Source organism: Pseudomonas paraversuta (assembly GCF_904067025.1).
Taxonomy (GTDB): domain Bacteria; phylum Pseudomonadota; class Gammaproteobacteria; order Pseudomonadales; family Pseudomonadaceae; genus Aquipseudomonas; species Aquipseudomonas paraversuta.
Genome location: NZ_CAJFDA010000001.1, coordinates 3,146,149 through 3,201,493 on the forward strand (window position 1 = coordinate 3,146,149; position 55,345 = coordinate 3,201,493).

Consider the following 55,345-nt stretch of genomic DNA (forward strand, 5'->3'; position numbering starts at 1 on the left):
CCGTGCGCCGTGGCTCATTTCATTCTTTCCTCGGCGGCTCCGGCTGCGGCAAAACCACCACCCTGCGCATGATCGCCGGCTTCGAACAACCCAGCAGCGGCGAAGTGTTGCTGGCGGGCAAAAACGTGGCCGGCGTGCCTGCATTCGAACGACCGGTGAATATGGTGTTTCAGCATTACGCACTGTTCCCGCATTTGACCGTGGCGCAAAACATCGCCTACGGCCTGCGCTACCGCAACCCGCGGCCGGACAAAAAAACCCAGCTGCGCATGGCCGACGAGGCCCTGGAAATGGTGCGCCTGAGCGGCTTCGGCCAGCGCAAGCCCAGCGAGCTGTCCGGCGGCCAGCAACAGCGCGTGGCCCTGGCCCGGGCGCTGGTCAACAAACCCACGGTATTGCTGCTGGATGAGCCGCTGGCAGCCCTGGATCGCAAGTTGCGCAAGGAGATGCAGTCCGAGTTGCTGCGCCTGCAACGGGAGGTCGGCATCACCTTCGTACTGGTCACCCATGACCAGGAAGAAGCCTTGTCGATGAGTGACAGCATCAGCGTGATGCACAACGGCTCGATCATTCAGACCGCCACCCCGGAGCAACTCTACGAAGCCCCGGCCAGCCGCTACGTGGCCGATTTCATTGGCGAGTCCAACCTGTTCAACGGCACGGTGCGCCAGCTGCAGGGCAACTCGGTGGTGCTGCGCACCGAGCAGGGGCTGGAGCTTGAAAGCCCGCTGACCCCCACCGGCAAAACCTTGAGCGCCGATGCCCCGGGATGCATCGCCGTGCGCCCGGAGCTGATCAGCATTGCCGGCGCCAACGCCGACATGCTTCGCGAAGTGAAGCTGCCAGGCCGCGTGGAAGACCGCATCTATCTGGGCAACTGCACCGAATATCGCGTGCGCACCCAGGCCTTCGGGGTGATTTGCGTGCGTGTCCCACGCCAGCAGGATCACCCGGCCAATGCCTTCGAACACGGCGCAGCCGTGAGTGTCGGCTGGGATCACGCCAACGGCCTGGCCATGGCGTTGTAAATCAACGATTCGTTTCAACAACCGAATGTGGAGCGCGTTATGGACCAGAAGACATTTATCAAAAACCTGCGCAGCTGGCAGAACGGCTCGATCAGCCGTCGCGACTTCCTGGGACGCACCGGCCTGGGGGTTGCCGCAGCCGTGGTCGCCAGCAACATGCCCGGCCTGCTGATGTCCAGCGCCCAGGCGGGCGAGCAAAAACTGTCGAGCGATCGCCTGGCACTGGCCACCTGGCCGAATTATCACAGCCAGGAAAATCTTGACGACTTCGGCAAAACCAGCGGCGCACGGGTGTCCATGAGCGTGTTCGGTTCCAACGAAGAAATGCTCGCCAAGCTGCAAGCCGGCGGCAGTGGCTGGGACGTACTGGTGCCCACCAACTACACCATCAGCACCTACGTCGGCCTGGGCCTGATCGAACCTCTGGACCTGGCGCGCCTGCCCAATTTCGATGCCTCGGCCTTCCAGCAAAAGTTCATGGCCCAGGGCACGGTGGACGGCAAGATTTACGCGGTGCCGAAAAACTGGGGCACCACCGGGATGCTCTACGACAGTGAAAAACTCAAGGACGGCCCCGCCAGCTGGAAAGCGTTCTGGGCCGCCGCCCAGGGTCCCGCCAGCGGCCGCACCATGGTCCACGACTACCAACTGACCGCCATTGGCAACGCCCTCAAAAGCTTCGGCTACAGCTTCAACTCTCTGGACCCGAAAGAGCTGGCAGATGCCGAGAAACTGCTGATCGAAGTCAAGCCGCACCTGTTTGCCATCAACTCCGATATCCAGCCATCGATGCGCAGCGGCGATGCCTGGCTGGCGATGTCCTGGACCGGTGACGCCTCGCAGCTGCACCGCGATCTGCCGCAGATGCAATACGAGCTGGGCAAGGAAGGAGGCGAACTGTGGAGCGACTTCTTCGCGATCCCCAAAAGCTCCGAGCACAAGGACGCTGCCTACGCCTTTATCAACTACCTGCTCGACCCTCAGCACAACAAGCTCGAAGTCTTGAGCCACGGCTACCCCAGTGGTGACAAGCGGGTCGACGCCCTGCTGCCGGTCGCCTTGCTTGAAGACCCGATCATGTACCCGGCCGCCGAAGCCCTGAGCCCGCTGGAGTTCGGTGCCGCCGCCACACTCACCAGTCCGGCACGGGCTGAACTGATGGCCCGTTTCAAGTCCGCCTGATGCTTTGCCATGGCCATTGAGGAGCCCCCCATGAACGCCGCCGCCCACCCGCAATCGGTACAGCCGGGCACAGCCCTGTCAGTCGGGGCACGCCAGCGGCGCAGCCTCGGCCGGCGGATGACGCTGCTCATGCTGTTGCCATCGACCCTGTGGTTCCTGCTGTTGCTGCTGATGCCGCTGCTGATCATTCTGGTCTACAGCTTCGGCGAACGCAGTGCCGTGGGCGGCTATGCCGCCGGCTTCACCCTGGACAACTACCTGAACCTCGGTTCGCGGGCCGCCGCGTTCAGCAACACCTTGATCCTGGCGCCACTGGGCACTCTGGTGTGCCTGGTGGCGGCCTACCCGCTGGCGTACTTTCTGGCGCTAAAGGTGAGCAAGAACCGTTCGCTGCTGCTGACCCTGGTGATAGTGCCGTTCTGGACCAGTTTCCTGATCCGCACCTATGCCTGGATCTTCCTCCTCAGCGGCAAAGGCATTCCGGCGCTGCTGGCCAGTTTCGGCCTGGAAGACGTACGCCTGATCAACACCCCGTGGGCAGTGCTGATCGGCATCGTTTACGGCTACTTGCCGCTCATGGTGTTTCCGATCTATGTCAGCCTGGAAAAACTCGACAAGCGCCTGCTGGAAGCCTCCGCCGACCTGGGTGCCAGTGCCTTTGAAAGCTTTCGGCGCATCACCCTGCCACTGAGCGCACCGGGGGTGATTACCGGGGTGATGCTGGTGTTTATCCTGCTGATGGGCGAGTTCCTGATCCCGGCCATTCTCGGCGGCGGCAAAGTGTTCTTTCTCGGCAACGCGCTGGTCGACCTGTTCCTGCAATCGCGTAACTGGCCATTTGGCAGTGCGCTGGCAATGACCCTGGTGGCGATGATGCTGGTGATCATCGGTGTGTATCTGAAACTGGTGGCGCGCTATGGCGGCCGTCCTGTCGACTCGGGGGTGTGACATGTGGCTGCGCAGCTATTCGACATCGTTGTATCTGTTTCTCTACGCGCCGATTGCCCTGATCGTACTGTTCAGCTTTAACGCCGGGCGCAGCGGCCTGGCATTCGAATGCTGCTCGGTGCAATGGTTCGGTCGCGCCTTCGGCAACCCGTTCATCATGGAGGCGCTGGCCCATAGCGCATTCATTGCCTTGACCAGCGCGGTAATAGCCACCCTGTTCGGTACCCTGGCGGTATTCGGCCTGCAACGGGCCGGGCCCAGGGTGCGGCTGATGTTCGATGCCCTGACCTATTGCGCGATCATCGTTCCCGGGATCGTCATCGGCATCTCGACCCTGATTGCCTTCATCAGCCTGTTCGATTTCATCAACCCGTTGCTGGCCAGCTGGATACCTGCCGCGCCGCGCCTGAACATGGGCTTTGCCACGGTCATTGCGGCGCACTCATTGTTCACCATGGCGCTGGTCATGGTGATTGTGCGCAGTCGCGTCGACTCCCTGGACAAAGCCTTGCTGGAGGCCTCGGCCGACCTGTATGCGCCGCCGATGCAGACGTTCTGGCGGGTCACGCTGCCGCAGATCAGCCCGGCGATCATGGCCGGGTTCCTGCTGGCATTCACCTTCAGCTTTGACGATTTCATCATCGCCTTCTTTGTCGCCGGCTCCGAAACCACCTTGCCGATTTACATCTTTTCCTCCATTCGCCGCGGCGTGACGCCGGAGATCAACGCTGTCTCGACCGTCATTATTTGCCTGTCACTGTTGCTGCTGTTCACTTCCCGTCATCTGCAAAGCCGCCGTACCAACAGCCAGGAGTCTCAGCATGCGTGATCAGCTTTATATCAACGGCGAATGGGTGGGTGCGGACCTGGGGGGCTTGCTCGACGTCATCGATCCGGCCACCGGCCAGGTTTTTCACCGGGTCGCGGCCGGCACTGAAGAAGACATTGATCATGCCGTGCGCGCAGCCCGCCGCGCGTTCGACAGTGACTGGGGCAAAACCAGCGGCGCCGAGCGCGGGCAATGGCTCGACGCCCTGGCCGATGAACTGCAGCACCACCAGCAGGGACTTGCCGAGCTGGAAGTGCGCGATAACGGCAAGCCGCTGCCCGAAGCCCAGTGGGATGTTGGCGATGCGATTGGCTGCTTTCGCTATTACGCGGGGCTGGCCCGGGAACTGGATCAGCAACAGGATCAACCGCTGCCATTGCCCGACCCGCGTTTTCGCTGCCGGATCCGCCATGAACCGATTGGCGTGGCCGGGCAAATCATCCCGTGGAACTACCCGTTGCTGATGGCGGCATGGAAGGTGGCCCCGGCATTGGCCGCCGGCGCCACCCTGGTGCTCAAGCCCTCGGAACTGACTCCGCTCACGGCCCTTGAACTGGCCGCTGCCGCAGACCGTATCGGCCTGCCGGCCGGGGTCCTGAACATCGTGACCGGGCTTGGCACTGACGCCGGCAGCCCCCTCACCGAGCACCCGGCAGTGGACAAACTGGCCTTCACCGGCAGCGTGCCCACCGGCTCGAAAATCATGACGGCGGCGGCCCGCAGCATCAAGAACATCAGCCTCGAGCTCGGCGGTAAATCGGCCTTTATTGTGTTCGACGATGCCGATATCGATGCCGCCGTGGAATGGATTCTGTTCGGCATTTTCTGGAATCAGGGTCAGGTGTGCAGCGCCACCTCACGTCTGCTGGTGCAGGAAAGCATCGCTGCGCGGTTAATCGAGCGGCTGGTGGAGGAAACCCGAAAAATCACCATCGGCCCCGGTCTGCAACCCGGGGTGTTGCTCGGCCCCCTGGTGAGTCAGGGCCAATACGACAAGGTCTTGGGCTACATCGATCAGGGGCTCGCCAGCGGCGCTCGTCTGCTCACTGGCGGTCAGCGCCCCGGGCATCTGCAAGAGGGCTATTTCATCCAGCCGGCAATCTTCGACGAACCGGGGCATAACAGTATTCTGTGGCGTGAAGAAGTGTTCGGGCCGGTGTTATGTATCAAGCGCTTCAAGACCGAAGAGCAAGCCGTGCAAATGGCCAATGCCAGCCGCTTCGGCCTCGCCGCTGCCGTGATGAGTGCCGACCTGCACCGCACCAGCCGGGTGGCCAACCAGTTGCGGGCGGGCATAGTCTGGGTCAACTGCTCGCAACCGACCTTTGTCGAAGCGCCGTGGGGCGGCATGAAACACAGCGGCATTGGCCGCGAACTCGGCCAGTGGGGGCTGAACAATTATCTGGAAACCAAGCAGGTGACCGAGTACATCGATGACCGGCCGTGGGGCTGGTATCTGAAATAACCGCCATGGGCGCCCTGCCTGTTACAGGCAGGGTGCCCACGGCTCACTCGATCAGGCCCAATGCCGATCCCGCCAGTTTCGCCACTTGCATCACGCCACCCGGATCTTCATGGTCTTCAAGCATCCAGCTCGCGGACAGCCCTGCCCAGGCAAGGACCCAGCGCAACAATCTGCAGCGATCAATACCGCTGGCGGCTGCCACGATTTCCAGACGCCGGGCAAAGCAGCCTGGGGCCAGCGCACTGTGGTGATCGGGGTTGCAGAAAATGTTGGCGTAATCGAATCCGCGTTCTCCGTAGAGCCCCTTGGGGTCGATGGCCAGCCAGCCGGCCGCGCCGAAATCGAGCACGTTGCCATGGTGGACATCGCCGTGCAGCACCCCGACGTCCCGGGGACTGGCCAGCAGTTCACGGGCACTGGCGGCGCAAAGCTGCAGAATGCCGCCGTGGGCCGCCGCTGCGCCCCATAGCGACTCGAAACGCTGTTGCAGCGGGACCAGAGCCGGAAGCGGCTTTGGCGACGGTTTATGCAAACGGCCGATAACCCTGCACAGAATGTGCGTGGCCTGATCATCGGCGCCGTCTGCGACCATTCCCACAAGCGTGGCGCGGCCCTGGGCACGCTGCAACAGCAACGCCTCATGGTCATGGGCCAGCACCGGTGCCGCTCCCTCCCCCGCCCACCAGGCCATCAGCTGAGCACCGGCCTGCTCTTCGGGCTCTTGCGAGACTTTAAGCATGGCCGGCTGCCCGCCCTGGCTGACAGGTAACAAACAACCATTGCGCGAAGCAAAGGCCTCACCCTCGATGGTCAGTTGCCATTGCTCCAGCCAGGGCGTGAACAGGTCGTGATTCAATTCTGGATTATTCACCCGGGCTCCTGATTCTCAGCGCAATGGCGGCAAACCATAGGCGGCCAGATCAACATCCGCCAGCTTGCGCAAAATCTGGTCGGCGTGCTGGTATTTGCTGTCGGCCATGGCTTCGTCGGGCACCGCAATAGCGGCCATGTTGGCGGCCTTGGCGGCGGTCACGCCAAAGGGCGAATCCTCGAACACCAGGCAATCCTCGGGTGCCACGCCCAGACGCCGGGCAGCCGTCAGAAAGATGTCGGGCGCAGGTTTGGCGGCGCCGACTTCAGGGTCGTCAGCGGTAACAATGGTGTCGAACAAGTCAAACCATTCGCGGTGCAAGGTCGTCTTGTGCGCAAGGGAATGGCGCGACGAACTGGTGCCCACGGCAATCGGGATGTTATGCGCCTGCAAGTGCCGCACCAGCGCTTCGGCCCCCGGCATGCCCAGGGCCTTGGGGAAACGCTCGCTCAACAGCGGTTCGCGCACGAGCAGAAACTCGTCCACCGTGAGCGGCAACTCCAGGGCCTTGACCAGAATGGCCGCCAGGTCCCGGGCACCGCGACCGATGATTTGCTGCTTGATCTCCCAGCCATAGGTGCGCCCGTAGCGCGCGGCGATAATCTGTGTCACTTCGCTGTAGATACCCTCTGTATCCAGCAACAAACCGTCCATATCAAAAATTACGGCCTTGATCGGGCCCACAGTAGTACGCGGTGCGTTCATCACAACAGATCCATGCAAGGGACTAAAAGGATTCAGCACAATAACGGTCCGGCTTGCCTGAATGCCAGCGGCAACAGAAATAAGTAGCGGCTTCCATCGCTGGCAAGCCAGCTCCCACAAGGACTGGCTGCTCCACCGAACCTAATTCCCCGGCTACAGTCAGATAGTGCATGCATCTACAGTCAACCGGGGCGCATTTCATGGACACCTTCAAGCACTTGCTCAACAACTGGGAAGCAAAAGCCAGACAGACCGGCGAACGGGTGGAATACACCCTGACCCTGGATAAACATGACCTGATCAAAATCAAGGCGCTGGCCCAGGCCTATGGCCTGGATGAAGCGACCATCACTGAGGGGCTACTGCACTCAGCAGTCATGGAAGCAGAGAAATCCATGCCCTATGTACAGGGCTCGGAAGTGATCCGGGTTGAAGACGGTGAAGAGGTCTATGCCGATGCCGGCAAGACGCCGGCATTCGTGGCAGCGGAACAGACATTATCCAAAAGCATGGGCAGTAGCTGATAACAGCAGCACTGCAAAGGGCAGTTGATTGCGACTGCCTGCCGGGCAACACGGCTCAAACCCTCATTTAGTCATGCCAGGCTGTACTGTTCTGCAGCAGACCAGAGTGCGAGACGGCCTGGTACGCATTTCTGTTGGTGTGGAAGGCGTCCCTCACTCGCCGATAAAGTTGGCTTTACGCTTTTCCAGAAAGGCGTGGGCGCCCTCTTTTTGATCCTTTGAATCAAACAACAGCTGGAACGCCTTGCGCTCCAGGATCAATGCGCTGTCCAGCGACATATCAGCGCCCGCCAGCATCACTTCCTTGATCTGCGCCACCGCCAGTGGCGGCAATGCGGCGATTTCTGCGGCCAGTTCAAGGGCCCGGGGCACTGTTTGAGCGTCGCTCACCACCTCGCTGACCATGCCTATGGCAAGCGCTTGCGGCGCAGGCACCAGGCAGCCCGTGAGCGCGATGCGCATGGCCTGTACCTTGCCGACCGCACGGATCAGGCGCTGGGTACCACCGGCACCCGGCATCAGGCCCAGCTTGACCTCTGGCTGACCGAAGCGCGCCGACTCACCGGCCACGATGATGTCGCAATGCATCGCCAGTTCACAACCACCGCCCAGGGCAAAACCGTTGACGGCAGCGATGATCGGCTTCGGACAACGACTGATGGCCTCCCAAAGGTATTCGGTGTGCCTGAGGTAGATCTCGATGGCGCTGGCGTGGGCGAACTCGCGGATGTCGGCCCCGGCAACAAAGCACTGCTCACCACCGGTCAGGACGATGGCGCGCACCCGCACATCGCTGGCCAGCGCACGAAAATGCACGGCCAATTGCTCGCGCACAGCACTGTTGAGAGCGTTCTTCGCTTCAGGACGGGAGATCTGCACCACTGCCACGCCATCATTGCGGACTTCCAGGGTCACGACCGGTTCTTGTCGGGAGTTCATTATTGTTTTCCTCTCGATGCTGTTGCGTTATACGAAACTGGATACCAAAAAAGTCGCTCATCATAAGTAAGCTCTCAAACCGCTGTAAACCAACAGGTGGGCCGCCGGCCAGGCGAGTGTGTGTGCCCTGGCCAACAGGCATGGCCATGGGTGCATGTTTTCTGTGGCAGCCTTTGCGCAGTGCCGAAAATCGCCTGTGGGAGCCTGGCTTGCCAGCGTCGGGGTGGTGGCGCGATTGTCTTCGACGATGGGCCTGTACCTGGCAGCGGATTACAACACCAACACCCTGGAGGGTGTCGGTGGTAACGCAGGGGTTTGCCTGAGCTGGTAAAGGGCAGAACAGGGTTCAGGGTTCTGCGAGATGCTGAACAGAGTCAGGGACTTGTGAGGTGATCAGTCCTCTAGCGCGCGAACCCGCTCCTGACGCTGCTGCTCCTGGGGCTGAGCAGAGGACTGCAGGGTGAAATCGAATTCGATTTCGGCAAACTTGCCGCTCACTCCATGTTCGGCTGCGCGCTGCTGGTCATCGCTGAAGCTGATTTTGGCGATCAGCTCATCGCGTGTGGCGTAGGCAAAGTCGTCATGCAGGTACTGGTCGCCATCGAGGTTGATCTGGGTCGTGAGGTGACGATGATCCGCAGCAGAAATAAAGAAGTGGATATGCGCCGGGCGCTGCCCGTGACGGCCCAGTTGATCGAGCAGTTGCTGGGTCGGACCGTCCGGCGGGCAGCCATAGCCTGACGGCACGATGCTGCGAAAACGGTAGCGGCCTTCGGCATCGGTGACGATTCGCCGACGCAGGTTGAACTCCGACTGACTGGCATCGAAATAGGAATAGGTGCCGCCCGTGTTGGCATGCCACACATCGACCACCGCACCGGCAAGGGGCTCGCCAGCGGTGTTTTTCACCTGGCCCTGCATGAACAGCTGAACACCCGGGTCGACGCCGTCATCCAGTCGCGCCTCGAAGTTGGACAGTGGCGCGCCCGCTACATACAGCGGGCCTTCGATGGTGCGCGGGGTGCCGCCGGACTTGCCGGCCTGCTCGTCTTCGGCGTCCATCAACAGGTCCAGGTAATGCTCCAGCCCCAGGCCTGCCACCAACAGCCCGGCTTCCTGACGCGAGCCCAGGACGTTCAGGTAGTTCACGGCTTTCCAGAACTCTTCCGGGGTCACGGCGAGGTCTTCGATGATGTTCACTGAGTCACGCAGGATGCGGCTGATCAGGGCTTTGACCCGCGGCTCGCCCCCATCGTTGTGCAGACCGCTGGCCTCGTCGAGAAATTTACGGGCGCTGGCAGTATGGGAAATCTTGGCGTTCATGGTGGTTCCTCATCTTGTAATTATTGGCGTAACTGACCGGGTTCCCAGGACTCAGCGGTCGTCCTCACGGATGGACGAAGGATGGCGACACATTGCAGTGACTTCGATAGCCATGTACGGGTACAGCGGCAACTGCATCAGCAGGTCGTGCAACTCCTGGACGCTGTCGACATCGAACACGCTGTAGTTGGCATAGAGCCCGGCAATGCGCCACAGGTGACGCCACTTGCCCTGATCTTGCAGGCGCTGGGCCAGAGCCTTCTCGTCCGCCTTGAGCCGGGCAGCCACCTCGGGGTTGATGTCGAGCGGCAGGTTCACGGTCATTTTTACGTGGAACAACATAAGGCTCTCCTTAGACTTGAGAAACGGCGGTGGCGGTTTTGTCGCGACGGAAAAACGCCAGGCGCTCTTCATCGAGGGTCAGGCCCAGGCCCGGGTTTTGCGGAACGTGAAGCTCAAAGTCGCGATACAGCAGCGGCTCACTGAGAATATCTTCGGTCAGCAACAACGGCCCGAACAGTTCGGTGTCCCAGGCCAGCTTGTTGAGGGTAATAAAGGCATGGGCCGAGGCCAGGGTGCCGATGCCGCCTTCCAGCATGGTGCCACCGTACAGGCTGATCCCCGCCGCCTCGGCAATGCTTGCGGTGCGCAGGACGGCACGGGGGCCGCCGTTCTTGGCGATTTTCAGGGCGAAAATCGAAGCAGCACCTTCCCGCGCCAGGTTGAACGCATCTTCCACGCTTTCGATGGATTCATCGGCCATGATCGGCGCCGGGCTCATGCTGTTAAGGCGCACCATACCCGAGCGGTTGTTGCGCGAGATGGGCTGCTCGATCAGGTCGATGCCATTGCTCCCCAGAATTGTGCAGGCGCGCAACGCCACAGATTCGTCCCAGGCCTGATTGACATCGACTCGCACACTGGCGCGATCGCCCAGGGCCTGTTTGATGGCAATCACGTGGGCCAGATCGCGGTTGACTTCACCGGCGCCGATTTTCAGTTTGAAGATGCGGTGGCGCCGCAGGTCGAGCATTTTTTCGGCTTCGGCAATATCTTTGCCGGTGTCGCCGCTGGCCAGGGTCCATGCCACCGGCAGTGAATTGCGCACCCGTCCGCCCAGCAGTTCGCTGACCGGCAGGCCCAGACGTTTGCCCTGGGCATCGAGCAGTGCAGTTTCAATACCTGATTTGGCAAAGGTGTTGCCGCGTATGCTGCGTTCCAGCCTCAGCATGGCGGCATTGATGTTGCTGCTGTCCTGACCCAGCAGCAACGGCGTGAAATGCCGGTCGATGTTGGTTTTGATGCTGTCCGGGCTTTCGTTGCCGTAGGCCAGGCCACCGATGGTGGTGGACTCGCCAATGCCCTCGATGCCATCGGCGCAGCGCACACGAATCAGCACCAGAGTCTGGTTCTGCATGGTGTGCATCGCCAGTTTGTGCGGGCGTATGGTCGGCAAATCGACAATTACCGTCTCGATCGATTCAATGGCTGTTGCAAGCATGTCTATACCCGTCAGATTCTTGAAATTCCGGGACTGATTCTGGTACGGCTTTTTTCCCGATACCAATATAGAATTGGTCTGACTTGATACCTTTAAGGTATGGGACCTGCTCTGGAGTTTCTATGGAACTGCGTCATCTGCGGTATTTCCAGGTACTGGCTCAAACGCTCAACTTCACCCGCGCCGCCGAGCTGCTGCATATTGCCCAGCCGCCCCTGAGCCGGCAGATCCAGCAGCTGGAAGAAGAGTTGGGGGTGTTATTGCTGGAGCGTGGCCGACCGCTGAAGCTGACCGCTGCCGGGCGTTTTTTTTACGAGCATAGCTCGGCCCTGCTGGAACAGTTGAGCAAGGTCTGTGACAACACTCAACGCATCGGCTCCGGGGAAAAAACCTGGCTGGGCATCGGCTTTGCGCCATCGACCCTGTATGGCGTGCTACCGGAACTGATTCGGCGCCTGCGCGGCGGCAAGTCGGTGGAGCTCGAACTGGGGCTTTCGGAAATGACCACCCTGCAGCAGGTACAGGCACTCAAGGCCGGCCGGATAGACATCGGCTTCGGACGTATCCACATCGAGGATCCGGCCATCGTCCAGAGCATACTCACCGAAGACCGCCTGGTGGCTGCCCTCCCCGCCGGGCACAGATTGCTGGCAGGGCCCATCAGTCTGCGTCAGCTGGCAGCCGAGCCGTTTGTGCTGTACCCGGTCAATCCGCGGCCAAGCTACGCCGACCACGTGATTGCCCTCTTCGATTCCTACGGCGTGAACATCCATGTCGCGCAATGGACCAACGAACTGCAAACCGCCATCGGGCTGGTGGGCGCGGGAATCGGCGTAACCCTGGTACCGGCCTCGGTGCAATTGTTGCACCGCGACGATATTGGTTTTACCCCGCTGCTGGAGGCCAACGCGACTTCACCGATCATCCTCAGCCGGCGCGTGGGCGACGTATCCCCCGGGCTCAATCATTGTTTGCAGGTGATTGAGGAACTGCTGCCGCAGCCTTGATCGGGCTGCCGGTTGCCCCTGTCACTTGCGACTAATGCCAAAGCACGAATTGTGCCGAGGCCCGGTAACGGGTATTGAATCCACAGTGGCAAACGATCAGGGATTATCAGCGGACAAGGGCTTGTCCAGTGCCAGGCAGCGGTTCATTGCCTGGGGCCTGATCCCGGAACCAACACCCAAGGACGCGTCATGGACAAGACAAGGATTGTACGAACAGATCTGTTCGAAGCCAGAAGCAGTACCGGCCGTATATACGAGATAGAGGAACTGACCACCCAAACCATGACCACCGGCGCGGATGGCGCAAACTCCGGGTGGACGCAGAGCAGCAGGCATTACCAGGTCAGCAGTGGCGGCCACGCCCACAAACTCAGCCATACCGAGTTTCATATTCTGGCGTCAGGGGAAGAGGCTGTACGCATTTGAGTCGTGCTGGCCAACTTCGCGCAACCGGGCGCTACCCGACACCGCCCCTCCCCCGGCTGTATCGCCAGCCCCCGGTCACCCTGGTGTCATTTACCAGCGGTACACAGATCCCCGGTTGCCCGAATCAGTGCCAGTTCATGCAATTGATCCTTGGCCAGGCCTTTGCGCGCCTGAGCAACCCAGCGGCTGCAGTCCGGGGCATTGCGATACGCGGAGAAGGCACTGTAGTGCTGCAACAGCCGGGTTTGCAGTTGATCCAGCTGTGCCCGGATCTGCGTCGAGAGATCAGCCCGCGGGACGTCCGGAGCCTTGCCGGCAGCTTGCCATTCGGCCAGCAACCCATACTGCACCAGCTTGTTGCCTTCGATCTGGGCAGCCAGCAGCTCGGCCACAGCATCCGGGTCCAATTGCCTGGCCGTGGCCAGTACCCGGGCGTTACCAATGACTTGCGCTTCGCGCGCACCGTCCTGCACCGGCTTGCCACTGTCCCACTTACTGAGGGCAACCTGGTCTGCGATGTTCAATCGCTCATTCATGGTTGCCAGCAACAACGGCAACGACTCGGGAGGCGCTGAAACCGTGCTGGCCTGGGCGCTACCGATAAACAGACTGAGGGCAGTAATGCCGAGCAGATGAAAAAAACCTGGGCGGTTAGACATGCAACTGATCCTTTTCGCTGAATAGTCAAAACTGCAGAACAATACCTCGCCACGCCAGAACATGCTGTGTTGTTGATTTAAACCCTGGGCCGTCAGCAGACACCATCGTCCAGGGTATGGTCAGATTGGGTGATGGCGGTATGATGGCCAGCGAATACTCTGTCTGATGAAAAAAACAACCAACACCGCACTTTGGGCCGGGTGATCTGGCGCGGCGCAACCATTAGCTTTTTACTTTTTTTGTGAAGATGGAAGTTCAATGAACCTGACTAAACTCTCGCTTGCCCTGTCCTGCTGCGTAGCCATTTCGATGCTGGGCGGCTGCGCTGCCACTGTAAAAAGCAGCGGCACTGACACATTGGCAATCCGCGAAGCAGCCAAGCGCAACATCATCCTCGAGCTCCAGGGCAACACCAGGGTTGAGCAAAACAAGGACTGGCCGCGGTTGAAGGAAGAATGGAGCCAGGCCCTGCACGTTGAAGCGACCCAGGCCGGCTATGGCCTTGCCGAACCCCAGCCAATGAACCCTGTGGAAAAAGACGGTATCGGGCTCAGGATCAACGTGACCAACTTTCGCTACCTGACACCCGGTGCGCGTTATAGCGCCGGCGTCATGGTCGGTAATGCCTGGATCAACTCATCGGCAGACTTTACAGACTTGAAGTCAGGCCAGTTGATCGGGTCCCGGACCTACGACACTTCATCTTCAGCCTGGGAAGGCGTCATGTCGGCCATGACCGAAGAGCAGGTTGAATCGCCCCTAGTTTCGTAGACACCTCCAAGCCTTAAAATGAGGCCCATTAGGAGGTGCCATGAGCAACCAGCGATATCCCGAAGAATTCAAAATCCAGGCGGTCAAACAAGTGACCGAAAAGAAGCTTCCTGTCTCGGAGGTGGCTGCACGATTGGGTGTGTCCGTGCACAGCCTCTATGCCTGGGTTAAGCGCTACACCAAGCCCCAGGAACAGCGCGTTGAGGAGGATGATCAGAGCGCTGAGGTTCGTCGTCTACGGGCCGAGCTGAAACGGGTGACGGAGGAGCGAGACATCTTAAAAAAGGCCGCCGCGTACTTTGCCAAGGAGTGCGGCTGAAGTACGCCTTTATTAAGCAGCAAGCGGGTCATTACGCGATTCGACGGCTTTGCCTGACGCTCAAGGTTCATCCCAGCGGCTACTACGCGTGGCTATCAGAACCAAAATCTGCGCGAGCCAAGGACGATCAGCGACTGCTTGGACTGATCAAACACTCCTGGTTGGAAAGCGGTGGTGTTTATGGCTATCGCAAGATCCATGATGACCTGCGAGAGGTTGGTGAGAGCTGTGGCCGTCACCGGGTAGCTAGGTTGATGCGCCTTGAAGGTTTACGTTCTCAGACTGGGTATCGACGGAGGCCGGGAAAATATGGCGGTAAACCAGCCGTTGCCTCACCGAACTTACTGAAGCGCCAATTCGATGTCAGAGAACCCAACAAAGTCTGGGTCACAGACATTACCTACATCCGAACATATGAAGGCTGGCTGTATTTGGCCGTGGTGCTCGATCTGTTTTCACGCCAGATCATTGGTTGGTCAATGAAGTCGCAGATGACCAGCGACGTAGCCATTGATGCACTGCTGATGGCGGTTTGGAGACGTAAGCCGAAGCAAGAGGTGATGATCCACTCGGATCAAGGCAGTCAGTACAGCAGCTCAGACTGGCGAAGCTTCTTGAAAGCTAACAACCTGGTAGCCAGCATGAGTCGTCGAGGTAACTGCCACGACAACGCTGTGGCGGAGAGCTTTTTCCAGCTGCTAAAGCGGGAGCGGATCAAGCGTAAAATCTACACTACACGCCAGGATGCTCGGGATGATGTGTTCGATTACATCGAGATGTTTTACAACCCAAAACGACGCCACAGTTTCAACAATCAGCTGTCACCGGTAGAGTTTGAAAAGCGTTACGCAGCGAGCCTGGAGAGTGTCTAGGAAACCTGGGGCGATTCAGAAAGCTGACGCAAGTAGCCACACAGCCTGATACCCACCCCTGTGTAGATGCCAGTCCTAAAATTTGTGGGGGGTCTGAGAAAAAGTAATATTAGTAATATTCCATCCAAAAAATGGCTACACCCCTTGCAGATCAAGGCTTTCAGCGCTTTAAGAAAAAAGCGATATTTGCGCGATAGGAAGGCGATAGTATTACCTTTCTATAAAGCTATATATCTATTCCTTAAAGCCCAATGAAACCGGGGGTTTGGCAGAAATATTACTTTTCATATCGCTTCATATTACCTTCCCTTGTAATACCGAGAACCCAGTAAAACAGGGGCCTCCAGACCCATTATCAGCGCTGTATAGCTGATATCGCTTTTTTTGAAACGACCACCCTCCCCCCTAAGAATCAATCTCAATAAAACGACTTTTTTCATCGTGCCTGGATCCATTGCAATGAGGGAAAACTGATCCTCGATCTTGTTCAGCCATATGCAATCAACCAAACACACCACAACCCCTACCAGACGTGACCTGCAGGGAATTCAGCCTCTCACCGGATCAGGCCAGTTCCGCGCCCAGAGAGATCGTGCGCGCTTTTGAAAATCCACTGAAAACCACGCTTTCAAATTTTACGCCCAATGGAATCGGGCACTCCATCAATACCCCGTCCTTGACCGCCCCTCGCGCCGCTGTGCAAGCGCACTTCATTCCCCTACAAAACTTTGCATTCTGTGCAATTGCCGATCCCCTGCAGAACCCCACGGCCCGCCTGGGCTGCAGGTTCGTTTGCACTACACTCGGATTTTCACAAAAAAATGACGCAAGGCTCGTCGGCGGGAGGGGGATAAGTGCTTTTTAGGATGATTTATTCTTCACTTCTTATTTTTAGATGGCATCATGATGGCACATGACAGAATTGTATAATGCTCAACCTAAAAGGGATTTTTCTCAGTGAAATTATTCAAGTATGTCCCTCCCCAGCGGACTGACATTTTAGAAAACAACATGATATGTTTCTCTACACCACATCAACTGAATGACCCATTCGAATTAAAGCCCCATATAAAAGATATCGCATCTCAAGAAACTTATAATTCAGCCATCAAAGAAGAAGTTGAAAAACTTAGAGGGGAATATTCAAAACTCCCAAGAAATTCGCGACGACAGCTTACCTTTGAGGAATTTTCCAGGCAGGTATCCAACTCCACACACAAAGGGCTTACTAGCAAAATCAAGCTAGACATGGCAACAAAAGCACAAGAAATAATTGACAAAGAACTTAGTGGGAAAATAGGGATTCTTTCACTCACAGAGCGCCCTGACAACTTACTGATGTGGGCGCATTATGCTGACTCTCATCAAGGCTTTATAATTGAATTCGATTCTGAGTCTTCATTTTTCACCCAACGAAGAAGTGATGAAGACGAGTTTGGATACCTAAGAAAAGTTAAATACAGCGAAGCTCGCCCATCTCTAATCCTTGAGGAAATTGAAGATTTTTCTCCATATTTAACCAAGGGCAATGTATGGGAATCAGAATGTGAATGGCGAATCATGTTACCTATCTATAAGCGCGACAAAGAACTTCCCTGCGGCCATAATTTATTTTCCTTTCCTGCACTCGCAATAAAAAGCATTATTTTTGGATGTCGCGCAACTGACTTCACGACAAATAAAGTCAAAGAAATAATCAGAAAAAACCCCGACTTATCACACATAAAATTGATGACCACCAATATCGACCAAGAACACTACAGGGTTTGCATAAATTGACTATCTCAACACCAGGCAATTTAGATAGTTACCGCACACTATGGCACTCCGAATGCATAAAAAACACACTTAACAGTAATTCAGAGCTAATGAGTATGGATTTTAACAACACTCTAATAAACATAGGTTCATTCTTTGCAAAAGCATTAACCAGTGAGACATTCGTGGCAGCATTGATCACAGGGGCCGCGGCATTATTGGGCGCAGGAATTGCTGGGTACTTTAGTTTTTTGGCAACAGAAAAAGCACACCAAAACAATATGGAAAAAGCAGAGCGCGAAGAAAAAAAAATCACTAGCAATACGTTAGCCCTGATAATGATTGAGATCAAAACAGCTTGGGAGGTTTATAATACCGAATACGCCGATGAGCTAAGACACCTAGAAGACGGCAAGCCCTATGTTGTCATGTTTCCAGTTGGCGCTAACACATTTTCTCTATATGATTCATCGCCATCATGCTTAGCAAATTTACCAATTGAAGTAGCAGAAAAAATCGTCCTGTTATACATGAGAATGAAAGGAATGATTGCAATGATCGAGTTGAACAACAGCGATGCAAGGCAGGCGTATTATTCTGCAGAAAACACCATGCAGAAACTTCGTGATGGAATGACCACTAACGGCTGGAAACTTAGCCCCGAGAAGCTAGATGATATCTACAAGAACCACGTAAATCATGAGGCCGTTAAACTCGGAATGGGGAGCACCGCTGACGGAATGAAACTATTAGGTGCAGAGATTGAAGATTTATACATTTCATTGCTAGGGATCGAACAACGCTACCAAAAATCTCAGAACCAATAGAATCAACCACTTTCAAAATAAAAACAAAAAAGCTCTCAAGCCTCACCCCCCTAGGCTGACCTTAAATACAAGCTGCAATTAGGTCAAGCGAATGAAGGGGGGGCAACTTAACGTTCCGTGATCGCCTCAAGCTTCTGCATTAGTAATGATGAGCCCATAGCCCTCGAAGTAAAAAAATCCTGATTTTCCGGAACTTGCCTTGAGCCATGCTGATGAATAGCTATCTCAGCATTCATATCCATAACAATATTTATTAAATTACAAATAACTTGTAAGGCATTAACCTCCTCTGAACCAAGCCAAGTTTTAGGGGATTTGAAGTTCTGACTCACACCAGACATACACTTTCTAAGGCCCTCGATCCGCTCCTGCATATCGCCACCGACGGTGGCGTTGAACTTATCCCCAACCACCAGATTCAGGTCGCGGCCAGTGGCCTGGTGCAAGTCATCCACAGCCGCCACGCTCATTGATCCGCCTGATAGCAGCTTTACGGCGCCCAGCGCTTCAATGGTTTTGACCCCGCCGACTGTCTCTTTTGAGTGGTCGTCCACGGTTTGGCTGTGGCTTTGATAGTGCTCCTGGTTGTCCAGGGCCTGGACTTCGCGGTCAGCTGAAAAGTCCTGTATGCGGCCATCGGTCTGCCGCGACCAGTTACCGTCGGCGTCCACGCGCTGCTGGGCGGTTTCGCTGTGCTGCCAGACTTGATCCCCTTTGGGCACCTTCGGCAGGCTCAGGCCGTGGGGCAAGATGGTTTGAATGAACGGCTTGCTGGGCATGCCGTAGGCGAAGTTGACCACCACCATGGTGCCTTCTGCCGGGAAGGCGAAAAAACCCATCTCATCACCGCCCACGGGCACGGGCAGCGGTACACCGGCAAGGATTGGCAGGTTGGGGTCGGGTTCGCCGTCCTCGGCCAGTACCTGCAGGTCTACCGCGTACCGGGGCCGGAAGTTGTCGCAGATCCCGGACTGGGCCGGGGCATCGGCCACGCCTTGCACCAAGGCGAATCTGGGCAGGTGGTAGCCGCCGCTCAGCTCGGGGAATTGACGTTCTACGGCGCGTTTTATTGCTTCTTCCACTTCAAACCCATTTGATTCGCGGCCAGCGACACCGAAACGATGCGTTGTGCCTGGTTAAAGGTTGCACCAGGGCGAATACCTGGCATGGCGGCGACCATGGCGCTTTCGTTGCCCTGGTAGCTGTCGAACAGTTCGATTGGCAGCTGCAGCGGCTCCCGGGCACCAAAAAAGCTGTCGGCCCAACTGCCCACAAAGACTTCGCCGTCGCCCTGCTGCTGCCAGATCGGGTCGGGGATGCTGAAAACCCGGGCCAAGCTGTCCATGGCTTGTATGCCGGTGGCCAGGTTGTAAAAGAACGGGGCTTTCACCTTTGCATAAGGCTGGTCAGGTACGCGGAATGTCAGCCCGGTCTTGTTGCTGATAGCGGTTAGGACGGCCCGTAGATCCACATGGCGCAGGTTCAGCGGCAGCGGCTGGCTCAGGATTGCAGCCAGTTCGCGGCAGAACAGCACCTGCTCGACGGCGTTCACGCTGGTACTGCGCTCGACGTAGCCAATGAAAAACCGCTGTAGCGGCTTGTTGTTGTAACCAATGTCCAGCGTCACCAATCCTTTTAACGGGCTTTGGCTTGCACCGTGAACGAGGCTCGCCCCGGGGTTCGCAGCTCCAGCCGGACATCGTCTTTGACCAGCGGGTATACGGTGCCGCCGATGGTCAGCACTTTGTGCAGTTTCATGGCAGTCAGCCCATCCAGTTATCAATTTTTTTCAGCACGGCTTCAAAGCCGGTCAGCTCTTGCCCGGGCTTTTCCGGATCACTACCGCTCTCACCGGCAACGCCTTGCCCGGGCGCCGACTGACTGGCCACGCTGTTACCGGTGCGACAACCTTCTACCCGCTCGGGGTTGCTCAGCTTTTCGGTCAGCGTGAACTGGATCAGCCAAGCCTGCAGCGTGTCGTGTTCCCGGGAGCTAACCCCGTCGCTGAATTGCACCTGGCGCATGCCGAACGCGGCGGCCGTGTCGTGAACGATGCGATAGGTTTTGAGTTGGCCACCGCTCTCTGTTGCCTCGGCCAGGCGCATCAGCGTGCGCAACCAGTCCGCATCGGCATGCCGGATAAGCCCGGAAAAGGTCAGGGTTTTGGGCTTGAAGCCGGTGTGGGCCGTGTCGCTGTTACTGGTCTGGCCCGACATATCCCCGCTTTCAATGCGCAGGTTTGCCGTGGCTTTCATGTTTTTGCAACGCACTTGTTCGCCATCGAGTAGCAGCGTCATAGGCCGATCATCTCCTGTACAAAGCTCAGCCCTTTGCGCGATCCCACCAGCACCATGCCAGCGCAGATCCCCCATTCGTGGCCCGGGGCTTGGCCATCCAGTAGTTGGGCGCTCAGCTCGGCGCCGTTCCCCGGGCCGATGAGGCGGCATTGCATGGTGGTTTCAGCGTCGTTCCCGGTCAGCAGCTGCTGCAGCTCGGCCAGCTTGCGGTCGTGGGCTTGGGCCTGAGTGGCCTTGCGTGCAGCCAGTGCCGCCAAATCGGCCATGGGTGAACTGTCTGCGGCGTAGCCTTCCAGCGCGGCCAACTGGCTGGACAGCGCCTGGCTTGCGGCTTTGGTCACGGTGCAGCGCTCCAGGGGCATCTGCCCCCAGCGCGGCAATGCACCGGCAGACGGCAATTCCCACTTTTCCGCCTCCAGCTTGCACAGCTGTTGGGCACGGCGCTGGGCGCGCTCCAGATCCGGGAACGGCAGCAAGGCGTTGAAACGCGCCAGGGTGGCGGCGAACTGGTCGTACCGCGTGCCCAGGAACAGGATCACCAGGGCGTATTGCTGGCCGGTGGGCAGCCCGGTGTCGTGGCTGTCTTTGAGTTTGGCGCTCAGCAGCTGCAGCAGGTTCGGCGCGGCCAGCGCACGCAGTAAGCCGGTGCCCTGATGAGCGCAGACCATGGCTTGATGTTGTGCCGATGATCTCGCTCCTGGATGAGAAGACGAACTGCCGCAAGCCCTACCCACTTTCTTGGGAAGAGCAGTCGATCTTGTTCGCAGAACTGCCGCCACACCTGCAGACCATAGCCATGTTCAAGGTCAATACGGGGTGTCGGGAGCAGGAGGTTTGCAAGCTTCAATGGGATTGGGAAATCGCGGTACCGGAGCTGGATACCACGGTGTTTTTGATTCCTGCCGGGTTCGGCGGACGAAGCGCAAGGTCTGGCGTAAAGAACCGGGACGAGCGCCTGGTGATTCTCAACACGGTGGCCAAGTCGGTCATTGAGAAGCAGCGAGGCCAGCACAAGCTGTACGTCTTCCCTTTCGGCAAGCCAGACGGCGACGGGGACGAAACGATGGTTCACCGCATGAATGACTCAGCCTGGAAGAAGGCCAGGGTCAGGGCGGCGAAGAAATGGCAGGAGAAGTATTTGCGGCCGGCACATGATGGCTTTGCCAGAATCCGCATTCACGACCTGAAGCACACCTTTGGGAGAAGGCTGCGTGCAGCAGGCGTGACTGAGGAAGATCGCAAAGCATTGCTCGGCCATAAGAATGGCAGCATCACCAGTCACTACTCGGCGGCAGAGCTGGACCAACTGATTGAGGCTGCAAACAAGGTTTCAGTAACCGACTCACGCGCACCAGCGCTGACGATCCTGAAGAGGAGGCAGGGATAGCAAAAACCCAAGGTCACTCGAAAAGTCACTAGGGTAGAAATGAAAAAGCCACCCATAAGGTGGCTAAGTCATTGAATAATATGGTCGGGACGGAGTGATTCGAACACTCGACCCCTAGCACCCCATGTTCGATCTCAAAAAATCATAAGCCATTGAAAAAAAAAGGGAAAATTAATTTTTTATTGATACAAAAATCAAGTATTAACCATGCGTTAGCAAACAGTGAACCGTGGCCTGCAGGGTAGGTTTTGCGCAAATTTTAGCGGGCCGTCAGGCTAGAAATAGCCCAATCACAGCTGCCCCCTGAGTAATGAGTTAGGAAGCTTGATTCGACGGTCCTTTCAACGCCGGAAACTTATCTGAATCCCGACAGAAGGAAATGCCAACTAGGATTGCGTGTTATATATGTTCCATTGCGATCCTTCTCAACCGCCGCAACCGCCTGTCCGTTGCTAAAGAGGGTTTGGACTCGACAATTTGATTAAGCAAACTATCAAACTGATGAGGAGGTATAGAATGATCTGCCAGTATTTTGTCCAACAACACAAGCATCGCATCGGGATACTGAGTAACCATGGAGCTATCTGGCTCTCTTCTAAAGCGATAAAAAAGCGTATCGCATCTTTTTACTGTAGTTAGAAATGGAAGAATCAACTTAACCACACTTGGAAAACTCTGAGGCACCTTTTCAGCCAAATAAAGAAAACTATTTGTCGTTGCATGACTTAGATAACGCAACTCTCTTGGCCACACTTCAACAAGAAAAATCTTGCCATACTTTTGCCACGCACTCCTCGAGGTAATTAATATCGGCAGATACCTTAAAGCTTCAGCTCTCCCAGCATCATCAGTGTTTTGTAAAGCCCGCCTAACCTCTTCAAAACTTAGATATCGGTCATCTTTAATTCCATAGCGGAATGCTAAAATAAGATGCTGATGCAAAATACGCGATAACCCGCGCTCCCATTGCCAGCTTTGGGGTCGGTCAAATAAATTAATAAAGCCAGCTTTAAGTTCAACGAACAATTCAGGCCGAAAATGAGTGGTATTAATAAGCCTCCCCTTCCATGCGGCCTCAGCTATCTCATTAGCACCATGAAATAGGGGTAAAATATTTTCCTTAACCCACACAGGTTCAAACCAAAACAACCAGTCTAACCTTATTGCAATCTTATTTATAGCATAAATAAAATACGTCGACTTTATGGAAAGTAGTAGTTCCAACCTAGTTTTAAACTCAGCAGGCAGACCATCTTCAGGCTTAGGATTTTGCCGAGTGTATGTAGTGGTCTAATGAAACCGGACACCCTTTTAGGCGAGAATGCTCGCCAGATCGAGGTGTCAGATGACCAAACAACGCCGTACCTTTTCCGCTGAATTCAAACGCGAGGCTGCCGACCTCGTGCTCAAGCAAAACTACAGCTTCATCGAAGCCAGTCGTTCACTGAGTGTTGGTGAGTCGGCGCTGCGCCGCTGGGTCGACCAGCTTCAGCAAGAGCGCACCGGCGTCACGCCCCAGAGCAAGGCCCTGACACCAGAGCAGCAAAAAATCCAGGAGTTGGAAGCTCGGATTGCTCGCCTCGAGCGCGAGAAATCAATATTAAAAAAGGCTACCGCGCTCTTGATGTCGGAAGATCTCGAGCGTACGCGCTGATCAATCAGCTAAGCGTCCATGAGCCTGTTGACTGCTTGTGCGAGGCGTTTGAGGTCGCTCGTTCGGGGTACTACGCGCATCGTCTAAGGCGGCGAACACCAGATGTTGAGCGGCTCAGGCTGCGTAGCCGAGTGAGCGAGTTGTTCACCCAGGGCCGAAGTGCTCCCGGCAGTCGAAGCATCACGTTGATGATGCAAGAAGAAGGTGAGCAAATTGGACGGTTTAAGGTACGCAGGCTGATGCGTGAGCTGGAGTTGGTCAGCAAGCAGCCAGGATCACACGCCTATAAAAAGGCCACAGTCGAGCGGCCGGATATCCCAAATATATTGAACCGAGAATTTGATGTCGAAGCGCCCAACCAGGTCTGGTGCGGCGACATCACCTACATCTGGGCACAGGGGAAATGGCACTACCTTGCGGTTGTCATGGATCTTTACGCTCGCCGAGTGGTGGGCTGGGCGTTATCAGAAAAGCCGGATGCAGACTTGGTGATCAAGGCGTTGGATGTGGCTTACGAGCAGCGTGGCAAGCCGCAAGGCCTGCTATTTCACTCAGACCAGGGATCCCAATATGGCAGCCGCAACTTTCGCCAGCGGCTGTGGCGTTATCGCATGCGTCAGAGTATGAGCCGCCGAGGAAACTGCTGGGATAATGCGCCGATGGAGCGGGTTTTTCGCAGCTTGAAAACAGAGTGGATACCAACCACTGGCTACATGACCGGCCACCAGGCTCAGAGAGATATTAGCCAGTACCTGATGCATCACTACAACTGGATCCGACCTCATCAATTTAACGATGGATTGGCCCCAGCGAAAACGGAAGAAAAACTCAAAACCGTGTCCGGGATGAGTTGACCACTACAGTATACTTCGAAGAGAGCTTCTGTCATTTTTCCTAGAGGCGAGCTACTAGCACTATCACGCAAAGGAGTTGAATTGAAAAGTAATTTTCCTCCTCTATGTATAGAAACAATTGAGCTTTTTAATGCTTCATCCCCAATAACTTGGAAACGAACCATGGTTTCATCCCAAAAAAACAAAGCAAAATCAGGAAGCGAGTCATAAATAATTAAAAAATTATCGAGCATCCACTGCGAATATGCATATGAAAGCTTAGCAATGCTATCCATAGGAAGGAGCATTAATCGCCTGGCAACCTGGATGGTCAAGCGCAGAGATGTCTTGGGCCAGTCTGTCAATAATTGCAGCCAAAGGCTTATAGGGTAGACTTCTTTTTTGGAATCAAGGACTAAACTTTTTAATGCTCTAAGAGGAGCCACTTTGATCAAACCAGAAAAAGGTCGCTCCTCAACAAAAATAGAGAAATCACGCTCTATTTTCAACTGAGCAATGGTTGTAATTTCATTCATTGAGCACGTAATAAGGCTATTAGCGTTATTATCTATCGTGACCCATCCTGATTTACCTATACTTTTTCTGAACGCTCCGCTTTCTATCCTTGTGCTGCCCTTATCGCTTCGCCGAAAAGCCTCAAGTAACTCAAGGGATTTCTTTGATAAGACCGCACCTTGCTGGTCAAGACCACCAAGTAGCTCCACAATAGAAAATATACGATAGCGCTCACTTTTCCTTATAGAATTTTCATGCCCAGCTGGAGGACCGCTAATTATTAGCTGCTCAATTTCCAACCTTTGCAACTCTGAAAAACCACTCCAATTGACTACCAATAACTCAAGTATTTTTCGCCTATAAGACTCACTCCAAAACTCTTCACTGCTTGCTTTATGTACATTCAAGAAAACCTCATCAGAGCTAAACAAGCCTGGACAAAGCAATGCAAATATTTTAAGCAACGAAAACAATAAAGGTTCATCTTCAGGCCAACTATCGTATTCTTTTTTTGCTTTTTCCGGACAGACCAACGCCAACCGCGCAAACAGCTTAGAGTAATACTTTACAAAGTCGTTAGCAGCTTCGTCTAGGTGAGTGAACTCATCGCAAAATATGTCTACTGCTGGAAAATAAGGTAGATCAGGAGCAAGCTGCACCATTTTAATTATGGCATTTCGCCAAACAAATAAAACTTCAGCTAGAATTTTATCTGGCACATCAACTTCGTCCTCGCGCAAAGAAATCAAGGCCAACTCAACTTCTGTCACGACGAGTTCACCCTCTGCAATCTGGCGGGGCTGTGCAAAACGACGTTTAATCGTTAATTGCGGCTGAATAACCCGCTCCAAATACCGCAGTATCAAAGAGTTCCATCCGAGCTTACTTATTTTACCTCTGAGCTTGTACCATTGAACATCCATATCCAAATTCAATTTTAAATTGTATTCATTAATTAATATACACCAATGACGAACCACTTGATCAGGTAGCTGATCAGCAACTTCCCATAATTTATACTCAAGAACATTTAGTAAGTGAGCATTCAACCCTGTTTTTCCGGCAGCCCACCAAAGCACCCAAGGATCATCCAGATTTTTAGTCAGCCAAGCAGCAAGAAACTTCATTCGTGCAGGAAGACTTCCTGTAATATCACTAATTAACCCCTGCCCTTGTTTAGCTTTGCCGCCCCCATCACTCGGCAGCAAAGAAAGAAAGTCAACGCCATAATATTGGGACTCCTTACTATCAAGATTGATTAATGGGTCGCTTTCCAATCCGTAGCATTCTTGGGGGTTATATTCATAACTAAGCGACTCCTCAAAAATCCTGACAGTTTCAGGCTTCCCATTTCTTACATACGGATCAAAAACGCAAAGCCATTCCGCGCTTGGTGTCGGCACGGAGTTATAGAAAGATTCAGCTCCTGAAGCCGAGCTAACAAGGTGTGCTACTTGCTCCCGCTGAAAAGCTGAGAGGGTTCGAGGATTTTTAGCTGCCAATTCAATCGCATTTGCTTTCCAAACATCTGGCCTCTCCGAGAAGTCAGCCCAAGCGCCTAGAGAGCCCCAAAGATCATCAAACTGATTAAATGCTATTCCGTTAACACCCTTATGGCGCCAATTCTGGTCCACACGCTCTTGGGCTCCACGATCAAATGCGTAGATAGATCCTGCAACACTTCCGTTTTTTGAGTGCATTCCTTCAAGTAAATATCTCACCGGAGGATCTTCGGCACTATAACCAAGAAGAACTATCACATATTGCTGTGCAAGCTCCTTAATAAAGCGATTTGCCCAACCGTCAGCAAGATACGCTCGACCAAAATCAGCACTGCTAATAATCAGCCCAGACTTATTTACCGAGTTGCTTTTCCCATTCAGGCGACCATGTAGATAGATAACTCCCTCTGGGGGTAGTCCAGATGTAAGATCTGGCAATGCTGGCTGGACATGTGTTCGAACACCTTTCTGAGCCTGTTCAAATAGCAAATCAAAATTCGTTGTAACAATTTGCGGCTTATGATTTGCATTCTTAGATAATCGCAAAATCACTTTATGGTTATCTGTTAATGAACTTTTTGTAGCCCTAAGCGCCGAACTTACTTCCTGCTCAACAGCCAGCTGCCCGTATTCTTGCTGGAGCAAATAAAATGCCTGATCGAAAGAAAATGGTAGCGCGTAGTCCTTTGGGCACTCTTTGCTACACGCAGTTTCAATCATACTTCTATATGCGGATATAGGGTTCTCGGATAGTCTAGGCACACCCAGACTTCTCATTACATCCAGCGTTAATTTCAAAAAGCTGGGAAACCCAGCAGGAATAGATACTCCAGCCCCACAAAAAAAGACCACTCGCCCTTCTTCACGAGCTGAAATCAGCGACTCTGGAATATTTGGGCCATTTTCAAAAAAACGCATGCTCGTCAGTTCCTCTGAAGAGTGGATGTGATTGAAGAGTATCCTTTAAAAGCTCTTAAGCCTGCTGCTCCCGGCCTGAAGCTGTCGTTAAAACATGCTCAGAATCTAAGTGCAACCCAGTTAGCTCATGGCAGACTCAAGTAAAACGCTATGCAATGTAGGGCTCCCTCTCAGAAAAAAAGATCAGGCTCTTCTTCGCAAGATTCTTTCTTGCGATCATATGTAATTGCAGCTTCATTAATTGTCAGAGCCGGCCCAAGATAAAGCTGTATCATACTCATCCTGAGTATTTTGAACTCAAAGGAAGCGAGATCAACTTCAAGCTCTTCCGTGAAACATTTTTCATAAGTTTTTGCGTCATATCCTTTAAACTCTATTCCCAAGGACTTGAGCGCCTTAAAAACTTTAACTACACCAGATATAAAAACAGGCATGATATCTAGATAAACTTGTTTTCCTGGATACCGCTCAGCCTGAGCCTCTGCCAATACCTTTTTAAATCCAAGACCTTCTTCAATGAGATTGAATCGCTTTTGGATATCAGATTTTTTACCGAGCCCCAGAAGTTCTAGCGAATTCTTGCTGGGGTCTAGGCGCGAATATATATCTTCCAGTTTTACGAAATGATGCATGCGTGATCTTTCGCCACTTGCGGATTTATGACCCACCAGCAAAAATGCCGCACCCTCTAAATGTTCAGGGGCTTCGCAGAGCCACAATTCAGGAAGCAAACTGGAAAACAACGAGTGATCTCGATGATGCAAGGCATTACGCAAAGCAATCAGTAAAGATGTATCAGGTTGTGCAAAGTAATCGAACTCATTACGAGAGACATCGTATAACGTGTGAAAAGCTTCTAACGTCGCTTCCCATGCTCTATCCAAATTTTCGATGGCTTCTTCTTTGTCAATCGCCACCAATGCCTTGTAACGAAGATGTTCCTCTCCGTATATACGCATCGTATTGGCAAGTCGACTGACTGCCCTCTGTACAATTTCCTTTTCCATAAGTCATCCCAGGAGTTATTTATGAGCTTATTACGTTAGTACCGTAGAATCGTAACTGTAATGCAATGGCTTCGCCATAACCCTATACAACCAAAAGGTGAAGCCTACACTAGTTACGTGCCTTCAACGAATGGATATTCCTGGTCGAAGTCAGGCTGCCCGAACACCACCATATCAATCTGAACCCTACCTACTAGACACCTGCCAAAGCTGCTGCAGCTGAGTTGTATAGCTCTGACTTATCATCTCCCGCCTCATACCCCAATCAGGATTGCTCGGCACACTTGCGGCACGTAGCGTCCCCCTTCCCCAGCGACCATTGATTTCATCAAGTACAGCCATCACGCGGGATGCTTCTGCGGGCTGGTTAACTGCAAACAGATCGTCCGAAAATTCACCAGGCTGCCGAAGGTCCAGCAGCAAGACCTCTGCCTTGCTGTACTTAAATCCGGGCTGAAATACATGATCGAGAGCATCCACTGCAGCCCTTGTGAGCAGCCGTACATCGTCAGTGGGGTAAGGAAGCGTTACCACTACTCCCTTGGCGTATTTGGCCTCATCAGGATTGAACATACCGGTGCGTATACTGACCCGAACCTTTTTGCAGTATGACTTCTGGGCGCGCAGCTTTTCCGAGGCGCGCATCATGTAGGTGGCCACCGCCTCTTTTATGGGTGCAAGTTCAGTCAGTCGTTTGCCGAACATGCGGCTGCAACAGATTTCCTGCTTTGGCGGATCCGGCTCGTCCAGTTCAAGACAAGGCGTTCCGGCCAGCTCGCGAGCAGTCTTCTCAATAACGATGCTGAATTTCTTACGCAGCGTCCACGGGTCAGCCTTGGCCAGGTCCATGGCAGTACGAATACCCATTGCTTCAAGGTGAGCGGTCATTTTCCGCCCTACTCCCCACACCTCAGACACGTCTGTATTGCGCAGCACCCAGTCGCGTTCGAAGTCCCCGCAAAGGTTTACGACCCCGCCGGTTTGGGCCTGCAATCGCTTCGCTGTATGGTTGGCGAGCTTGGCCAGGGTTTTGGTATGAGCGATCCCTACACCGACAGGGATACCAGTGCATTGAAATATGCGGCTGCGCATTTTCCGGCCCATGGATGAAACATCAGCTATGCCGGTCAGGTCAGCGAACGACTCATCAATGCTGTAGACCTCCACCGCCGGGACCATCGCTTCGATCAAGCTCATGACCCGCTCGCTCATGTCGCCATACAGCGCATAGTTCGATGAGAAGGCCACAATGCCCAACTTCTCCAGGCGATGCTTTATCTGGAAGTACGGCTCCCCCATTTTCACGTGGGGCTTGGCGTCATAGCTGCGAGCAATCACGCAACCGTCATTGTTGCTCAGTACCACGATGGGCACTTTGGCCAGATCAGGACGAAACACACGCTCACAGCTGGCATAGAAGCTGTTGCAATCGATGAGCGCGAAAACTGGATCTGGCTTAATTGCCATGGCTGCGCACTGTGTAAGTGATCACGCCCCAAATGGAAAGATCGTCGCCTTCCAACACGTGCCGGTCGGGGTATTTCGAGTTTTCAGACTGAAGAATGACGCTCTTTTCTCGCAAGCAAAGACGTTTGCAGATCGGATCGTTATTGAGCAGCGCGACAACCACATCGCCGTGGACTGGTTCAAGTGAGCGGTCGACAACGGCCACATCCCCGGAATAGATCCCGGCGCCCTGCATGCTATCGCCATCAATAGATACCAGGTAAACGTTCGGAGCTCGGATATTCAGCAGTTGGTCTAACGAGATTTCCTTCTCGAGATGGTCTGCAGCTGGCGACGGAAATCCGGCTGGGACCTTGAAAGAACCAAGAGGCAGGCGAATGCCTCCTTCAGCAATTGGACCCAGAGAAGTGAAGCTCATGACGCACGCCTTAAGTTGACTGTATGTACATACAGTTAGCTGCGGCGCGTGATTTTGGTCAATTTGTCTGTAAGGATTTTCGACGAGAGGAACATCCCGAGCACTTGGAGCTACGCTCTGCGAAGGTTCTCTTTGCGAGAGGTCACCACCATGTGCGGACGATTTGTACAGCATCAGGGCATTTCTGATTATCTGGAGGTGTTGGCACCTGACCGGATCGTCGTGAGCGGGTACGACAATCAGCCCATAGGTCGTTACAACGTCGCTCCTGGCACGCGCGTCAGTATTCTTCACAGCGTAGGATTCGTTTCAAGGTGACTGACGAGCTGCAGACCTCATAACCCGCTGCCAGGACAATATCGCTTCCCCATTCCTGATTCATCGCAAGCCGCAACGACTGCTGCAGAAACAGGCGCAGACTAAAGAGCACTGGACGAAGGTTGAGGATCGCTTTCTAACGCGCTCTTTTAAAGAGGCGCGGGAACTTGCTGGCTGTTATGCGGAATGGAAAGAAGAGGAGATGCCGGGCTTTCACGAAGTGCGGGCGCTGTCGCTGCACCTGTACAAAAGAGCCGGTAAAGATGGCCAGGCTATCGCGGGCCATGCCAGCGAGACCATGACCAAGAACTACCAGAAAGACCACGCCGATGTGATCTGGTCGGATGCGATTCCAGACCTGAATATCAGTGAAATCACCGGATAGTTTTGCGCCCATATTGCGCCAGTTTTGCGCAGGCCAGAAACGAGAAAGGGGATCAAGCACCTAAATACTTGATCCCCTTACAGAATATGGTCGGGACGGAGTGATTCGAACACTCGACCCCTAGCACCCCATGCTAGTGCGCTACCGGACTGCGCTACGCCCCGACTAGGCGTTACAACTTGATGGAACGTCGAGGAATATACCTTAAGCTTTTGAAATACGAAAGTATTTTAAAGCCAGATTTATTTACGAAGAACCTGCAGAACGTCCTCCAGTTCGGAGATCGTCTGGCGGATCAATTGTTTGTATTGGGTGGTGTCATCTTTGGCCTCATCCCCGGAAAGTCGCAGCCGCGCGCCTCCGATGGTGAACCCTTGATCATAAAGCAGTGCACGAATTTGCCGGATCATCAGCACATCCTGTCGCTGATAATACCGGCGGTTTCCGCGACGTTTGACAGGGTTGAGTTGAGGAAACTCTTGCTCCCAGTAGCGCAGCACGTGCGGCTTGACCGCACATAGCTCGCTGACTTCGCCTATGGCGAAGTAGCGTTTGCCCGGAATCGGCGGGAGCTCGTCGTTATGACTTGGTTCCAGCATAAGCCTCTACTCGGGCCTTCAACTTCTGCCCTGGACGAAAGGTGACCACACGGCGAGCCGTGATCGGGATTTCTTCTCCCGTTTTCGGATTGCGGCCAGGCCGCTGTCGCTTGTCACGCAGATCAAAGTTGCCAAAACCTGACAATTTGACCTGTTCATTGTCTTCAAGAGCGTGCCTGATTTCTTCGAAAAACAGCTCGACCAATTCTTTGGCTTCGCGTTTATTCAGGCCCAGCTCTTCATAAAGACGTTCCGCCATTTCAGCTTTCGTCAGAGCCCCCATACGTCACTTCCTTAACGTGGCGTTCAACCTTTTTTCGAGCGAGGTGAGGATGTTTTGTGTCGTGGTGTTCACCTCATCGTCATTAAGAGTGCGCGATGGATGCTGCCAGGTCAAGCCAACTGCAAGGCTTTTTCTATGAGGATCAATGCCTTTACCCTGGTAGACGTCAAATAACCTGAGGTCTGTGAGCCATTCACCTGCATTTTCACGTATTACTTCCAGTACTGCACTGGCAGCAACATCACGATCAGCCAGCAGCGCCAAGTCACGACGCACTTCAGGAAAGCGCGACAACTCCTGGAATTTAGGCATTTTGCCCAACGCTACTTCAGCCAGCACCAGCTCAAAAACGAATACTGGACGATCAAGACCCAGATTTTTTGACAGCTCAGGGTGGATGGCACCGATATAGCCAACTTCGCGACCATCACGTTCGATACGTGCAGTCTGCCCCGGGTGCAATGCCGGGTGCTTGCCCGCTACGAAGGTGAACGAGTCCAGAGCACCCGCGAAACCCAACACGGCTTCTACATCCGCTTTGACATCGAAGAAGTCAACTACGTCGCGCCCTTGCGCCCAACCCTCAGGAAGACGGCTGCCACAAACCACACCCGACAGCATCGGCTCTTGCTTGAGACCTTCCAGCTGACCGACAAAGCGCAGGCCGCTTTCAAACAAGCGAACGCGATCTTGCTGACGATTCAGGTTGTGCTGCAACGATTTGACCAGGCCCGGCCACAAAGAGGCACGCATAGCAGCCATGTCGTTCGAAATAGGGTTGGCCAACAACAGAGGCTCAACACCCGGGCTGAACAGCTCGAACTGTTTCGGATCAATAAAGCTATAAGTGATCGCTTCCTGATAACCACGAGCTACCAGCAAACGACGCAATTCAGGCAAATCGCTACGTGCTTCAGCCTTGGCCTGCGGAGCCAGGCGGGCTTGCGGATAACGCACTGGCAGACGGTTGTAACCGTAAAGACGAGCCAGTTCTTCGATCAGATCAACTTCAAGGCTGATATCGAAGCGATGGCTAGGCACCTCTACACGCCACTGCCCTGCACCATCAGCCGAAATTGTCAGCCCCAAACCACTGAGCAGACGCTCGACTTCAGCGGAGTCCATTTCCATACCCAGCATCTGGCTGATACGCGCAGCACGCAAGGTAATCGGCGCGATTGACGGCAGATACTGTTCGTTAACGGTCTCAATGATCGGACCGGCTTCACCGCCAGTGATTTCCAGCAGCAGGCCAGTAGCGCGCTCCATGGCTTCACGGGCCAGTTTCCAGTCCACACCACGCTCATAGCGATGCGAAGCGTCAGTGTGCAGACCATAAGAGCGGGCCTTGCCAGCCACAGCAATCTGGTCGAAGAAAGCACTTTCGAGAAACACATCCCGGGTCGAAGCAGAAACGCCGCTGTGCTCGCCGCCCATCACACCGGCAATGGCCAGCGCACGGGTATGGTCAGCAATCACCAGCGTATCGCTACGCAAAGTGACTTCCTGCCCATCAAGCAATACCAGCTTCTCACCCTCTTCAGCCATGCGCACACGAATGCCACCGTTGATCTCGGCGAGATCAAAAGCGTGCAACGGCTGGCCCAGTTCAAGCATCACGTAGTTGGTGATGTCGACTGCGGCATCGATGCTACGCACATCAGCGCGACGCAGACGCTCAACCATCCATAGCGGAGCAGGCTTCGACAGGTCGACATTGCGAATCACACGCCCCAGGTAACGAGGGCACGCTGCAGGTGCAAGCACTTCTACAGAGCGCACTTCGTCATGCACTGGCGCAACGGTCGCCACTACCGGACGTGTAACCGGGGCCGCATACAACGCACCTACTTCACGGGCCAGACCAGCCAGGGACAAGCAGTCACCCCGGTTAGGGGTCAGGTCGACCTCAATGCTGGCATCTTCGAGATCCAGATAAACGCGAATATCTTCGCCTACCGGTGCATCTGCCGGCAGTTCCATCAAGCCATCATTGCCTTCACCCACTTGCAACTCTGCTTGCGAGCAGAGCATGCCGTTGGACTCAACGCCACGCAGCTTGGCTTTTTTGATTTTGAAGTCGCCTGGCAGTTCGGCACCGATCATGGCGAACGGGATCTTCAGACCCGGGCGCACGTTTGGCGCACCGCATACGACCTGAAAAGTCTCCGAGCCATTGCTGACCTGGCAAACACGCAGCTTGTCAGCATCCGGGTGCTGCTCTGTGCTGAGCACCTCACCGACCACAACGCCACTGAATACACCGGCGGCCGGCGTAACGCTATCGACCTCAAGACCGGCCATCGACAGACGAGCAACCAGCTCATCGCGACCTACCTGCGGGTTAACCCAACCACGCAGCCATTGTTCACTGAATTTCATCCTGCTCTCCTAAGAATTCGTTACGACTAGCGAAATTGCGCGAGGAACCGCAAGTCGTTGTCGAAGAACAGACGCAAGTCGTTCACGCCGTAACGCAGCATGGCCAGACGCTCTACACCCATGCCGAAGGCAAAGCCAGAGAACTCTTCCGGGTCAATCCCGGACATACGCAGCACGTTCGGATGAACCATGCCGCAGCCCATAACTTCCAGCCAGCCAGTCTGTTTGCAGACCCGGCAACCTTTGCCGCTGCACATCACGCATTCCATATCCACTTCCGCGGATGGCTCAGTGAACGGGAAGTACGACGGACGGAAACGGACGGCCAGTTCTTTTTCGAAGAACACTCGCAGAAACTCTTCAATAGTTCCTTTAAGGTCGGCGAAATTGATATCGCGATCTACCAGCAGGCCTTCTACCTGATGGAACATCGGCGAGTGGGTGATATCGGAGTCGCTGCGGTACACACGGCCTGGGCAGACAATGCGGATCGGCGGCTGCTGCGATTCCATGGTGCGGACCTGTACCGGTGAGGTATGGGTGCGCAACAGCATGTTCGCATTGAAATAGAAAGTGTCATGCATCGAACGCGCCGGGTGATGGCCCGGGATGTTGAGCGCCTCGAAGTTGTGATAGTCGTCTTCAACCTCTGGGCCTTCGGCAATGCCATAGCCAATGTGGGTGAAGAACTGCTCGATACGCTCCAGAGTCCGGGTAACCGGATGCAGACCGCCGGAGGTCTGACCACGGCCAGGCAGGGTCACATCAATGGATTCGGCAGACAGTTTGGCGACCAGTTCGGCCTCTTCAAACAGTGCCTTGCGCGCATTGAGAACCTCTGTGACACGCTCCTTGGCAACGTTGATCAGGGCGCCGACCTGCGGCCGCTCTTCAGCCGGCAAATTCCCCAGGGTCTTCATCACCTGAGTCAATTCACCTTTTTTACCAAGGTATAGAACCCGGATTTGCTCCAGGGCATTGATATCTTCAGCGCTTTGCACAGCCTCTAGTGCTTGAGAGACCAGCGCATCCAGGTTTTCCATGTACAGACTCCAGATACAAAATAGGGGAAGAGCTTGAAGGCTCTTCCCCTATTTAAGACGTTTAGCACCTGGGCTCACATAGGTGAGCCCAGGTAACTGTCGGGGGTACTTAAGCCAAGGTGGCTTTAGCTTTCTCGACAATCGCAGCAAACGCCGCTTTTTCGTTCACTGCCAGATCAGACAGAACCTTACGGTCGATCTCGATGGAAGCTTTTTTCAGGCCGGCGATGAAACGGCTGTAGGACAGACCGTTGATACGTGCACCAGCGTTGATACGAGCGATCCACAGAGCGCGGAACTGACGTTTTTTCTGACGACGGTCACGGTAGGCGTATTGGCCTGCCTTGATTACCGCTTGCTTGGCAACACGGAATACGCGTGAGCGTGCGCCGTAGTAGCCTTTAGCCAGTTTCAGAATTTTTTTGTGACGTTTACGGGCGACAACGCCACGCTTTACACGAGCCATGAGTTACTTCCTCTATTCTTGACCGAAATTAGCAAAGGCGCAGCATGCGCTTCACTTTTGCCACGTCAGACGGATGCAGCAAGCTGCTACCGCGCAATTGACGCTTACGCTTAGTCGACATTTTGGTCAGGATGTGGCTCTTGAAAGCGTGCTTGTGCTTGATGCCGTTAGCAGTTTTCAGAAACCGCTTAGCAGCACCACTCTTAGTTTTCATCTTTGGCATGTTCGGTACTCCGCATTCAGTTGATAAACATAATCAAAAGGCCTGCCGTGCCCTAGTGATTACTTCTTCTTTTTCGGGGCGATGACCATAATCAGCTGGCGTCCTTCCATCTTAGGATGCTGTTCGACGGTCCCGTATTCAAGCAGGTCACCTTCAACCCGCTTCAACAGTTCCATACCCAGCTCCTGGTGGGCCATCTCACGACCACGGAATCTCAACGATACCTTGGCCCTGTCCCCATCACTCAGGAAACGTACCAGGTTGCGCAGTTTTACCTGGTAATCCCCTTCCTCCGTCCCTGGACGAAACTTGATTTCTTTAACCTGGATCTGTTTCTGGTTTTTCTTTGCAGCGGCAACCTGTTTCTTCTTTTCGAAGATAGATTTGCCGTAGTCCATCAGCTTACAAACTGGGGGTACTGCATCAGCGGAAATTTCCACCAAATCCAGTTTGGCCTCTTCAGCTTTAAGAAGCGCGTCTTCAATTGACACAATCCCAAGCTGCTCGCCTTCAGCCCCAATTAACCGAACCTCGCGTGCCGAGATATTCTCGTTGATCGGGGCCTTCGGTGCAGCTCGTTTATCTTGTCTCATTTCACGCTTAATAATAATTACTCCGAATCATGGCGACCACGCCGGGAAACCGCTTGTGCGAGGAATTCAGCGAATTGCGCGACGGGCATCGAGCCCAGGTCAGCACCTTCACGTGTACGCACAGCGACAGTCTGCATCTCGACTTCCCTATCTCCAATAACCAAGAGGTAAGGAACCTTGAGCAAAGTATGCTCACGGATTTTAAAGCCGATCTTTTCATTTCTCAAGTCAGACTTGGCACGAAATCCGCTCTGATTGAGAGTTTTTTCAACTTCGAGGGCAAAATCTGCCTGTTTATCAGTGATATTCAGGATCACTGCCTGGGTTGGCGCAAGCCACGCAGGGAAGGCACCTTCGTAATGCTCGATCAAAATACCGACAAAGCGCTCGAACGATCCAAGGATCGCGCGGTGCAGCATAACAGGATGCTTACGACTGTTGTCTTCGGACACATATTCTGCGCCAAGACGGATCGGCAGGTTGAAATCGAGCTGTAAGGTACCACATTGCCAGACACGACCCAGACAATCTTTCAGAGAAAATTCGATCTTGGGACCGTAGAAAGCACCTTCACCCGGCTGCAAATCGTACGCCAGGCCAGCACTGTCAAGGGCTGAAGCCAAGGCGCTTTCAGCGCGATCCCACAACTCATCAGAACCAACGCGCTTTTCAGGACGGGTCGAAAGCTTGAGTTCAATGTCCTTGAAACCGAAATCTGCATACACATCGAGTGTCAGCTTGATGAACGCTGCCGACTCGGCCTGCATCTGCTCTTCAGTACAGAAAATGTGTGCGTCGTCCTGAGTAAACGCACGAACACGCATGATGCCATGCAGTGCGCCCGATGGCTCATTACGGTGGCATGCGCCAAATTCGGCCAGACGCAGCGGCAATTCACGGTAGCTTTTCAGCCCCTGATTGAATACCTGCACGTGACAAGGACAGTTCATCGGCTTGATCGCGTAATCGCGGTTTTCCGACTCGGTGGTGAACATGTTTTCAGCGTAGTTAGCCCAGTGACCGGACTTTTCCCACAAGCTGCGATCAACTACCTGAGGAGTTTTAATCTCCAGATAGCCGTTTTCGCGCTGAATCTTGCGCATGTACTGCTCAAGTACCTGGTAAAGCGTCCAGCCATTCGGGTGCCAGAACACCATCCCCGGCGCTTCTTCCTGGGTGTGGAACAACCCCAGGCGCTTGCCGATTTTACGGTGATCACGCTTTTCAGCTTCTTCAATACGCAGGACATAGGCTGCGAGCTGCTTCTTGTCAGCCCATGCAGTGCCATAGATACGCTGCAATTGCTCGTTTTTGGCATCGCCGCGCCAGTAGGCACCGGACAGCTTGGTGAGCTTGAACGACTTCAAGAAGCGCGTATTCGGAACGTGAGGTCCGCGGCACATGTCGACGTATTCTTCATGGAAGTACAGACCCATGGCCTGCTCGTTCGGCATGTCTTCAATCAGGCGCAGCTTGTAGTCTTCACCACGCTGGGCAAAAAGCTCGATCACTTCAGCACGCGGCGTCACTTTCTTGATGACGTCGTAGTCTTTTTCGATCAATTGCTGCATACGCGCTTCAATAGCGGCCATGTCATCCGGAGTAAACGGACGCTCATAGGCGATATCGTAATAAAAACCTTCGTCGATAACAGGTCCGATTACCATTTTGGCTGTCGGATACAGCTGCTTGACTGCATGCCCCACCAAGTGAGCGCAAGAGTGACGAATGATCTCCAGCCCCTCTTCATCCTTGGGAGTGATGATTTGCAAGGTGGCGTCATTTTCGATCACATCACAGGCATCAACCAGCTTGCCGTCGACTTTGCCGGCTACGGTGGCCTTGGCCAGGCCTGCGCCAATCGAAGCAGCTACTTCGGCTACAGATACTGGATGATCAAATGTACGTTGACTGCCGTCGGGAAGAGTAATAGTTGGCATGGCGCCTCCTCTCCTAGTGGTGACCCCTACCAAAGGTCACGTGGGTTGGGATGAGCCAGTACGCGATTCGGAGGTATGCCTGCCTCACAGTGGCAGGAGCCTTGCGGCCAACCGTAAACCGAACCAGAGTGACTGGAGTTCAAATAAAATAGGTTAATGGCTCTGCTTCGCGGCTCGGGAGCACACAACAACAGAAAAACGCCAAGGGCGGCATGCTAGCACAGAAGAATGAACGCCGCCCTCTCCACCGCTGTTCACTGAAAGCAATAAGGCGGTTTTTGCAAAATGGTGAACTTGAGCTGCACTATCCCCTCAGATACTCAGTGAAACAAATACAGCTTTAACGCCTATAAGGAGAATCACATGCGCTTGACTCACCTGCTTGCCCTCGTTGCACCACTGGCATTCCTCTTACCCCTCAGTGCCCAGGCCGATAATTGGCCCGCCGGTGCAAAAGAGGCATACATGAAGGATTGCACTGCAGCAGCCAGCCAAAGTGTCGATCAGAAAACCGCCCAGCAACATTGCGCATGCGGTGCAGAAAAAATTTCCGAGAAGTTTTCGACTGCCGAGATCAAAGAGTTGATGAGCAAGACAAAAATGCCGAGCGTAGAGCTGCGGACCAAGGCTCTGGATGCTATTCAGGCCTGCCGGGCAACAAAATAGAGCCTGTTCAGGGGCTGATTTAAGCCTTGAGCAGAGCAAAAACGACCATAAAACGTCTTTTTGCTAAAAAAAATGCATCCTTTACTGCTTTTTTTCGAAGCTGCTTTAGCCATGAAACCCCCATAAAACGGGGACTTAAGGCATTTCAAGCGCCAGACAAATGCTAACAATGATGCAAACTGCCACTCAGGGGGGCTCCCAAACCGCACATTTCGACTATGATAGCTCGGTGTGCCCAGTTGGCCTGAGCAGCACAGTACTACTGAAAATATAAGTTTCTTGGAGATACACCATGTCTAATCGCCAAACCGGCACCGTAAAATGGTTCAACGATGAAAAAGGCTTCGGCTTCATCACTCCTCAAGGTGGCGGTGACGACCTGTTCGTACACTTCAAAGCTATCGAAAGCGACGGTTTCAAAAGCCTGAAAGAAGGCCAGACTGTTTCCTTCGTGGCTGAGAAAGGCCAAAAGGGTATGCAAGCTGCGCAGGTTCGTCCGGAGTAAATCTCCTTCGAACAAAAAAACCCCGTCCATGTGACGGGGTTTTTTATGCCTGCTCCAACGCTAAACGGGCTTAACCGCAGTTGACGCGGGTAATGATCGCGTTGTCATCTGCATTAAGATTCAAGCGGTCAGAGCGGTACTCAAGCGTCATGATGTCGTGTGGCAACAAGATCCGTGCATTCTGCGCGCCGGCCTTGACACGAGCCTGCTCCAGCAGCCCTGGCGACGCTTTCTGGCCGATCACAAATGCAGCTGCCTTAGCATCGCAACGACCACTGTTCGCCTCGGCGACAGGCTCTTTTGCTGTGCCTGGCGTGCTACAGCCAGACAGCGCTACAACCGCCAACAACGAACCCAATGTCACTAGCTTCCAAGACATGAAGCCTCCTTAAGATAAATAGTCGAAACCTTTGCGACAGTAATTCCGCAGATAGGTTGCACAGAGTCTCACGGTAAAAAACATTAACCGCAGGGCACAAGATATTGCCCGAGCGAAAAACAAGTGCACAGACCTAATAGTGACGGAATGTGTACACCCGCTAGTAAACATCAATGTAATCAAAAGGGGGGCGCGGCCAGTTGTCCTTCAGGGCGTTGTGGATCTGCATCACCCAGACCTCATCGCTTGCAGCTATCTTCCCGACATACCCCGATCCCGCGGCCCAGGTTTCAAGCCTGAAAAGTAGCTCGTCGATATCTGTGCCACCTACGACACTTGACGAAATATAGGCAATGCCTGCCTTAGTCACGCGTAACTGAGTATGTACATCGTCACTGGCCGAGGCCAACAACCTGCGGACCGCATCAACCGTCAGCGCCTCAGGGTCGTTCAAATCAATTTGCATGTGCAGGTTCCGCCCTCAAAATCCCGAGTGTGGCACGCACACCGATCACATGCGAAAGTTGAAGCGCCAAAAGCTGCGGATCATGCTTAACTTTGAGCCCCAGATAGCATCAGCATGGCTTTTTGCTAAAATCGCGTTTCCCACCCCCCTCTTGAGATACCCATGACAACAGTCACCATCGATGCAGACATCAAAGCCAAATGGCCTCAAGGACAGTGTTCCTATAGCCCTGGAAGCCCGGAAGAGCTGGCCATCATCGGTATCGACCTGTTAGTTAAAGAGCTCGGCACCGAGTCGGCCAAAGCCTTTGTCAGCCAAATTTTCGAAAAGTACAAAGACCCCGACTTTACGAAAGTGACATAAGCCGACACAGGCTCAAGTCAGTTCAGCCGCCCCAGGCGCGCGGTCAGCAAATCAAAAAAGCCTTGGGCGTCGCCGTTCTCAACCCAAAAAGCGTTTTTTGGCTGTTTTAACGTGTCATACCAGTCTGCAATTGTTTGACCGAAGGTTGGGCCTTCGCGGGTATCGACGACCAAATTAACCTCTCGCCCGGAAAACAGCTCGGGCTTGAGCAGATAGGCAATCACACTGGCATCGTGTACCGGACCTCCTGGCAGTCCGTAATGCGCCATATCGTTCTTCACGTACTCATTCAAAATATCGCCAACCAATTTGCCGGCCGTATTGCCCAGCGAAGCAATTTGTTTCAGGCGTTGGTCGCTGGTCAGGATCTTGTGCGTCACATCAAGCGGGACATAAACCAGCTTGACGCCACTTTTCAGCACCACGTCTGCAGCATGGGGATCGGCGTAGATATTGAACTCGGCTACAGGAGTGATATTGCCGCCGTTGAAATGAGCACCGCCCATGACCACGACCTCCTTGATGCCCTTGGTGATATCAGGCGCCTGAATCAAGGCCAGCGCCAGGTTGGTTTGTGGCCCGAGCATGGCAATAGTGACACTGCCAGGCCTGGCTGCGCGTAACGTATCGATCAGGTAGTTGACTGCATTGGCCTGCTCAAGCCCTTTCGCAGGCTCGTGCACCTGAACACCCGTAACACCTTCCTGACCATGAATGTTCTCGGCGTAGATAGGTGTGCGCACCAGGGGTTTTGGAGCCCCGGCATAGACGGGAACCTCTTCACGACCAGCCCACTCCCGGGCAAGACGTGCATTGCGCGAAGTTTTGTCCAGGCGAACGTTACCCGCCACAGTGGTAATCCCCAGCACATTGAGCTGCTCGGGCGAGGCCAGCGCCAACAGCAATGCAACGACGTCATCAGCTCCGGGGTCGGTGTCGATGATCAGATCAATTTTGTCGGCAGCTTGAACACTAGAAATACTGAGAACGGACAAAAACAAGACACTCCTGATCAGATGATGAAAAATTTGCATAAAACGCGACATGACTAACTCCTTGTATGATTTTTTAAAAAGTAACCCCTGCGATCAAAGCGATGTTGCTGTAAGGACGGCACTCTCCCGTACGAACAATCACTTTTGCTTGCTGGCATAACTCCTTGAACTCACTGTGAGCGAGCAAATTCCTGCCCCCCAAATCGCCCCGACTGTTGTGCAGATCGATGCCTGACAATGCCGGGCAAGGCGCTAGCAGCAGCTCGTGCGCCAGCACATGACTTTGCACCTGCATCTCACTGAGCACCGTGCTCAGCGTACTGCAAAAATCCGGCACCCCCTGCGTCAGCGCCAGATCAATCAGATCAACGCCCTTGGGCACTGGCAAACCGGCGTCAGCAATAATGACGATGTCACCATGCCCCAGCGAGGCAATAGCCCGGGAGAGCGCGATGTTGAGCAAAGGTGTTTTCTTCATGACGAGGCAAAGTCCTTTATATCCTGCAACCCGGGAATAGAGGGCTGCGCACCTGCACGGGTCACTGACAAGGCGGCCGCGGTCTGGGCAAAGCGGATCGCATCGTCCTCCCCTTTGCCTGCGGCCAGCGCGGCCGAAAAGGCACCTACAAAGGTGTCACCGGCGGCAGTTGCATCAACAGCTTCTACCTTGGGGGCTGCAAAGTGCACGACCCGCTGCGCACTGACCAGCAATGCACCTTGCGACCCCAGCGTCACAATGATGTTGCTCGCCCCTAGTGCCATCAGGCTGCGCGCAGCCAATTCTGCGGACTCAAGGGAGTCGACTGGCACCCCGCTGAGTGCCAGGGCCTCACTTTCATTCGGGATCAAGTAATCAACCAGTGCATACCATTGCACCGGTAACGGCCCGCTGGCGGGAGCTGGATTGAGGACGACAATTTTATCCAGTTCACGCCCGCGCTTGAGGACATGACCGACCGTATCCATCGGCACCTCAAGCTGGCAAATAATGACCTTCGCCCCTTGCAGCATGCCGTCAACCGTCATGATGTCTTGAGCGTCGAGACAGCCATTGGCACCCGGCACCACCACTATGGTGTTCTGACTGTCGGTATCCACCACGATCAGCGCGACACCACTCGCACCCTGCGCCACAGCACGCACCGCCTGACAGTCGATGCCCTCGGCCTCCAGCCCCTCACGCAGTTGCACGCCGTACGCATCGGTGCCTACGCACCCGACCATTGCCACGCTTGCACCCAGACGCGCTGCCGCCACCGCCTGGTTCGCGCCCTTGCCGCCATGGACGGTGCCAAAGGCCTGCCCGAAAACTGTTTCACCCGGACGCGGCAGGCGCTCTGCACGGGTGACCAGGTCCATATTGAGGCTGCCAACCACCACTACATTTGCTTGCATGTATCGACACTCATCCATTGGATTTGCAGGAGGGTTGCACCGGCGCCCCGACATAGGCTGCTGTCGACTCTCGCAACACGATACTTGGCGTCACAATTCGCTGCTCCACCGCCCGCCCGGGCGATGCAATACGACGCAACAATAACTGCGCTGCCATTTCACCCAGTTGCAAAATCGACTGGCCGACAGTCGTCAGCGCCGGGTAGACATAGCGACTCATCTGAACATCATCAAAGCCTATGACTGACAGCTGGTCCGGTACTCGAATATTTCGCTCGGCAGCAGCCCGCAAAACGCCGATGCCCATCATGTCGTTGCAGGCGAAAATAGCCGAAGGCCGGTCGTTTTCCAGCAGCCTGACAGCCGCCTGATAACCCCCGACACTGCTGAAATCACTCTCGATCATCCAGGACCCGGGCGCTGAAATTCCGGCTTCTGCCAACGCCCGCAGATAACCGGCAGTTCGAAGCTGCGCCACACGGGTGATTGCAGGGCCACCAATACAGGCAATGGCCCTGTGCCCCAGATCGAGTAAATGACGGGTGGCCAGATAGGCCCCCAGCTCGTGATCGATCCGCACCAGATCGGCATCGATACCTTCGAGATTGCGATCGACGATGACCATGGGCGTTCGTACACCGACCAGACCGCTCGCCAGCCCGAGGTCTCCACCGGCCGAGGCCACAACCAGCCCATCCACGCGCTTCTCAAGCAATACCCGCAGATAATTGCGCTGTTTGTCAGGATCATCGTCGCAGTTGCACAAAATGACGCAGTAATTGTTGCGCTCGCAATAGTCTTCGATACCTCGCGCCAACTCGGCGAAGTACGGGTTCAGGCTGTTGGCCACCAGCAACCCGATAGTCGCAGTGGTCTTGGCCTTCAAGGAGCGCGCGACAGCACTGGGCACATAATCAAGACGCGCAATGGCCTCCTCCACCTTCAAACGCACCGGCTCACTCACCGGGCGCGTTTTGTTCAGGACATGTGAAACCGTGGTGTAAGAAATGCCGGCCATAGCAGCGACATCTTTAATGGTTGCCATTATTCAGTTCCGTCGCCGTGCACGTTGACTGCGGTAAGTATCCAGGACCACTGCCATCACTATGACAGCACCGGTAATAATACGCTTTGTCGGCTCGGTTGCGCCGATTTGAGCCAGCCCCGCGGCCAATACCGAAATGATCAGCACCCCAAAAAAAGTGCTGATGACGGAGCCGCGCCCGCCCATCAAACTCGTTCCCCCAATCACCACCGCAGCAATAACCTGCAACTCAAGCCCCGATCCCGCATTGGGGTCTGCGGCTTCCAGGCGCGATATCTGAAACAACGCAGCTACGCCTGCAAGCAATCCCATCAAGCTGAAGACCAGGATCTTGTACGGTTTGGGATTGATACCGGACAGGCGAACGGCTTCCTCGTTAGTGCCGATCCCGATCAGATAACGGCCAAACACCGTACGCGTCAGCACCGCCTGAGCCACGACAATGATCAGCAACGCAATGATGAAAGAAGGCGAAATGCCAAATGCAATCGGGTTCGACAACCAGGCGAAAGCATCGCCTATGTAGGCCGTACGTGAGCCCGTCATTTGATAGGCCGCGCCCCGGGCCATTTCCAGAACGCCCAATGAAACAATAAAGGAAGGAATTCGCCAGGCGACACTGATCGACCCCGTGATCGTACCTGCCAGCGCAGCACAAGCCATGCCCAGCAAAGCCGCAGGCAAAATGCCCCAGCCCCACCCCAGAATTGCCACACTGACCGCTGACGCCGCCAATGCCAGTACCGACCCTACCGACAGGTCGATTCCACCAATGATCAATACAAACGTCATCCCGACAGACAGCACCATCAAGTCCGGAATCTGATTGGCCAGCGTGCTCAACGTGTCGTAGGAAAAGAAGTGATCGCTAAGACTTGAGAACAGCACAATCATGGCCAGCAAGGCGCCAGCCAGCCCCAGATAAGTGCCGGTTCCGTAATAGTTGCGTGCACTTTTTTGCACAGCCGCGGTGGACTTCATGAGGCTTCCTTTGGCGTTGCTTCTGCGAGCAACGCATCTCGTGTTTGATAACCTGCAAAAGCGGCTGCCAGCAGCTGCTCCTGACTCCAGTTGTTACGCTCGAACGTTTCTATCAGGCGCCCTGCTGACAGCACGCCGATACGATCACAGATCAACATCAGTTCACGCAGGTCACTCGATACCACCACCAGCGCCCTGCCCTGACGGGTCAGTTCACCAAGCAGACGGTAGATATCAAACTTGGCACCGATATCGATGCCACGAGTGGGCTCATCAAACAGCAAAACCGTACAGTCGCGTTCCAGCCAGCGGCCGATGACCACCTTCTGCTGGTTACCTCCGGAAAGTTGCGACACCACTTGCCCGGGCCCTGAACTGCGGATGCCCATCGCGTCGATCTGGCGTTGCGCCAGCGCAGCCTCCTGCACACCGCTCACCAGCCCCAGACTGGAAACCCGGTGCATATTGCCCAAGCCTATGTTGGCACTGATCGACTGGGTCAATAGCAGGCCCTCACCTTTGCGGTCTTCGGTAATCAGGGCGATCCCTTGTTTGACGGCCTGCGCCGGCGAACGGATCTTGACCACCTGCAGCGGGGACCCGACTGCAACGGTGCCGCTATCTGCCAGATCAGCACCGTAGATCAACCGCAAGAGCTCGGTCCGCCCGGCTCCGATCAAACCTGAAATGCCAAATATTTCGCCCTTTCTGACTTCAAATGAGACATCCCGCACCTTGTCTGACCGACCCAGCGCCGAGACCCTGAGCGCCGTCTCACCCAACTGGCGCGTCCCGAGCTCCAATGCATCGCCCAGTTCGCGCCCTACCATCAGATGGACCAATTGTTCGCTGCTGTAGTTGGCTATCGGCTCAACACACACCAGGCTGCCATCACGCAGCACAGCAATGCGCTGCGCCACCCGCGCCAGCTCTTCCAGCCGATGGGAGATGTAAATAATTGCCACGCCGCGAGCCTGAAGCCGCTCGATCTGAACAAACAGCATCTCGACTTCACGGGCCGTCAGCATGGCCGTCGGCTCATCCAGGATCAGCACATGGCAATCGCCAATCAAATTACGGGCGATTTCCACCATTTGCTGGTGACCAATGCCAAGATCGCCGACCAATGTGTCAGGGTCTATGGACTCCAGGCCTACCTGGGCCATTGCTTCAATGGCGGACTTGCGCAATTGCCTGCGATTGATCCAGCCCAGGTGGCCGGGCAGATTATCCAGAAACAGGTTCTCGGCCACGGTCAGGGTGGGGAGCAGATTGAGCTCCTGCATGACCATACGCACCCCCTGTCGCTCAGCTTCTGAACGACTGCCTGGCGTGTAGGCATGGCCATTGAATTGCATCTGCCCCTGGGTCGGTAACTCCAGACCGGCGATGACTTTTGACAGCGTGCTTTTTCCGGCGCCATTTTCGCCCGTCAAGGCCAGCACTTCACCGCGATACAACGCCAGATCGATGCCCGTCAAAACGGGTTGCGTATAGGTTTTGCCGATCCCGCTGACTGACAGGACCACGCTGGCATTGGGAGCAGACATAAAACTTCTCCGGGCACCTGCCCGACCGGGCAGGTGTCTGTGACAGCGAATGGGACTATTTTTTGGTTATCAGCTCGACCGGAGTATCAATCACGCCATCCTTGAGGTTCTCCACCGGCTCGTTCTTGAGCAGCTTGAGCGCGGTCTGGATGCCATACACGGCCTGTTCGGCAGCCGCCTGATCAGCCGTGGCAAGCACACGGCCGTCCTCCAGCATCGGCTTGATCGCATCAATGTTGTCATAGCCCACGACTTGCACCTTGCCTGCTTTACCCGCCGCACGGATTGCCGACACTGCCCCTACGGCCATGTTGTCATTGCCCGCCAGCAGCGCCTTCAGGTTCGGATATTCACTGAGCATGGCCGCAGCTTTTTTGTTGCCGCCGTCGATTTCCCAGTCGCCCGATTGCGTCGACACAATTTTCATCCCTGCGGCGTCCATTGCATCCTTGAAGCCTGCGGTACGCATTTGCGCATTGGTGGTGGTCGATACACCTTCAATGATGCCCACCTCATCGCCCGGCTTCAGCTGCTTCGCCAGATAGTCCCCGACTTCACGCGCGCCCTTTCTGTTATTCGGGCCCACGAACGGTACTTCGATACCTTTGCTTTTCAGCACTTCGGGGTCGAGCTGGTTATCGATATTGACCACTACGATTCCGCGATCCCGGGCTTTCTTGATCGCCGAAACCAGTGCTTTGGAGTCTGCAGGAGCAATTACCAGCGCATCGACTTTGGCGATGATCATCTGATTGATTATGTCAATTTGACCGGCTGTGTCGGTTTCATTCTTGATTCCGTTGGAGACCAGATCGAAATCCGCAGAATGAGCCTTTTGATAGGCCTTGCCACCGTCCTGCATCGTGACAAAGAACTCGTTGGCCAACGACTTCATCACCAAACCCACCTTGGGTTTTTGAGCAGTATCGGCGTGAGCAACAGAGAGGGTCAGGGAGGCTGCGGCCAACATGGCGACAGCGAGAAGGCGTCCAGCAAAGGGCAGCTTCATGGCAGTAACTCCGATCTTATGATTATTGTGAGCAACGTCCGGCCCGGATAAAGCCTGAAAAAATACAGGGTCAGAGCCCAGAGAATACGGCTCTAAAAGCACCGCGCAAACGTTTGCTTGAACCTCACTATGTAAAGCGGTTGGTTTTTTGTCAACGTGAAAAACAGACTGTAACGAGCCGACAAGCGGTCGAGTCTCCGAACAAATAACCGCCCGCTGTTCGGAAATCCGTCCAGAACTGCCCAATGTAAAAAACAAACAATAATTTATTCATATAAATCAAATAGTTAGACGCATCAAAAATACACTTTGCAGTGGCACAGTTAGTGCTTTGTTAGGCAACGCGTGCGCAAGAGAAGGCACGTGCGGTGCTCGATGTCGGTACATCAGCAAGCCCACCAATAAGAGAGAAAATAATGAAACCTGCTGTGTTAAAAACCATTGTTCCGGCCGCCCTGGCCTTTCTGTTGGCCATGCCTGCCGTTCAGGCACAAGAGACCACCAAACCTAACGTTGTCATCCTGGCAACCGGCGGCACTATTGCCGGCGCAGGTGCCAGCGCAGCCAACAGCGCGACCTACACCGCCGCCAAAGTGGGTATCGACCAACTGATTGCCGGTGTTCCCGAACTGAGCCAATTGGCAAACGTACGCGGCGAGCAAGTCATGCAAATCGCGTCCGAAAGCATCACCAACGACAATTTGCTGCAATTGGGCCGCCGCGTCGCCGAACTGGCTGACAGCGAGGATGTCGATGGCATCGTCATCACTCACGGCACCGATACCCTCGAAGAAACTGCCTACTTCCTCAACCTGGTCGAAAAAACCGACAAGCCGATCATCGTCGTCGGCTCCATGCGCCCGGGCACTGCCATGTCCGCAGACGGCATGCTCAACCTGTACAACGCCGTGGCGGTAGCCGGCAGCAAAGAAGCACGGGGCAAAGGTGTACTGGTCACCATGAACGACGAGATCCAGTCGGGCCGTGATGTCACCAAATCAATGAACATCAAGACCGAAGCATTCAAGAGCCCTTGGGGCCCGCTCGGCATGGTGGTTGAAGGTAAATCTTACTGGTTCCGCTTGCCGGCCAAGCGTCACACCATGGATTCCGAGTTCGACATCAAAAACATCAAGTCCCTGCCAAACGTAGGCATCGCCTACTCCTATGGCAACGTCGACGACACTGCCTACAAAGCCTTTGCACAGGCCGGCGCCAAAGCCATCATCCACGTTGGCACAGGCAACGGTTCCGTGTCCTCGCGTGTAGTGCCTACCCTGCAGGCCCTGCGCAAAGACGGCATCCAAATCATCCGTTCTTCCCACGTTAATAACGGCGGATTCGTACTGCGTAACGCAGAACAACCTGACGACAAATACGACTGGGTTGTCGCCCACGACCTGAACCCGCAAAAAGCCCGCATCCTGGCCATGGTCGCCCTGACCAAAACCCAAGACAGCAAAGAACTGCAGCGGATGTTCTGGGAGTATTGATCTGATCCACGCCGGACACTGCCCAGTGCCCGGCGTTGAAACCACTCAACCTCCCCGGTGAGTGGTCCAATTAATTGATTTTTCTCCCCTTCTCGCACTAAACCGAAAAAACGCAGTCCGATCCGCAGCCAAATGAATTCAAACAGTTGCCAAATCCCATACAGTTAAATACTGTATGCCCATACAGCAACCAAGGATCGCATCATGGCTAAAAAACCGGTCAAAGCGCCACCCCTTCCAAGCCCCTACGAAATTTTCGGAACCCGCATACAAAAAATCATCAGCTCGCCTAAAGCTCAAAAAGACAAAATGGCGGTGCTTGAACGACTGGAGGGCGACAATCCCGAATTCTGGGAGCGCCTGTTAGAAGAGATCTCCGAAAACGACAATGTCACAATCGCCCATCGCGATGATGGCGGGGTCAATGTTTTCTGGACCGTACCAGAGGAAGATTGAGTCAATGAGGGTTCGTATACTGGCATTAGCCAGCCTCTTTACCGCTATAAGTGCCCATGCTGCGGCTCCGCAGACCTTCAGCGAAGCCAAGAAAGTCGCCTGGAAACTCTATGCACCACAGTCCACCGAGTTCTATTGTGGCTGTAAATACACCGGCAATCGGGTGGATCTCAAAGCCTGCGGGTATGTACCCAGGAAGAACGCCAATCGTGCAGCCCGTATCGAGTGGGAACACATAGTTCCCGCCTGGCAAATTGGCCACCAGCGCCAATGCTGGCAAAGCGGCGGTCGAAAAAACTGCACCCGCCACGACCCGGTCTACAAAGTGGCAGAGGCCGACCTGCACAACCTGGTGCCCAGCATCGGCGAGGTCAACGGAGACCGAAGCAACTTCAGTTTTGGCTGGCTCCCCGCGCAGGCGGGCCAATACGGTTCATGCCTGACCCAGGTCGACTTCAAGGCCAAGAAGGTCATGCCCCGGCCGTCAATTCGCGGCATGATTGCACGCACCTACTTCTACATGAGCAAACGCTACGACCTGCGCCTGTCCAAGCAAGATCGGCAACTGTATGAAGCGTGGAACAAGACCTATCCGGTCCAGGCCTGGGAGCGTCAACGGAATCAGGCCGTAGCCTGCGTCATGGGCCGTGGTAACGAGTTCGTCGGCCCGGTCAACCTCAAAGCCTGCGGCTGAGAGCATTGCCTGCGCCACGCCTTGAACCCTGAACACCGGCAGGATTCAAGGCAGCTTGCACTCCCGTAACCGACCCCTTTCACCCGCTCATTTGTTGCTGAACCGGCATTGCTCAACTATTACTCAGGGAATGATAAAGCACCCACGATTTGACCAGAGACAACAGGTAGTCAACGAGCTCGTCCAGCGTATCGAAAGCGGTCTATTGGCAGACGGCCATCCCCTCCCCGGCGAAGAGCAACTAGCCTTGGAACTGCGGGTTAGCACCGGCACGCTACGCGAAGCGCTGGCCGAGCTGGAAAGGCGCAGATACATCGCCATGCAGGCCGAAGGCAGCGCCATCGTCACCTACGACGGCATTACCCTCGACCAGAATAACGGCTGGACTCAGGCCCTGGCCAACACAGGCGCCAGGATCTGCACTGAGCTTCTGCAACTCCAGACCCTGGAGCGCCCGGAGCTGGCACCTCAATTTGGCTTGAGCCGATTCGTCATTCTGGTTCGCCGCCGCCGTGACAATGACACCGCCATTTCCCTGGAGCGCTCGCTCATGCCCGCCACCGGCGGCCTCGAAGGCCTGCCACGAACCGGACTGATAGATGACTCGCTGACTATCACTTTGGCCGCCTACGGCTTTGTAGCCGAGAGCGGTGATCAATGGATCAGCGCGGCCCCCCTCGGTGCAGAAGACGCGTTGCTCCTGGGACGAACCGCAGGAACCGTTTTCCTCAAGGCCCTGCGCACAACTTTCGACCGGCACGGGCGCTTTATGGAACAGGTAGAAAGCTGGCTGGATCCTCAGCACTTCCGGATGTACCAATCTCTGGGCGCCAAAGGCATTGATCACACCTGATGATGCCGTGACCCGGTGTACTGCCTGCAAAAAACCCATCCGCAATCCGACCAAAGACTGCAAGTGAATCTCTACAAAAACTTCATGAAACGCTGGAAAAAGCCCAAAGTGCTGTTTTAACCTTACACTTTGGCTCCCCTCCAGAGACACCAGCGCCCGATACCTCCTGCAAGAGGTCGGGCTACTTGCGTGCATGCAGGGGAGCGCTCTCCTGACTTGTGACGATACTTTTGAAACTCATCATTATTGCTGTTTACGTTTTGTCCATTGCGCATGTGCACCTGCGGGGCAAAGTTCGCCATAAACTGGGGCGCCAGCTGAGCGATCACTCGACCTTCCTGGCGCCCATCAACTGCTTCCTGTATTTGTTCTCCAAAGTTCCCAGCCAGCCTTATTTGAAACCGGCAGATTTCCCGCAGTTACAACCCTTGCAGGATCACTGGATGGAGATCCGCGACGAAGCGCGCAACTTGATGCAGGCAGGCGAAATCAAACGATCTGAGCAACCGAATGATGTCGGTTTCAACTCGTTCTTCAAGAGTGGCTGGAAGCGCTTTTATCTCAAGTGGTATGGCGACAATCATCCGTCGGCAGTTGAAATGTGCCCACGCACCATTGAGCTGCTCAACGGTATCGGCATCATCAAGGCGGCCATGTTTGCCGAGTTGCCACCCGGTTCAAAGCTGGTACGTCATCGCGACCCCTATGCGGGCTCGTTGCGCTTTCACCTGGGCCTGGACACCCCGAATGATCCGGGCTGCTATATCAACGTCGACGGGCAGAACTACTCCTGGCGTGACGGCGAAGCCGTGATGTTTGACGAAACCTTCATCCATTACGCCGAAAACACCACCGCTGAGAATCGCATCATCCTGTTCTGCGATGTGGAGCGCCCCATGCAATATCGCTGGGCAGCAGCCTTCAATCAGTGGTTCAGCCGCACGGTCATGGCGTCGGCCAGCGCCCCCAACGATACCGGCGATAAAACCGGAGCCCTGAACCGCGCGTTTACCAGGCTGTACAAAATCCGCCTGCGCGGCAAGGAACTGAAAAAACGCAATCGCACGCGCTACTACCTGGAAAAATGGGCGATTTTCGGCGGCTTGATGGCGTTGTTTCTGGTCATCTAGCCCCCCTGCCTCGCGATGCGCTTGAGGCTATCGCGAGGCAGGCTCGCTCCTACCGAGCAGATGCCACCGCCACAAGGTGGCCAGCAACCCCGCCACGCACACTATGAGCAGGTACTCACCTGACAATCAGCGGTGGCAAGGTCCCCAGTAGTGAAACAGCAGCCACGGCCATCAAGCCAAATAACCACTCAAGCGCCACACTGTTGCGCAAGACAGCAAAGTGGCCAGCGCGGCTCATCAGCAGATTGAACAACGCCAGCAACAGCATCACGCCAACCAGGGCCACTTTAATCAGCAGGATCAGTGCGAAACCTTCGAACAGCGGCGTAGGCCAAAGTGCACCTGTCAGAACCCGGGTATTGATAAGACCGGTCACAATGATCCCGGCCACCAGCACAAACCCCAGATTGCTGAAGCGCCGCAGCACCCGATCCACACTTTGCCCGGCAGGACGAGTGAGCAGCAGCAACAACCCCGACAAGCCGCCAACCCAGGCCCCGACACACATCAGGTGAATGAACTGGTTGAGCATCAGCAGTTGACCGCGCCAGCCATCCAGCATCGCGCCATGCCCCACTGGCGCCAGGGTGGCCAGCAACAGCACGCTGAAGATCCACGCGGCCTTAAAACCGGAATTTGCATAAAGCGCAACGAGCAACAACACATTGAACAGCAGGTGCCCGGCCCAGACCTGACCAAAAAAAGTGCTGCCCAACACCAGCCAGAGAGTGTCGGGGTCCAGGGTCTCAGGCCAGCTGCCGGCCATCGAATGGGTGGTCAGCAGTAACCAGGCCAGGCCGCTGACCAACGCCAGCCAGGCCAGAGCGCAGCAAAATCTGTGCAACAGACCATCAATCGCAGGTGACGGCTTGATCGCCAGCAGCAAGGGCCTGAATGCGCTGACGCCAAAAATCAGCAGCACAGCGCAGAAATGCACAAATCGGCATACAACCATGTCGCTGACCATCAACTCAGTTGCCCACCGTGAAGCCGTACTGACCAGCGCTGTTATGGGTGTCAACCGACACGGCCTTCCAGTCCACGCTGTACTTGCCTGCTGGCAACGCTTGAGCCGGGGTCACAATCAGCACCTTCTTGTTACCGGGTTCTGTCTTGATGCTGCTTACAGCAACCGGCGCGCCGTCGTGGCTGAGGGTCACCTTGGTGAACTTTTCTTCAACCCCCTCGCTGAAGGTCAGGCGCACTTCATTGGCAGTGGCGACCGTGCTGTCGGCCGCAGGTGTCGACTGTTGCAGATGGGCATGGGCAGAGGCCGAGCCGGCACCGGCCAGCAGTGTCAGCAACGCAGCGGTATTAAGGATTTTTTTCAAGAGGACAGCAGACATGGCGAAGTACCTTGAGATAGAAATGCGCAGTGATAATACTCGCCTAATCTCAATTGAGGGGCACCCGCCCCCTGCAAATGCGAGCAACACAGGTGCCGCCTGTTACTGCAACGCATTACCCGCAAGGACTTCATCATGCCCATCCGCCTGAGTTTTATCTGTCATGCCCGCACTGAAGCCCAGCGTCTGGGCCGCTTTGCTCTGGATGAACCGGCTGACCCCAAGGGATTGCTGCAAGCGCAGGAAATGGCTGCGGCCTTGAAGAAGCCTGTGCGAATTCTTTGCGCCCCCGAAACCCGAACCTTGCAAACTGCCCAGGCGCTGGGTGACGACATCGAGATCGTGCCGGCGCTGGAGGATTACGACTTCGGCGAGTGGCGAGGCTTGCGCCTGGTCGACCTGCAGCAAAGTATTCCCCAGGTACTCGCCGACTGGACCAACAACCCCGGGTCGGCGCCCCATGCTGGCGAGTCGGTAGAAGCCCTGTGCCTGCGGGTCGGCGCCTGGCTCGATGAGTTTCGCGAGGAAGGCCATTTTGCGGTCGTGACCCACCCCTTCGTCATCCGCGCCGCCATCCTGCATGCGCTGGCCGCAAGCAGCGCATCCTTCAACCTGATTGATGTAGAACCACTGTCCAGGGTCGAGTTGCGTTTTAACGAACGCTGGCGGCTGCGGGTCTGAATCACTCCTCCAGCGTCAGCCCACCCGGCGGCAACGGCAGCGCCGTTTTGTAGCGCACCTGTTTCAGGGCGAAGCTGGACCGGATGTTCGCAACCCCGGGCACTTTGGTCAAAAAGTCCATCATGAAGCGTTCCAGCGCCTGAATGCTCGGCACCAGCACCCGGATCAGATAATCCGGGTCGCCGGCCATCAAATAGCACTCCATGACTTCGTGACGATCCGAGATCGCCGCCTCAAATTTTTGCAAGGCTTCTTCAACCTGTTTCTCCAGACTGACATGGATGAACACATTCACGTGCAGGCCCAGCATGTCGGCGTCCAGCAAGGTGACTTGCTCACGAATCAGCCCGCGTTCTTCCATGGCCTTTACCCGATTGAAACAGGGTGTGGGGGACAAGTTGACCGAACGTGCAAGGTCCGCATTGGTGATGCGCGCATTCTGCTGAAGGCTGTTGAGAATCCCGATATCCGTTCGATCTAGCTTGCGCATGAGACAAAAGCACCTGTTTTTTGTGTTTATAAAGAATTCTTATCCTTAATCGCTGCAAAGCACAACGAACTACAGAGAAATATTCTTCACTGTCAGGAATATGATTGTTGTAGGACAAAATCCGGCTTGATCACCCGCCGGATTTTCGACGCAAAAACTAGCTCCCGCGCCTAATAAACACGACAAGATCGAGCGTAGAGAAAGCCATGACTGAATATGCACCGCTGCGCCTGCACGTTCCCGAACCCTCCGGCCGTCCAGGCTGCAAGACCGATTTCAGCTACCTTCGCCTGACCGATGCCGGTCTGGTGCGCAAACCCCCTGTCGATGTAGAGCCTGCCGATACCGCCGATCTGGCCAAAGGCCTGATTCGCGTGCTCGACGATCAGGGCCAGGCACTCGGCCCCTGGGCAGAAGGCGTCTCGACCGAGATCCTGCGGGCGGGCATGCGCGCCATGCTCAAAACGCGGATTTTCGACACCCGGATGGTGGTTGCCCAGCGTCAGAAAAAAATGTCGTTCTATATGCAAAGCCTTGGCGAAGAAGCCATTGGCAGCGCCCAGGCCCTGGCCTTGAACATCGACGACATGTGCTTCCCGACCTACCGCCAGCAGAGCATTTTGATGGCCCGCGACGTGCCTCTGGTGGATCTGATCTGCCAG

The 55,345-nt window shown here is 54.9% G+C and carries 59 protein-coding genes, 1 tRNA gene and 3 pseudogenes (2 of these 63 running past the window's edge); 26 read left to right on the forward strand and 37 right to left on the reverse strand.

Features of this window, described 5'->3' with window-relative positions; genetic code table 11:
• The 5 genes in view from JQ848_RS14095 to JQ848_RS14115 are tightly spaced (at most 39 nt apart) and all read left to right on the forward strand, a layout consistent with a single transcriptional unit that may run on beyond the window.
• Positions 1-1,028 carry the 3' portion of an ABC transporter ATP-binding protein gene (locus JQ848_RS14095; protein ID WP_003442368.1) on the forward strand. It extends 88 nt beyond the left edge of the window, so only the last 1,028 of its 1,116 coding nucleotides appear in the window; its start codon lies beyond the left edge, outside the window; the stop codon is at positions 1,026-1,028.
• A gap of 39 nt (positions 1,029-1,067) precedes the next feature.
• A complete protein-coding gene (locus tag JQ848_RS14100; protein ID WP_161718996.1) occupies positions 1,068-2,210 on the forward strand; it encodes an ABC transporter substrate-binding protein in 1,143 nt (380 codons plus the stop codon).
• A 30-nt stretch (positions 2,211-2,240) separates the two neighbouring features.
• Positions 2,241-3,158: an ABC transporter permease gene (locus JQ848_RS14105; protein WP_003442359.1), complete on the forward strand. Its 918-nt coding sequence runs from the start codon at positions 2,241-2,243 to the stop codon at positions 3,156-3,158.
• Between the two features lies 1 nt (position 3,159).
• A complete protein-coding gene (locus tag JQ848_RS14110) occupies positions 3,160-3,987 on the forward strand; it encodes an ABC transporter permease (protein ID WP_003442357.1) in 828 nt (275 codons plus the stop codon).
• Complete coding sequence (locus tag JQ848_RS14115) at positions 3,980-5,452, forward strand: aldehyde dehydrogenase family protein (protein ID WP_161718994.1); 1,473 nt, start codon at positions 3,980-3,982, stop codon at positions 5,450-5,452. The genes JQ848_RS14110 and JQ848_RS14115 overlap by 8 nt, the downstream gene beginning before the upstream one ends.
• Positions 5,453-5,495: 43 nt before the next feature.
• Here JQ848_RS14115 and JQ848_RS14120 read toward each other — a convergent pair whose 3' ends face one another.
• Entirely contained in the window at positions 5,496-6,323 is an 828-nt protein-coding gene (locus tag JQ848_RS14120) for an aminoglycoside phosphotransferase family protein (RefSeq protein ID WP_202210861.1), read from the reverse strand.
• Positions 6,324-6,338: 15 nt separating this feature from the next.
• Positions 6,339-7,028, reverse strand: a complete 690-nt coding sequence (locus tag JQ848_RS14125) for an HAD-IA family hydrolase (protein WP_202210862.1) — start codon at positions 7,026-7,028, stop codon at positions 6,339-6,341.
• 170 nt (positions 7,029-7,198) lie between these two features.
• On the opposite strand from JQ848_RS14125, the gene JQ848_RS14130 reads away from it, so the two are divergent.
• A complete protein-coding gene (locus JQ848_RS14130) occupies positions 7,199-7,552 on the forward strand; it encodes a hypothetical protein (protein ID WP_232286852.1) in 354 nt (117 codons plus the stop codon).
• 153 nt (positions 7,553-7,705) lie between these two features.
• On the opposite strand, the gene JQ848_RS14135 is transcribed toward JQ848_RS14130, so the two are convergent.
• Positions 7,706-8,491, reverse strand: a complete 786-nt coding sequence (locus JQ848_RS14135; RefSeq protein WP_010656331.1) for an enoyl-CoA hydratase — start codon at positions 8,489-8,491, stop codon at positions 7,706-7,708.
• 196 nt (positions 8,492-8,687) lie between these two features.
• On the opposite strand from JQ848_RS14135, the gene JQ848_RS22835 reads away from it, so the two are divergent.
• Positions 8,688-8,822, forward strand: a complete 135-nt coding sequence (locus JQ848_RS22835; protein WP_268968737.1) for a hypothetical protein — start codon at positions 8,688-8,690, stop codon at positions 8,820-8,822.
• 62 nt (positions 8,823-8,884) lie between these two features.
• Here the strand turns inward: JQ848_RS22835 and catA are convergent, their stop codons facing one another.
• From catA to JQ848_RS14150, 3 genes are read right to left on the reverse strand one after another with little or no spacing between them, the layout of a single operon-like run.
• Positions 8,885-9,814, reverse strand: a complete 930-nt coding sequence (catA, locus tag JQ848_RS14140) for a catechol 1,2-dioxygenase (protein WP_202210863.1) — start codon at positions 9,812-9,814, stop codon at positions 8,885-8,887.
• 51 nt (positions 9,815-9,865) lie between these two features.
• Positions 9,866-10,156, reverse strand: a complete 291-nt coding sequence (gene catC, locus JQ848_RS14145; RefSeq protein WP_003442344.1) for a muconolactone Delta-isomerase — start codon at positions 10,154-10,156, stop codon at positions 9,866-9,868.
• A 10-nt stretch (positions 10,157-10,166) separates the two neighbouring features.
• Positions 10,167-11,315 carry a muconate cycloisomerase family protein gene (locus JQ848_RS14150; RefSeq protein ID WP_010656332.1) on the reverse strand — a complete coding sequence of 383 codons (1,149 nt, stop codon included), beginning with the start codon at positions 11,313-11,315 and terminating at the stop codon, positions 10,167-10,169.
• A gap of 122 nt (positions 11,316-11,437) precedes the next feature.
• On the opposite strand from JQ848_RS14150, the gene JQ848_RS14155 reads away from it, so the two are divergent.
• Positions 11,438-12,322 (forward strand): LysR family transcriptional regulator, encoded by an 885-nt coding sequence (locus JQ848_RS14155; RefSeq protein ID WP_202210864.1) that lies wholly within the window; start codon positions 11,438-11,440, stop codon positions 12,320-12,322.
• A 189-nt stretch (positions 12,323-12,511) separates the two neighbouring features.
• A complete protein-coding gene (locus tag JQ848_RS14160) occupies positions 12,512-12,748 on the forward strand; it encodes a hypothetical protein (protein ID WP_202210865.1) in 237 nt (78 codons plus the stop codon).
• An 86-nt stretch (positions 12,749-12,834) separates the two neighbouring features.
• Here the strand turns inward: JQ848_RS14160 and JQ848_RS14165 are convergent, their stop codons facing one another.
• Positions 12,835-13,407: a chorismate mutase gene (locus JQ848_RS14165; protein ID WP_010656333.1), complete on the reverse strand. Its 573-nt coding sequence runs from the start codon at positions 13,405-13,407 to the stop codon at positions 12,835-12,837.
• 259 nt (positions 13,408-13,666) lie between these two features.
• Between JQ848_RS14165 and JQ848_RS14170 the strand changes: the two genes are divergently transcribed.
• From JQ848_RS14170 to JQ848_RS14185, 4 genes are all read left to right on the forward strand, one after another.
• Entirely contained in the window at positions 13,667-14,179 is a 513-nt protein-coding gene (locus JQ848_RS14170; protein WP_202210866.1) for a DUF4410 domain-containing protein, read from the forward strand.
• Positions 14,180-14,219: 40 nt separating this feature from the next.
• Positions 14,220-15,370 (forward strand): IS3 family transposase gene (locus tag JQ848_RS14175; RefSeq protein WP_088500423.1). Its coding sequence is split into 2 segments (ribosomal slippage): positions 14,220-14,454 and positions 14,454-15,370, totalling 1,152 coding nucleotides; the frame shifts between segments, so codons are not numbered across the junction.
• 957 nt (positions 15,371-16,327) lie between these two features.
• A complete protein-coding gene (locus JQ848_RS14180; protein WP_202210867.1) occupies positions 16,328-17,149 on the forward strand; it encodes a DUF2971 domain-containing protein in 822 nt (273 codons plus the stop codon).
• Between the two features lie 95 nt (positions 17,150-17,244).
• A complete protein-coding gene (locus tag JQ848_RS14185; protein WP_202210868.1) occupies positions 17,245-17,955 on the forward strand; it encodes a hypothetical protein in 711 nt (236 codons plus the stop codon).
• A 107-nt stretch (positions 17,956-18,062) separates the two neighbouring features.
• On the opposite strand, the gene JQ848_RS14190 is transcribed toward JQ848_RS14185, so the two are convergent.
• The 4 genes and pseudogenes from JQ848_RS14190 to JQ848_RS14205 form a co-directional block, all read right to left on the reverse strand.
• A complete protein-coding gene (locus tag JQ848_RS14190) occupies positions 18,063-19,037 on the reverse strand; it encodes a hypothetical protein (protein ID WP_202210869.1) in 975 nt (324 codons plus the stop codon).
• Positions 19,022-19,713, reverse strand: a pseudogene (locus tag JQ848_RS14195) (hypothetical protein). Before JQ848_RS14195 ends, JQ848_RS14190 begins: the two are co-directional and overlap by 16 nt.
• Positions 19,714-19,718: 5 nt before the next feature.
• On the reverse strand, positions 19,719-20,252 hold the full coding sequence (locus JQ848_RS14200; RefSeq protein WP_202210870.1) for a baseplate complex protein: 534 nt from the start codon (positions 20,250-20,252) through the stop codon (positions 19,719-19,721).
• The gene (locus JQ848_RS14205) at positions 20,249-20,920 is read right to left on the reverse strand and encodes a hypothetical protein (RefSeq protein WP_202210871.1); all 672 of its coding nucleotides are present in this window, start codon (positions 20,918-20,920) and stop codon (positions 20,249-20,251) included. The genes JQ848_RS14200 and JQ848_RS14205 overlap by 4 nt, the downstream gene beginning before the upstream one ends.
• On the opposite strand from JQ848_RS14205, the pseudogene JQ848_RS14210 reads away from it, so the two are divergent.
• Positions 20,905-21,639 (forward strand): annotated as a pseudogene (locus JQ848_RS14210) (tyrosine-type recombinase/integrase); the annotation flags it as partial. The gene JQ848_RS14205 and the pseudogene JQ848_RS14210 sit on opposite strands and share 16 nt — an antisense overlap.
• Before the next feature lie 399 nt (positions 21,640-22,038).
• On the opposite strand, the gene JQ848_RS14215 reads toward JQ848_RS14210, so the two are convergent.
• Positions 22,039-22,788: a hypothetical protein gene (locus JQ848_RS14215; protein WP_202210872.1), complete on the reverse strand. Its 750-nt coding sequence runs from the start codon at positions 22,786-22,788 to the stop codon at positions 22,039-22,041.
• A gap of 196 nt (positions 22,789-22,984) precedes the next feature.
• On the opposite strand from JQ848_RS14215, the gene JQ848_RS14220 reads away from it, so the two are divergent.
• Positions 22,985-24,147 (forward strand): IS3 family transposase gene (locus JQ848_RS14220; protein ID WP_095019831.1). Its coding sequence is split into 2 segments (ribosomal slippage): positions 22,985-23,240 and positions 23,240-24,147, totalling 1,164 coding nucleotides; the frame shifts between segments, so codons are not numbered across the junction.
• Here JQ848_RS14220 and JQ848_RS14225 read toward each other — a convergent pair.
• The 4 genes from JQ848_RS14225 to JQ848_RS14240 all read right to left on the reverse strand — a co-directional run bounded on the left by JQ848_RS14225 (position 24,078) and on the right by JQ848_RS14240 (position 29,954).
• Positions 24,078-27,062, reverse strand: a complete 2,985-nt coding sequence (locus JQ848_RS14225) for an SIR2 family protein (RefSeq protein WP_202210873.1) — start codon at positions 27,060-27,062, stop codon at positions 24,078-24,080. The genes JQ848_RS14220 and JQ848_RS14225 overlap by 70 nt on opposite strands.
• Before the next feature lie 170 nt (positions 27,063-27,232).
• Positions 27,233-28,069, reverse strand: a complete 837-nt coding sequence (locus JQ848_RS14230) for a hypothetical protein (RefSeq protein ID WP_202210874.1) — start codon at positions 28,067-28,069, stop codon at positions 27,233-27,235.
• Between the two features lie 186 nt (positions 28,070-28,255).
• Complete coding sequence (gene umuC, locus JQ848_RS14235; protein WP_202210875.1) at positions 28,256-29,536, reverse strand: translesion error-prone DNA polymerase V subunit UmuC; 1,281 nt, start codon at positions 29,534-29,536, stop codon at positions 28,256-28,258.
• The gene (locus JQ848_RS14240) at positions 29,526-29,954 is read right to left on the reverse strand and encodes a LexA family protein (protein ID WP_010657081.1); all 429 of its coding nucleotides are present in this window, start codon (positions 29,952-29,954) and stop codon (positions 29,526-29,528) included. Before JQ848_RS14240 ends, umuC begins: the two co-directional genes overlap by 11 nt.
• A gap of 302 nt (positions 29,955-30,256) precedes the next feature.
• On the opposite strand from JQ848_RS14240, the pseudogene JQ848_RS14245 reads away from it, so the two are divergent.
• Positions 30,257-30,657 (forward strand): annotated as a pseudogene (locus JQ848_RS14245) (site-specific integrase); the annotation flags it as partial.
• 87 nt (positions 30,658-30,744) lie between these two features.
• On the opposite strand, the gene JQ848_RS14250 reads toward JQ848_RS14245, so the two are convergent.
• The 9 genes from JQ848_RS14250 to thrS form a co-directional block, all read right to left on the reverse strand.
• A tRNA-Pro gene (locus tag JQ848_RS14250) sits at positions 30,745-30,821 on the reverse strand.
• A 78-nt stretch (positions 30,822-30,899) separates the two neighbouring features.
• Positions 30,900-31,256 carry a MerR family transcriptional regulator gene (locus tag JQ848_RS14255; RefSeq protein WP_003442193.1) on the reverse strand — a complete coding sequence of 119 codons (357 nt, stop codon included), beginning with the start codon at positions 31,254-31,256 and terminating at the stop codon, positions 30,900-30,902.
• The gene (gene ihfA, locus JQ848_RS14260) at positions 31,237-31,539 is read right to left on the reverse strand and encodes an integration host factor subunit alpha (protein ID WP_002553164.1); all 303 of its coding nucleotides are present in this window, start codon (positions 31,537-31,539) and stop codon (positions 31,237-31,239) included. Before ihfA ends, JQ848_RS14255 begins: the two co-directional genes overlap by 20 nt.
• Before the next feature lie 3 nt (positions 31,540-31,542).
• Positions 31,543-33,921: a phenylalanine--tRNA ligase subunit beta gene (gene pheT / locus JQ848_RS14265; protein ID WP_003442190.1), complete on the reverse strand. Its 2,379-nt coding sequence runs from the start codon at positions 33,919-33,921 to the stop codon at positions 31,543-31,545.
• A 26-nt stretch (positions 33,922-33,947) separates the two neighbouring features.
• Positions 33,948-34,964, reverse strand: a complete 1,017-nt coding sequence (pheS, locus tag JQ848_RS14270; protein ID WP_003442187.1) for a phenylalanine--tRNA ligase subunit alpha — start codon at positions 34,962-34,964, stop codon at positions 33,948-33,950.
• Between the two features lie 109 nt (positions 34,965-35,073).
• Positions 35,074-35,430, reverse strand: coding sequence for a 50S ribosomal protein L20 (rplT, locus tag JQ848_RS14275; RefSeq protein ID WP_003442184.1), 357 nt, complete (start codon positions 35,428-35,430; stop codon positions 35,074-35,076).
• A 28-nt stretch (positions 35,431-35,458) separates the two neighbouring features.
• Positions 35,459-35,653: a 50S ribosomal protein L35 gene (rpmI, locus tag JQ848_RS14280; RefSeq protein ID WP_003442181.1), complete on the reverse strand. Its 195-nt coding sequence runs from the start codon at positions 35,651-35,653 to the stop codon at positions 35,459-35,461.
• A 59-nt stretch (positions 35,654-35,712) separates the two neighbouring features.
• Positions 35,713-36,264, reverse strand: coding sequence for a translation initiation factor IF-3 (infC, locus tag JQ848_RS14285; protein WP_171970586.1), 552 nt, complete (start codon positions 36,262-36,264; stop codon positions 35,713-35,715).
• Complete coding sequence (thrS, locus tag JQ848_RS14290; protein ID WP_010656382.1) at positions 36,264-38,186, reverse strand: threonine--tRNA ligase; 1,923 nt, start codon at positions 38,184-38,186, stop codon at positions 36,264-36,266. Before thrS ends, infC begins: the two co-directional genes overlap by 1 nt.
• A 363-nt stretch (positions 38,187-38,549) precedes the next feature.
• On the opposite strand from thrS, the gene JQ848_RS14295 reads away from it, so the two are divergent.
• Together JQ848_RS14295 and JQ848_RS14300 are read left to right on the forward strand one after the other, a co-directional pair.
• On the forward strand, positions 38,550-38,852 hold the full coding sequence (locus tag JQ848_RS14295; protein ID WP_003442172.1) for a hypothetical protein: 303 nt from the start codon (positions 38,550-38,552) through the stop codon (positions 38,850-38,852).
• A gap of 292 nt (positions 38,853-39,144) precedes the next feature.
• Positions 39,145-39,357, forward strand: coding sequence for a cold-shock protein (locus JQ848_RS14300; RefSeq protein ID WP_003179963.1), 213 nt, complete (start codon positions 39,145-39,147; stop codon positions 39,355-39,357).
• Between the two features lie 70 nt (positions 39,358-39,427).
• Here JQ848_RS14300 and JQ848_RS14305 read toward each other — a convergent pair whose 3' ends face one another.
• Together JQ848_RS14305 and JQ848_RS14310 are read right to left on the reverse strand one after the other, a co-directional pair.
• Positions 39,428-39,736: an I78 family peptidase inhibitor gene (locus JQ848_RS14305; protein WP_003442169.1), complete on the reverse strand. Its 309-nt coding sequence runs from the start codon at positions 39,734-39,736 to the stop codon at positions 39,428-39,430.
• Positions 39,737-39,896: 160 nt separating this feature from the next.
• Complete coding sequence (locus JQ848_RS14310; RefSeq protein ID WP_003442167.1) at positions 39,897-40,202, reverse strand: hypothetical protein; 306 nt, start codon at positions 40,200-40,202, stop codon at positions 39,897-39,899.
• A 162-nt stretch (positions 40,203-40,364) separates the two neighbouring features.
• Here JQ848_RS14310 and JQ848_RS14315 point away from each other — a divergent pair, with 162 nt between their 5' ends.
• Positions 40,365-40,565: a hypothetical protein gene (locus tag JQ848_RS14315; RefSeq protein ID WP_003442163.1), complete on the forward strand. Its 201-nt coding sequence runs from the start codon at positions 40,365-40,367 to the stop codon at positions 40,563-40,565.
• A gap of 17 nt (positions 40,566-40,582) precedes the next feature.
• Here JQ848_RS14315 and JQ848_RS14320 read toward each other — a convergent pair whose 3' ends face one another.
• The 7 genes from JQ848_RS14320 to JQ848_RS14350 are packed head-to-tail and all read right to left on the reverse strand — an operon-like array spanning position 40,583 to position 47,540.
• The gene (locus tag JQ848_RS14320) at positions 40,583-41,611 is read right to left on the reverse strand and encodes a nucleoside hydrolase (RefSeq protein WP_202210876.1); all 1,029 of its coding nucleotides are present in this window, start codon (positions 41,609-41,611) and stop codon (positions 40,583-40,585) included.
• A 22-nt stretch (positions 41,612-41,633) separates the two neighbouring features.
• Positions 41,634-42,038 (reverse strand): D-ribose pyranase, encoded by a 405-nt coding sequence (gene rbsD / locus JQ848_RS14325; protein ID WP_003442157.1) that lies wholly within the window; start codon positions 42,036-42,038, stop codon positions 41,634-41,636.
• Positions 42,035-42,955: a ribokinase gene (rbsK, locus tag JQ848_RS14330; RefSeq protein WP_010656385.1), complete on the reverse strand. Its 921-nt coding sequence runs from the start codon at positions 42,953-42,955 to the stop codon at positions 42,035-42,037. Before rbsK ends, rbsD begins: the two co-directional genes overlap by 4 nt.
• A gap of 10 nt (positions 42,956-42,965) precedes the next feature.
• A complete protein-coding gene (locus JQ848_RS14335) occupies positions 42,966-44,000 on the reverse strand; it encodes a LacI family DNA-binding transcriptional regulator (RefSeq protein ID WP_010656386.1) in 1,035 nt (344 codons plus the stop codon).
• A gap of 3 nt (positions 44,001-44,003) precedes the next feature.
• Positions 44,004-44,981, reverse strand: a complete 978-nt coding sequence (locus tag JQ848_RS14340; RefSeq protein WP_003442129.1) for an ABC transporter permease — start codon at positions 44,979-44,981, stop codon at positions 44,004-44,006.
• On the reverse strand, positions 44,978-46,531 hold the full coding sequence (locus JQ848_RS14345; protein ID WP_003442127.1) for a sugar ABC transporter ATP-binding protein: 1,554 nt from the start codon (positions 46,529-46,531) through the stop codon (positions 44,978-44,980). The genes JQ848_RS14340 and JQ848_RS14345 overlap by 4 nt, the downstream gene beginning before the upstream one ends.
• A gap of 55 nt (positions 46,532-46,586) precedes the next feature.
• Positions 46,587-47,540 carry a sugar ABC transporter substrate-binding protein gene (locus JQ848_RS14350; protein ID WP_003442126.1) on the reverse strand — a complete coding sequence of 318 codons (954 nt, stop codon included), beginning with the start codon at positions 47,538-47,540 and terminating at the stop codon, positions 46,587-46,589.
• A gap of 416 nt (positions 47,541-47,956) precedes the next feature.
• On the opposite strand from JQ848_RS14350, the gene JQ848_RS14355 reads away from it, so the two are divergent.
• The 5 genes from JQ848_RS14355 (at position 47,957) to lpxO (ending at position 52,166) form a co-directional block, all read left to right on the forward strand.
• Positions 47,957-49,033, forward strand: a complete 1,077-nt coding sequence (locus JQ848_RS14355; RefSeq protein WP_003442123.1) for an asparaginase — start codon at positions 47,957-47,959, stop codon at positions 49,031-49,033.
• 204 nt (positions 49,034-49,237) lie between these two features.
• Positions 49,238-49,489 carry a DUF1654 domain-containing protein gene (locus JQ848_RS14360; RefSeq protein ID WP_003442121.1) on the forward strand — a complete coding sequence of 84 codons (252 nt, stop codon included), beginning with the start codon at positions 49,238-49,240 and terminating at the stop codon, positions 49,487-49,489.
• A gap of 4 nt (positions 49,490-49,493) precedes the next feature.
• Complete coding sequence (locus tag JQ848_RS14365; protein WP_003442120.1) at positions 49,494-50,183, forward strand: endonuclease; 690 nt, start codon at positions 49,494-49,496, stop codon at positions 50,181-50,183.
• Positions 50,184-50,313: 130 nt separating this feature from the next.
• The gene (locus tag JQ848_RS14370) at positions 50,314-51,036 is read left to right on the forward strand and encodes a GntR family transcriptional regulator (RefSeq protein ID WP_127196302.1); all 723 of its coding nucleotides are present in this window, start codon (positions 50,314-50,316) and stop codon (positions 51,034-51,036) included.
• A 230-nt stretch (positions 51,037-51,266) separates the two neighbouring features.
• Positions 51,267-52,166: a lipid A hydroxylase LpxO gene (lpxO, locus tag JQ848_RS14375; protein ID WP_003442116.1), complete on the forward strand. Its 900-nt coding sequence runs from the start codon at positions 51,267-51,269 to the stop codon at positions 52,164-52,166.
• 115 nt (positions 52,167-52,281) lie between these two features.
• On the opposite strand, the gene copD is transcribed toward lpxO, so the two are convergent.
• Both copD and copC read right to left on the reverse strand, forming a co-directional pair.
• Positions 52,282-53,133: a copper homeostasis membrane protein CopD gene (copD, locus tag JQ848_RS14380; RefSeq protein ID WP_003442114.1), complete on the reverse strand. Its 852-nt coding sequence runs from the start codon at positions 53,131-53,133 to the stop codon at positions 52,282-52,284.
• A 4-nt stretch (positions 53,134-53,137) separates the two neighbouring features.
• Complete coding sequence (gene copC, locus JQ848_RS14385) at positions 53,138-53,512, reverse strand: copper homeostasis periplasmic binding protein CopC (protein ID WP_003442112.1); 375 nt, start codon at positions 53,510-53,512, stop codon at positions 53,138-53,140.
• Positions 53,513-53,647: 135 nt separating this feature from the next.
• On the opposite strand from copC, the gene JQ848_RS14390 reads away from it, so the two are divergent.
• Complete coding sequence (locus JQ848_RS14390) at positions 53,648-54,193, forward strand: histidine phosphatase family protein (protein ID WP_003442110.1); 546 nt, start codon at positions 53,648-53,650, stop codon at positions 54,191-54,193.
• 1 nt (position 54,194) lies between these two features.
• On the opposite strand, the gene bkdR is transcribed toward JQ848_RS14390, so the two are convergent.
• Positions 54,195-54,683, reverse strand: a complete 489-nt coding sequence (gene bkdR, locus JQ848_RS14395) for a Bkd operon transcriptional regulator BkdR (protein WP_003442107.1) — start codon at positions 54,681-54,683, stop codon at positions 54,195-54,197.
• A gap of 206 nt (positions 54,684-54,889) precedes the next feature.
• Here bkdR and JQ848_RS14400 point away from each other — a divergent pair, with 206 nt between their 5' ends.
• Positions 54,890-55,345, forward strand: the start of a protein-coding gene (locus JQ848_RS14400; RefSeq protein ID WP_003442106.1) for a 3-methyl-2-oxobutanoate dehydrogenase (2-methylpropanoyl-transferring) subunit alpha. The gene runs 777 nt beyond the window's last position; only the first 456 of its 1,233 coding nucleotides appear in the window; its start codon is at positions 54,890-54,892; the stop codon falls past the right edge of the window.

What these genes read in the sequence shown, in the direction of transcription:
- JQ848_RS14130 (WP_232286852.1), top strand. Translation starts at nt 7,199, where the DNA reads ATGCATCTACAGTCAACCGGGGCGCATTTCATGGACACCTTCAAGCAC.
- pheT (WP_003442190.1), bottom strand. Translation starts at nt 33,921, where the DNA reads ATGAAATTCAGTGAACAATGGCTGCGTGGTTGGGTTAACCCGCAGGTA.
- JQ848_RS14300 (WP_003179963.1), top strand. Translation starts at nt 39,145, where the DNA reads ATGTCTAATCGCCAAACCGGCACCGTAAAATGGTTCAACGATGAAAAA.
- JQ848_RS14200 (WP_202210870.1), bottom strand. Translation starts at nt 20,252, where the DNA reads ATGACGCTGCTACTCGATGGCGAACAAGTGCGTTGCAAAAACATGAAA.
- JQ848_RS14360 (WP_003442121.1), top strand. Translation starts at nt 49,238, where the DNA reads ATGGCTAAAAAACCGGTCAAAGCGCCACCCCTTCCAAGCCCCTACGAA.
- JQ848_RS14135 (WP_010656331.1), bottom strand. Translation starts at nt 8,491, where the DNA reads ATGAACTCCCGACAAGAACCGGTCGTGACCCTGGAAGTCCGCAATGAT.
- JQ848_RS14160 (WP_202210865.1), top strand. Translation starts at nt 12,512, where the DNA reads ATGGACAAGACAAGGATTGTACGAACAGATCTGTTCGAAGCCAGAAGC.
- JQ848_RS14205 (WP_202210871.1), bottom strand. Translation starts at nt 20,920, where the DNA reads ATGGTCTGCGCTCATCAGGGCACCGGCTTACTGCGTGCGCTGGCCGCG.
- JQ848_RS14255 (WP_003442193.1), bottom strand. Translation starts at nt 31,256, where the DNA reads ATGCTGGAACCAAGTCATAACGACGAGCTCCCGCCGATTCCGGGCAAA.
- catA (WP_202210863.1), bottom strand. Translation starts at nt 9,814, where the DNA reads ATGAACGCCAAGATTTCCCATACTGCCAGCGCCCGTAAATTTCTCGAC.
- bkdR (WP_003442107.1), bottom strand. Translation starts at nt 54,683, where the DNA reads ATGCGCAAGCTAGATCGAACGGATATCGGGATTCTCAACAGCCTTCAG.
- rplT (WP_003442184.1), bottom strand. Translation starts at nt 35,430, where the DNA reads ATGGCTCGTGTAAAGCGTGGCGTTGTCGCCCGTAAACGTCACAAAAAA.
- JQ848_RS14115 (WP_161718994.1), top strand. Translation starts at nt 3,980, where the DNA reads ATGCGTGATCAGCTTTATATCAACGGCGAATGGGTGGGTGCGGACCTG.
- JQ848_RS14165 (WP_010656333.1), bottom strand. Translation starts at nt 13,407, where the DNA reads ATGTCTAACCGCCCAGGTTTTTTTCATCTGCTCGGCATTACTGCCCTC.
- rpmI (WP_003442181.1), bottom strand. Translation starts at nt 35,653, where the DNA reads ATGCCAAAGATGAAAACTAAGAGTGGTGCTGCTAAGCGGTTTCTGAAA.
- JQ848_RS14340 (WP_003442129.1), bottom strand. Translation starts at nt 44,981, where the DNA reads ATGAAGTCCACCGCGGCTGTGCAAAAAAGTGCACGCAACTATTACGGA.
- JQ848_RS14305 (WP_003442169.1), bottom strand. Translation starts at nt 39,736, where the DNA reads ATGTCTTGGAAGCTAGTGACATTGGGTTCGTTGTTGGCGGTTGTAGCG.
- JQ848_RS14390 (WP_003442110.1), top strand. Translation starts at nt 53,648, where the DNA reads ATGCCCATCCGCCTGAGTTTTATCTGTCATGCCCGCACTGAAGCCCAG.
- JQ848_RS14170 (WP_202210866.1), top strand. Translation starts at nt 13,667, where the DNA reads ATGAACCTGACTAAACTCTCGCTTGCCCTGTCCTGCTGCGTAGCCATT.
- JQ848_RS14365 (WP_003442120.1), top strand. Translation starts at nt 49,494, where the DNA reads ATGAGGGTTCGTATACTGGCATTAGCCAGCCTCTTTACCGCTATAAGT.
- JQ848_RS14355 (WP_003442123.1), top strand. Translation starts at nt 47,957, where the DNA reads ATGAAACCTGCTGTGTTAAAAACCATTGTTCCGGCCGCCCTGGCCTTT.
- copD (WP_003442114.1), bottom strand. Translation starts at nt 53,133, where the DNA reads ATGGTCAGCGACATGGTTGTATGCCGATTTGTGCATTTCTGCGCTGTG.
- JQ848_RS14335 (WP_010656386.1), bottom strand. Translation starts at nt 44,000, where the DNA reads ATGGCAACCATTAAAGATGTCGCTGCTATGGCCGGCATTTCTTACACC.
- JQ848_RS14345 (WP_003442127.1), bottom strand. Translation starts at nt 46,531, where the DNA reads ATGTCTGCTCCCAATGCCAGCGTGGTCCTGTCAGTCAGCGGGATCGGC.
- umuC (WP_202210875.1), bottom strand. Translation starts at nt 29,536, where the DNA reads ATGGCAATTAAGCCAGATCCAGTTTTCGCGCTCATCGATTGCAACAGC.
- rbsD (WP_003442157.1), bottom strand. Translation starts at nt 42,038, where the DNA reads ATGAAGAAAACACCTTTGCTCAACATCGCGCTCTCCCGGGCTATTGCC.
- catC (WP_003442344.1), bottom strand. Translation starts at nt 10,156, where the DNA reads ATGTTGTTCCACGTAAAAATGACCGTGAACCTGCCGCTCGACATCAAC.
- JQ848_RS14320 (WP_202210876.1), bottom strand. Translation starts at nt 41,611, where the DNA reads ATGTCGCGTTTTATGCAAATTTTTCATCATCTGATCAGGAGTGTCTTG.
- ihfA (WP_002553164.1), bottom strand. Translation starts at nt 31,539, where the DNA reads ATGGGGGCTCTGACGAAAGCTGAAATGGCGGAACGTCTTTATGAAGAG.
- JQ848_RS14150 (WP_010656332.1), bottom strand. Translation starts at nt 11,315, where the DNA reads ATGCTTGCAACAGCCATTGAATCGATCGAGACGGTAATTGTCGATTTG.
- JQ848_RS14185 (WP_202210868.1), top strand. Translation starts at nt 17,245, where the DNA reads ATGGATTTTAACAACACTCTAATAAACATAGGTTCATTCTTTGCAAAA.
- JQ848_RS14100 (WP_161718996.1), top strand. Translation starts at nt 1,068, where the DNA reads ATGGACCAGAAGACATTTATCAAAAACCTGCGCAGCTGGCAGAACGGC.
- JQ848_RS14315 (WP_003442163.1), top strand. Translation starts at nt 40,365, where the DNA reads ATGACAACAGTCACCATCGATGCAGACATCAAAGCCAAATGGCCTCAA.
- rbsK (WP_010656385.1), bottom strand. Translation starts at nt 42,955, where the DNA reads ATGCAAGCAAATGTAGTGGTGGTTGGCAGCCTCAATATGGACCTGGTC.
- copC (WP_003442112.1), bottom strand. Translation starts at nt 53,512, where the DNA reads ATGTCTGCTGTCCTCTTGAAAAAAATCCTTAATACCGCTGCGTTGCTG.
- JQ848_RS14155 (WP_202210864.1), top strand. Translation starts at nt 11,438, where the DNA reads ATGGAACTGCGTCATCTGCGGTATTTCCAGGTACTGGCTCAAACGCTC.
- JQ848_RS14240 (WP_010657081.1), bottom strand. Translation starts at nt 29,954, where the DNA reads ATGAGCTTCACTTCTCTGGGTCCAATTGCTGAAGGAGGCATTCGCCTG.
- JQ848_RS14125 (WP_202210862.1), bottom strand. Translation starts at nt 7,028, where the DNA reads ATGAACGCACCGCGTACTACTGTGGGCCCGATCAAGGCCGTAATTTTT.
- JQ848_RS14350 (WP_003442126.1), bottom strand. Translation starts at nt 47,540, where the DNA reads ATGAAGCTGCCCTTTGCTGGACGCCTTCTCGCTGTCGCCATGTTGGCC.
- JQ848_RS14370 (WP_127196302.1), top strand. Translation starts at nt 50,314, where the DNA reads ATGATAAAGCACCCACGATTTGACCAGAGACAACAGGTAGTCAACGAG.
- JQ848_RS14105 (WP_003442359.1), top strand. Translation starts at nt 2,241, where the DNA reads ATGAACGCCGCCGCCCACCCGCAATCGGTACAGCCGGGCACAGCCCTG.
- JQ848_RS14295 (WP_003442172.1), top strand. Translation starts at nt 38,550, where the DNA reads ATGCGCTTGACTCACCTGCTTGCCCTCGTTGCACCACTGGCATTCCTC.
- thrS (WP_010656382.1), bottom strand. Translation starts at nt 38,186, where the DNA reads ATGCCAACTATTACTCTTCCCGACGGCAGTCAACGTACATTTGATCAT.
- JQ848_RS14310 (WP_003442167.1), bottom strand. Translation starts at nt 40,202, where the DNA reads ATGCAAATTGATTTGAACGACCCTGAGGCGCTGACGGTTGATGCGGTC.
- JQ848_RS14110 (WP_003442357.1), top strand. Translation starts at nt 3,160, where the DNA reads ATGTGGCTGCGCAGCTATTCGACATCGTTGTATCTGTTTCTCTACGCG.
- JQ848_RS14230 (WP_202210874.1), bottom strand. Translation starts at nt 28,069, where the DNA reads ATGGAAAAGGAAATTGTACAGAGGGCAGTCAGTCGACTTGCCAATACG.
- JQ848_RS14225 (WP_202210873.1), bottom strand. Translation starts at nt 27,062, where the DNA reads ATGCGTTTTTTTGAAAATGGCCCAAATATTCCAGAGTCGCTGATTTCA.
- pheS (WP_003442187.1), bottom strand. Translation starts at nt 34,964, where the DNA reads ATGGAAAACCTGGATGCGCTGGTCTCTCAAGCACTAGAGGCTGTGCAA.